Source organism: Flagellimonas sp., from assembly GCF_965233845.1.
Taxonomy (GTDB): Bacteria; Bacteroidota; Bacteroidia; order Flavobacteriales; family Flavobacteriaceae; genus Flagellimonas.
The window spans coordinates 4,228,257-4,285,508 of record NZ_OZ247584.1; the positions used below are offsets into that span (position 1 = coordinate 4,228,257).

The 57,252-nt window shown below is 43.1% G+C and carries 58 protein-coding genes and 1 tRNA gene (2 of these 59 running past the window's edge); 40 read left to right on the plus strand and 19 right to left on the minus strand.

Features of this window, described 5'->3' with window-relative positions:
- From ACO6S0_RS18925 to ACO6S0_RS18995, 15 genes are all read left to right on the plus strand, one after another.
- A protein-coding gene (locus ACO6S0_RS18925; protein ID WP_422349840.1) for a SusC/RagA family TonB-linked outer membrane protein crosses the window boundary here: on the plus strand, positions 1-1,388 show its final stretch. Its footprint begins 1,801 nt before the window's first position; the window shows 1,388 of its 3,189 coding nt (coding positions 1,802-3,189); its start codon lies off the left edge, out of view; it ends in the stop codon at positions 1,386-1,388.
- 18 nt (positions 1,389-1,406) lie between these two features.
- The gene (locus ACO6S0_RS18930) at positions 1,407-2,846 is read left to right on the plus strand and encodes a SusD/RagB family nutrient-binding outer membrane lipoprotein (RefSeq protein WP_422349841.1); all 1,440 of its coding nucleotides are present in this window, start codon (positions 1,407-1,409) and stop codon (positions 2,844-2,846) included.
- A complete protein-coding gene (locus ACO6S0_RS18935; protein ID WP_422349842.1) occupies positions 2,770-4,524 on the plus strand; it encodes an alkaline phosphatase family protein in 1,755 nt (584 codons plus the stop codon). Before ACO6S0_RS18930 ends, ACO6S0_RS18935 begins: the two co-directional genes overlap by 77 nt.
- Positions 4,525-4,530: 6 nt before the next feature.
- A complete protein-coding gene (gene pbfA / locus ACO6S0_RS18940) occupies positions 4,531-5,901 on the plus strand; it encodes a (R)-1-hydroxy-2-aminoethylphosphonate ammonia-lyase (RefSeq protein ID WP_422349843.1) in 1,371 nt (456 codons plus the stop codon).
- The gene (locus ACO6S0_RS18945) at positions 5,901-7,487 is read left to right on the plus strand and encodes a fibronectin type III domain-containing protein (protein WP_422349844.1); all 1,587 of its coding nucleotides are present in this window, start codon (positions 5,901-5,903) and stop codon (positions 7,485-7,487) included. The genes pbfA and ACO6S0_RS18945 overlap by 1 nt, the downstream gene beginning before the upstream one ends.
- Positions 7,488-7,490: 3 nt before the next feature.
- On the plus strand, positions 7,491-8,570 hold the full coding sequence (locus ACO6S0_RS18950; protein WP_422349845.1) for a phosphoglyceromutase: 1,080 nt from the start codon (positions 7,491-7,493) through the stop codon (positions 8,568-8,570).
- Between the two features lie 126 nt (positions 8,571-8,696).
- Positions 8,697-11,342, plus strand: a complete 2,646-nt coding sequence (locus ACO6S0_RS18955; RefSeq protein ID WP_422349846.1) for a T9SS type A sorting domain-containing protein — start codon at positions 8,697-8,699, stop codon at positions 11,340-11,342.
- Positions 11,339-12,013 (plus strand): hypothetical protein, encoded by a 675-nt coding sequence (locus tag ACO6S0_RS18960; protein WP_422349847.1) that lies wholly within the window; start codon positions 11,339-11,341, stop codon positions 12,011-12,013. The genes ACO6S0_RS18955 and ACO6S0_RS18960 overlap by 4 nt, the downstream gene beginning before the upstream one ends.
- Before the next feature lie 91 nt (positions 12,014-12,104).
- Positions 12,105-12,431, plus strand: a complete 327-nt coding sequence (locus ACO6S0_RS18965; RefSeq protein ID WP_422349848.1) for a winged helix-turn-helix transcriptional regulator — start codon at positions 12,105-12,107, stop codon at positions 12,429-12,431.
- Between the two features lie 6 nt (positions 12,432-12,437).
- Entirely contained in the window at positions 12,438-12,983 is a 546-nt protein-coding gene (locus ACO6S0_RS18970; protein WP_422349849.1) for a DinB family protein, read from the plus strand.
- A 27-nt stretch (positions 12,984-13,010) separates the two neighbouring features.
- The gene (locus ACO6S0_RS18975) at positions 13,011-13,643 is read left to right on the plus strand and encodes a Crp/Fnr family transcriptional regulator (protein ID WP_422349850.1); all 633 of its coding nucleotides are present in this window, start codon (positions 13,011-13,013) and stop codon (positions 13,641-13,643) included.
- A 62-nt stretch (positions 13,644-13,705) separates the two neighbouring features.
- Positions 13,706-15,430: a SulP family inorganic anion transporter gene (locus ACO6S0_RS18980; RefSeq protein ID WP_422349851.1), complete on the plus strand. Its 1,725-nt coding sequence runs from the start codon at positions 13,706-13,708 to the stop codon at positions 15,428-15,430.
- Positions 15,431-15,496: 66 nt separating this feature from the next.
- A complete protein-coding gene (locus tag ACO6S0_RS18985) occupies positions 15,497-16,906 on the plus strand; it encodes an MBL fold metallo-hydrolase (protein WP_422349852.1) in 1,410 nt (469 codons plus the stop codon).
- A 110-nt stretch (positions 16,907-17,016) separates the two neighbouring features.
- Positions 17,017-17,292 (plus strand): rhodanese-like domain-containing protein, encoded by a 276-nt coding sequence (locus ACO6S0_RS18990; RefSeq protein WP_422349853.1) that lies wholly within the window; start codon positions 17,017-17,019, stop codon positions 17,290-17,292.
- A 33-nt stretch (positions 17,293-17,325) separates the two neighbouring features.
- Positions 17,326-17,595: a heavy-metal-associated domain-containing protein gene (locus tag ACO6S0_RS18995; RefSeq protein WP_422349854.1), complete on the plus strand. Its 270-nt coding sequence runs from the start codon at positions 17,326-17,328 to the stop codon at positions 17,593-17,595.
- Here the strand turns inward: ACO6S0_RS18995 and ACO6S0_RS19000 are convergent.
- From ACO6S0_RS19000 to ACO6S0_RS19010, 3 genes are read right to left on the minus strand one after another with little or no spacing between them, the layout of a single operon-like run.
- Positions 17,592-18,473 (minus strand): sterol desaturase family protein, encoded by an 882-nt coding sequence (locus tag ACO6S0_RS19000; RefSeq protein WP_422349855.1) that lies wholly within the window; start codon positions 18,471-18,473, stop codon positions 17,592-17,594. The genes ACO6S0_RS18995 and ACO6S0_RS19000 overlap by 4 nt on opposite strands.
- An 8-nt stretch (positions 18,474-18,481) precedes the next feature.
- Positions 18,482-18,934: a monoheme cytochrome C gene (locus tag ACO6S0_RS19005; protein ID WP_422349856.1), complete on the minus strand. Its 453-nt coding sequence runs from the start codon at positions 18,932-18,934 to the stop codon at positions 18,482-18,484.
- A 1-nt stretch (position 18,935) separates the two neighbouring features.
- Positions 18,936-20,156 (minus strand): sulfite oxidase, encoded by a 1,221-nt coding sequence (locus tag ACO6S0_RS19010; protein WP_422349857.1) that lies wholly within the window; start codon positions 20,154-20,156, stop codon positions 18,936-18,938.
- Between the two features lie 278 nt (positions 20,157-20,434).
- Here ACO6S0_RS19010 and ACO6S0_RS19015 point away from each other — a divergent pair, with 278 nt between their 5' ends.
- From ACO6S0_RS19015 to ACO6S0_RS19075, 13 genes are all read left to right on the plus strand, one after another.
- Positions 20,435-22,204 carry a PQQ-dependent sugar dehydrogenase gene (locus tag ACO6S0_RS19015; protein ID WP_422349858.1) on the plus strand — a complete coding sequence of 590 codons (1,770 nt, stop codon included), beginning with the start codon at positions 20,435-20,437 and terminating at the stop codon, positions 22,202-22,204.
- A 12-nt stretch (positions 22,205-22,216) separates the two neighbouring features.
- Positions 22,217-23,470 (plus strand): amidohydrolase/deacetylase family metallohydrolase, encoded by a 1,254-nt coding sequence (locus ACO6S0_RS19020; RefSeq protein ID WP_422349859.1) that lies wholly within the window; start codon positions 22,217-22,219, stop codon positions 23,468-23,470.
- Positions 23,471-23,480: 10 nt separating this feature from the next.
- Positions 23,481-24,575: a bile acid:sodium symporter family protein gene (locus ACO6S0_RS19025; RefSeq protein ID WP_422349860.1), complete on the plus strand. Its 1,095-nt coding sequence runs from the start codon at positions 23,481-23,483 to the stop codon at positions 24,573-24,575.
- A gap of 10 nt (positions 24,576-24,585) precedes the next feature.
- Positions 24,586-25,524, plus strand: coding sequence for an RraA family protein (locus ACO6S0_RS19030; protein WP_422349861.1), 939 nt, complete (start codon positions 24,586-24,588; stop codon positions 25,522-25,524).
- 33 nt (positions 25,525-25,557) lie between these two features.
- Positions 25,558-26,028, plus strand: a complete 471-nt coding sequence (locus tag ACO6S0_RS19035; RefSeq protein WP_422349862.1) for a RidA family protein — start codon at positions 25,558-25,560, stop codon at positions 26,026-26,028.
- Positions 26,029-26,044: 16 nt separating this feature from the next.
- The gene (locus tag ACO6S0_RS19040; protein WP_422349863.1) at positions 26,045-27,259 is read left to right on the plus strand and encodes a selenocysteine synthase; all 1,215 of its coding nucleotides are present in this window, start codon (positions 26,045-26,047) and stop codon (positions 27,257-27,259) included.
- Between the two features lie 36 nt (positions 27,260-27,295).
- On the plus strand, positions 27,296-27,871 hold the full coding sequence (locus tag ACO6S0_RS19045) for a RidA family protein (protein ID WP_422349864.1): 576 nt from the start codon (positions 27,296-27,298) through the stop codon (positions 27,869-27,871).
- Between the two features lie 111 nt (positions 27,872-27,982).
- A complete protein-coding gene (locus ACO6S0_RS19050; protein WP_422349865.1) occupies positions 27,983-28,546 on the plus strand; it encodes a YeeE/YedE family protein in 564 nt (187 codons plus the stop codon).
- Positions 28,543-28,956 carry a DUF6691 family protein gene (locus ACO6S0_RS19055; protein WP_422349866.1) on the plus strand — a complete coding sequence of 138 codons (414 nt, stop codon included), beginning with the start codon at positions 28,543-28,545 and terminating at the stop codon, positions 28,954-28,956. Before ACO6S0_RS19050 ends, ACO6S0_RS19055 begins: the two co-directional genes overlap by 4 nt.
- Before the next feature lie 47 nt (positions 28,957-29,003).
- Positions 29,004-29,075, plus strand: a tRNA-Arg gene (locus ACO6S0_RS19060).
- A 150-nt stretch (positions 29,076-29,225) separates the two neighbouring features.
- Positions 29,226-29,666 (plus strand): molybdenum cofactor biosynthesis protein MoaE, encoded by a 441-nt coding sequence (locus ACO6S0_RS19065; RefSeq protein ID WP_422349867.1) that lies wholly within the window; start codon positions 29,226-29,228, stop codon positions 29,664-29,666.
- Between the two features lie 4 nt (positions 29,667-29,670).
- On the plus strand, positions 29,671-30,099 hold the full coding sequence (gene moaC, locus ACO6S0_RS19070; RefSeq protein ID WP_422349868.1) for a cyclic pyranopterin monophosphate synthase MoaC: 429 nt from the start codon (positions 29,671-29,673) through the stop codon (positions 30,097-30,099).
- Positions 30,100-30,141: 42 nt separating this feature from the next.
- Positions 30,142-30,432 (plus strand): hypothetical protein, encoded by a 291-nt coding sequence (locus tag ACO6S0_RS19075; protein ID WP_422349869.1) that lies wholly within the window; start codon positions 30,142-30,144, stop codon positions 30,430-30,432.
- Positions 30,433-30,435: 3 nt separating this feature from the next.
- Here ACO6S0_RS19075 and ACO6S0_RS19080 read toward each other — a convergent pair whose 3' ends face one another.
- Positions 30,436-31,380, minus strand: coding sequence for an NAD-dependent epimerase/dehydratase family protein (locus ACO6S0_RS19080; RefSeq protein WP_422349870.1), 945 nt, complete (start codon positions 31,378-31,380; stop codon positions 30,436-30,438).
- Positions 31,381-31,444: 64 nt separating this feature from the next.
- Between ACO6S0_RS19080 and ACO6S0_RS19085 the strand changes: the two genes are divergently transcribed.
- Both ACO6S0_RS19085 and ACO6S0_RS19090 read left to right on the plus strand, forming a co-directional pair.
- Positions 31,445-31,948 carry a hypothetical protein gene (locus ACO6S0_RS19085; protein ID WP_422349871.1) on the plus strand — a complete coding sequence of 168 codons (504 nt, stop codon included), beginning with the start codon at positions 31,445-31,447 and terminating at the stop codon, positions 31,946-31,948.
- Complete coding sequence (locus ACO6S0_RS19090; protein ID WP_422349872.1) at positions 31,938-32,435, plus strand: nuclear transport factor 2 family protein; 498 nt, start codon at positions 31,938-31,940, stop codon at positions 32,433-32,435. The genes ACO6S0_RS19085 and ACO6S0_RS19090 overlap by 11 nt, the downstream gene beginning before the upstream one ends.
- A 3-nt stretch (positions 32,436-32,438) precedes the next feature.
- Here the strand turns inward: ACO6S0_RS19090 and ACO6S0_RS19095 are convergent, their stop codons facing one another.
- The 4 genes from ACO6S0_RS19095 to ACO6S0_RS19110 all read right to left on the minus strand — a co-directional run bounded on the left by ACO6S0_RS19095 (position 32,439) and on the right by ACO6S0_RS19110 (position 37,138).
- Positions 32,439-33,134, minus strand: coding sequence for a hypothetical protein (locus tag ACO6S0_RS19095; RefSeq protein ID WP_422349873.1), 696 nt, complete (start codon positions 33,132-33,134; stop codon positions 32,439-32,441).
- 425 nt (positions 33,135-33,559) lie between these two features.
- Entirely contained in the window at positions 33,560-33,934 is a 375-nt protein-coding gene (locus ACO6S0_RS19100; RefSeq protein ID WP_422349874.1) for a hypothetical protein, read from the minus strand.
- Between the two features lie 122 nt (positions 33,935-34,056).
- Complete coding sequence (locus ACO6S0_RS19105) at positions 34,057-34,866, minus strand: SDR family oxidoreductase (protein WP_422349875.1); 810 nt, start codon at positions 34,864-34,866, stop codon at positions 34,057-34,059.
- Positions 34,859-37,138 carry a M28 family peptidase gene (locus ACO6S0_RS19110; RefSeq protein WP_422349876.1) on the minus strand — a complete coding sequence of 760 codons (2,280 nt, stop codon included), beginning with the start codon at positions 37,136-37,138 and terminating at the stop codon, positions 34,859-34,861. Before ACO6S0_RS19110 ends, ACO6S0_RS19105 begins: the two co-directional genes overlap by 8 nt.
- A gap of 122 nt (positions 37,139-37,260) precedes the next feature.
- Between ACO6S0_RS19110 and ACO6S0_RS19115 the strand changes: the two genes are divergently transcribed.
- Complete coding sequence (locus ACO6S0_RS19115) at positions 37,261-37,734, plus strand: CBS domain-containing protein (protein WP_422349877.1); 474 nt, start codon at positions 37,261-37,263, stop codon at positions 37,732-37,734.
- A 6-nt stretch (positions 37,735-37,740) separates the two neighbouring features.
- Here the strand turns inward: ACO6S0_RS19115 and ACO6S0_RS19120 are convergent, their stop codons facing one another.
- Together ACO6S0_RS19120 and ACO6S0_RS19125 are read right to left on the minus strand one after the other, a co-directional pair.
- Positions 37,741-38,094, minus strand: coding sequence for a hypothetical protein (locus tag ACO6S0_RS19120; RefSeq protein ID WP_420401756.1), 354 nt, complete (start codon positions 38,092-38,094; stop codon positions 37,741-37,743).
- A gap of 11 nt (positions 38,095-38,105) precedes the next feature.
- Positions 38,106-38,678, minus strand: coding sequence for a pentapeptide repeat-containing protein (locus ACO6S0_RS19125; protein ID WP_422349878.1), 573 nt, complete (start codon positions 38,676-38,678; stop codon positions 38,106-38,108).
- A 134-nt stretch (positions 38,679-38,812) separates the two neighbouring features.
- Here ACO6S0_RS19125 and ACO6S0_RS19130 point away from each other — a divergent pair, with 134 nt between their 5' ends.
- Complete coding sequence (locus ACO6S0_RS19130) at positions 38,813-39,562, plus strand: SDR family NAD(P)-dependent oxidoreductase (protein WP_422349879.1); 750 nt, start codon at positions 38,813-38,815, stop codon at positions 39,560-39,562.
- Positions 39,563-39,598: 36 nt separating this feature from the next.
- Positions 39,599-40,183 carry a TetR/AcrR family transcriptional regulator gene (locus ACO6S0_RS19135; protein WP_422349880.1) on the plus strand — a complete coding sequence of 195 codons (585 nt, stop codon included), beginning with the start codon at positions 39,599-39,601 and terminating at the stop codon, positions 40,181-40,183.
- Here the strand turns inward: ACO6S0_RS19135 and ACO6S0_RS19140 are convergent.
- Together ACO6S0_RS19140 and ACO6S0_RS19145 are read right to left on the minus strand one after the other, a co-directional pair.
- On the minus strand, positions 40,180-40,668 hold the full coding sequence (locus ACO6S0_RS19140; RefSeq protein WP_422349881.1) for a DUF6265 family protein: 489 nt from the start codon (positions 40,666-40,668) through the stop codon (positions 40,180-40,182). The genes ACO6S0_RS19135 and ACO6S0_RS19140 overlap by 4 nt on opposite strands.
- A gap of 34 nt (positions 40,669-40,702) precedes the next feature.
- A complete protein-coding gene (locus ACO6S0_RS19145; RefSeq protein ID WP_422349882.1) occupies positions 40,703-41,401 on the minus strand; it encodes an SIMPL domain-containing protein in 699 nt (232 codons plus the stop codon).
- Positions 41,402-41,564: 163 nt separating this feature from the next.
- Between ACO6S0_RS19145 and ACO6S0_RS19150 the strand changes: the two genes are divergently transcribed.
- Entirely contained in the window at positions 41,565-42,695 is a 1,131-nt protein-coding gene (locus tag ACO6S0_RS19150) for a glycerate kinase (protein ID WP_422349883.1), read from the plus strand.
- A gap of 76 nt (positions 42,696-42,771) precedes the next feature.
- Here the strand turns inward: ACO6S0_RS19150 and ACO6S0_RS19155 are convergent, their stop codons facing one another.
- From ACO6S0_RS19155 to ACO6S0_RS19175, 5 genes are all read right to left on the minus strand, one after another.
- Positions 42,772-43,368 (minus strand): GNAT family N-acetyltransferase, encoded by a 597-nt coding sequence (locus ACO6S0_RS19155; RefSeq protein ID WP_422349884.1) that lies wholly within the window; start codon positions 43,366-43,368, stop codon positions 42,772-42,774.
- 82 nt (positions 43,369-43,450) lie between these two features.
- Positions 43,451-45,625 carry a DUF5916 domain-containing protein gene (locus ACO6S0_RS19160; RefSeq protein WP_422349885.1) on the minus strand — a complete coding sequence of 725 codons (2,175 nt, stop codon included), beginning with the start codon at positions 45,623-45,625 and terminating at the stop codon, positions 43,451-43,453.
- A 115-nt stretch (positions 45,626-45,740) separates the two neighbouring features.
- Positions 45,741-45,995 carry an Ada metal-binding domain-containing protein gene (locus ACO6S0_RS19165; protein WP_422349886.1) on the minus strand — a complete coding sequence of 85 codons (255 nt, stop codon included), beginning with the start codon at positions 45,993-45,995 and terminating at the stop codon, positions 45,741-45,743.
- On the minus strand, positions 45,995-46,690 hold the full coding sequence (locus ACO6S0_RS19170; RefSeq protein ID WP_422349887.1) for a 2OG-Fe(II) oxygenase: 696 nt from the start codon (positions 46,688-46,690) through the stop codon (positions 45,995-45,997). Before ACO6S0_RS19170 ends, ACO6S0_RS19165 begins: the two co-directional genes overlap by 1 nt.
- Before the next feature lie 14 nt (positions 46,691-46,704).
- On the minus strand, positions 46,705-47,544 hold the full coding sequence (locus tag ACO6S0_RS19175; RefSeq protein WP_422349888.1) for a bifunctional helix-turn-helix domain-containing protein/methylated-DNA--[protein]-cysteine S-methyltransferase: 840 nt from the start codon (positions 47,542-47,544) through the stop codon (positions 46,705-46,707).
- Between the two features lie 184 nt (positions 47,545-47,728).
- Between ACO6S0_RS19175 and ACO6S0_RS19180 the strand changes: the two genes are divergently transcribed.
- From ACO6S0_RS19180 to ACO6S0_RS19200, 5 genes are all read left to right on the plus strand, one after another.
- Positions 47,729-48,484 (plus strand): LytTR family DNA-binding domain-containing protein, encoded by a 756-nt coding sequence (locus ACO6S0_RS19180; RefSeq protein ID WP_422349889.1) that lies wholly within the window; start codon positions 47,729-47,731, stop codon positions 48,482-48,484.
- A gap of 159 nt (positions 48,485-48,643) precedes the next feature.
- The gene (locus tag ACO6S0_RS19185) at positions 48,644-50,119 is read left to right on the plus strand and encodes a CRTAC1 family protein (protein WP_422349890.1); all 1,476 of its coding nucleotides are present in this window, start codon (positions 48,644-48,646) and stop codon (positions 50,117-50,119) included.
- Entirely contained in the window at positions 50,116-52,308 is a 2,193-nt protein-coding gene (locus ACO6S0_RS19190; protein ID WP_422349891.1) for a molybdopterin cofactor-binding domain-containing protein, read from the plus strand. The genes ACO6S0_RS19185 and ACO6S0_RS19190 overlap by 4 nt, the downstream gene beginning before the upstream one ends.
- Positions 52,309-52,622: 314 nt before the next feature.
- Positions 52,623-52,811 carry a type II toxin-antitoxin system HicA family toxin gene (locus ACO6S0_RS19195; RefSeq protein ID WP_422349892.1) on the plus strand — a complete coding sequence of 63 codons (189 nt, stop codon included), beginning with the start codon at positions 52,623-52,625 and terminating at the stop codon, positions 52,809-52,811.
- A gap of 21 nt (positions 52,812-52,832) precedes the next feature.
- Entirely contained in the window at positions 52,833-53,201 is a 369-nt protein-coding gene (locus tag ACO6S0_RS19200; protein WP_422349893.1) for a type II toxin-antitoxin system HicB family antitoxin, read from the plus strand.
- Positions 53,202-53,437: 236 nt separating this feature from the next.
- On the opposite strand, the gene ACO6S0_RS19205 is transcribed toward ACO6S0_RS19200, so the two are convergent.
- Entirely contained in the window at positions 53,438-54,604 is a 1,167-nt protein-coding gene (locus ACO6S0_RS19205) for a hypothetical protein (RefSeq protein WP_422349894.1), read from the minus strand.
- 207 nt (positions 54,605-54,811) lie between these two features.
- Positions 54,812-55,828: a helix-turn-helix domain-containing protein gene (locus tag ACO6S0_RS19210; protein ID WP_422349895.1), complete on the minus strand. Its 1,017-nt coding sequence runs from the start codon at positions 55,826-55,828 to the stop codon at positions 54,812-54,814.
- A gap of 918 nt (positions 55,829-56,746) precedes the next feature.
- On the opposite strand from ACO6S0_RS19210, the gene ACO6S0_RS19215 reads away from it, so the two are divergent.
- Positions 56,747-57,252: the 5' portion of a hypothetical protein gene (locus tag ACO6S0_RS19215; RefSeq protein WP_422349896.1), read on the plus strand. Its footprint extends 67 nt past the window's final position; only the first 506 of its 573 coding nucleotides appear in the window; it begins with the start codon at positions 56,747-56,749; its stop codon lies beyond the right edge, outside the window.

Here is a 57,252-nt window from a genome sequence, read left to right on the forward strand (position 1 = left end):
TCCAGAATGCTGCTGAACCGCTTTCTAAAACCCAGTTCAACGATGAGCGGGAGATCAATTCCTTGTATGCGTTCGCCAACCTTTCTTATAAGAATATGCTCTTCCTGGATGTAACAGGAAGAAACGACTGGTCCAGTACCTTGCCAGAGGATAATAATTCCTATTTCTATCCTTCCGTAGGGGTAAGTGCCATTGTATCCGATATGTTTGGGTTACCAGAAGCCATTTCCTTTGTGAAATTAAGAGGAGGTTGGGCAAAAGTGGGTAATGATACAGACCCTTACGCCTTGAGAAATACCTTTTCATTCAACGAACCTTTCGGAAACTTCCAAAGGGTGAGTGCCTCAAGCATTTTAAGGAATGAAGAACTAAAACCCGAAGAGGCCAATTCCATTGAAGTGGGTGCCGACCTTAGATTCTTCAATAACAGATTGGGCTTGGATTTGACCTATTACAATTCCACCACCAAGAACCAAATCTTGACCTTACCTGTTGCCAATACCTCTGGTTTCGATTCCAGAATCATCAATGCCGGGGAAATCCAGAACAAAGGTTTGGAAATTGTTTTGAACGCTACCCCGGTGAAGACAGAGAACTTTAGATGGGATGCAACGGCCAATTTCACTACTGCTCGCGGAGAAGTAAAGTCGTTGACAGACGGTCTGGAAACCTATGAGATTTCCAACAACTACCTAAGCGTTCAGGCAAGAGTAGGCGGAAGAATGGGAGATGTTTACGGAACAGGGTTCATTACGGTGGATGATCCCAACAGTGAGTTCTTTGGACAGGTGGTGCATAATGAGGACGGATTTTCCCTTAGGGACCCCAACCTTAAAAAACTTGGGAACTATAACCCAGATTTCACCTTGGGACTACAGAACAACTTTACCTATAAAAACTTCAATCTTGGCTTCTTGTTTGATTGGAGACAAGGCGGAGAGATCATGTCCAGAACCGTATTGATCGGGGGTACTTCCGGAATGATGGACTTTACCGCTGTAGGCCGGGAAACCGGAATCATTTCCGACGGGGTTATCCAAAATGCAGACGGAAGTTATAGGGCCAACGATGTTAGGTTAAGTGGTCGCGATTACTATTGGTGGAGATACAACAGAGGAAACGAGGAGGTTGGAATGTACGATGCTTCCTTCCTTAAACTGCGCGAACTGAAAATAGGATACAATTTCCCGCAATCGCTTTTGAAAAACACCTTTATCCAATCCATGAACATATCCTTGGTGGGAAGAAACCTGGCCCTTTGGACAGAGAACCCACATTTTGATCCTGAGACCATTTCCTTTAACGGGGGAACAGTGGTGCCTGGGGTTGAAGATATGGCCTTGCCTAGTTCAAGAAGCTACGGATTGAACCTAAACATAACCTTCTAACCAAATAGAAAAAGAAACATGAAAAAATATATCACACTTTGTGCAATCGCTTTGTTAAGTGTTGTTGGTTGTACGGACGATTTTGAAGAAATAAACACGAACCCCAACCAACCGGAAGAGGTAAGTTCAGATTTGGTACTATCCTCTGTGATTGCAACCTTGGCCAATGCCACGGTTGATGACAGCGGTTGGGACAAAGGAAACATTGTGGCCCAACTAACGGCCAAAATCAACTTTACAGGTTTTGACCGCTACAATTGGGGTTCCGAATCTGGTTTGTGGAACACCTACTATGGAATTCTGCCCGAGATCAACATCATTTTGGAAAATGCCATGATGGAAGATAGCAGGAATACCAGCTATGAGGGAATTGCCTTGGTTTTGCGGTCATACGTCTTTGCCAATCTTACTGATAACTGGGGAGATGTTCCTTTTTCGGAAGCCATAAAAGGAAGCGAAGGCAATTTTACCCCTGCCTATGATACCCAGGAAGAAATCTATTCTGGAATTTTGGCCGATTTGAGAACTGCCGAAACCCAACTGGCCATAGGACAGCCCATCCTTGGTGGTGATGTTCTTTATGGGGGCGATTTGACCAAATGGAGACAATTGGCCAATTCACTTCGCCTTCGTTATTTGATGCGTATCTCTGGAAAAACCAGCGTAGGGGCTGAAATGCAGGCCATTTTGGACTCTGGGATTTTCATCGCTACTAACGAGGATAATGCAGTTGTGGAATATCCGGCCACAACTACCATTGATTCGTGGCCCATAAGCACTGGTCGGATTGGTGGATTTGATGAGCATAGAATGAGTGAGACCAGTGAGGGCGTGCTCAAGAATTTTGGTGATGGTCGATTGGAAGCTTGGTTTCAACCCACCGATAATCCGGATGATGATCCTGCACTTTTTGTGGGACTGACCAATGGTTTGAGTGAGGACAATGCATCCACTTTTAATGGCGGAGCAAGTAATGTTTCACGAATAAACCAAGCCTTCTTCTATAATTCACCCAATTCGGTAAAAGCTGCTATTATCCAAGCGGCCGAAGTTCATTTTATTTTTGCTGAAGCCATACAACGTGGTTTGGTAACGGGAGATGCAGAAACCTTTTATAATGAGGGAGTGCGCCTGTCCTTTGAATACTGGAATGTTGCCCAGGATGTACCAGCTTATTTGGCCCAGGATGGTGTATCTTATGACGGGGAATTGGAAACCATCATCACCCAAAAATGGTTGGCCTCGTTCCTGGTAGGATTGGAAGCATGGTATGATTTTAGGAGGACTGGATTTCCATCTGTAATTGTACCAGGTCCAGATAACGTGAATAGTGACCAAGTTCCGGTTCGTTTTATGTATCCTGATTCAGAACAAACATTGAATGGTACCAATTATTCTGCTGCCGTTTCCAGATTTGGAGCGGATGATATCAATACCAAAGGTTGGTGGGAACAATAAAGTAAAGGTTTTGACCAAAAAACTTAAAATAAATGGCCTGACCATGGGGATTTTAATGTCTCTGTGGTCTTGCGCCATTCAAGAAGAAAAAAACCAATCCGGAATAGCAAATGTTGTGGTCATCGGAGTGGACGGAATGAGCCCTGATGGTATCAAAAATGCGCATACCCCTATGCTGGATTCCATGGTAAAAAATGGGGCAGCTACCATGCATGCACGTTCCGTATTGCCCTCAAGTTCTAGCCCTAATTGGGCCAGTATGATTATGGGCGCGGATACTGAGCAGCATGGGATTACTTCCAATGGATGGGAAAAGTTTGACCATAGGTTACCTCCAGTGGTTGCTACAAAAGAAGGGACTTTTCCATCAATATTTACCTTGTTCAAAGACCAGCAGCCAGAAGCCCAAGTCGGTGCTATTTATGATTGGGACGGTTTTGGAAGGCTATTCGAAAAAACGGAGGTGGACTTTGACATTGATGGAGACCATGAGGATGGAACCACCCAGGATGCGGTTGCCTACCTAGCGAAAAACAATCCCAAATTTACCTTCATCCATTTGGATCATGTGGATCATGCTGGGCACAGCATGGGACACGGATCTCAGGAATATTATACATCCGTTCAAAAGGCGGACTCCTTGATTGCCAAAATTGTTGATGCCACCAAGGCTTCAGGAATGTATGAAAATACCATGTTCGTTGTCGCTTCAGATCATGGTGGATTGGGGTTTGGACATGGGGGTGAAAGCCCGGCAGAGATGACTATTCCCTTCGTTCTGTTCGGAAAGGGAATTAAGAAAGGATATGAGATTGAAGAAACAGTATATCAAATTGACAATGCGCCCACTGTAGCTTACGCATTGGGACTTAAAACTCCCCAAGCTTGGATTGGCAGACCTGTAAAAGGGGCATTTGTTGGCAACGAAAAACCTGTGCTACGATATAAACGCAAGGAACAGGTAATGGCACCAAAAATACTTCCCGATGCAGGGTTTTATGAACCTGCGGGGGGAGTGTTCAAAGCGGATTCTGTACCCGTAATTATACAAAATCCAAATAATCGGGGAACCATCAGATATACCCTGAATGCGGAGGTTCCCACATTGGATAATAGTGAGGTTTATAAGGATACGTTTTACTTAAAAGGCACCGCGGTCCTTAAGGCGGCAATTTTTGAGGAAGGGGTACTTCAAAGTACATTGACGGAAGGCAACTTTAGAATTGTTCCACCTGATTATATGGATGCAGTGGAGCATCAGGTCTATTACGTGGAAAACATTGATAAACTTCCAGATTTTTCAAAGCTACGCCCTGTTAAAAAAGGACATGTTACCGAGTTTTCCCATAAAAATCTTATTGGAGATTCCACCAAAGAAGATCAGATTGCCGTTGTATTTGAATCCCTGATTAACATTGCAGAATCAGGTAGGTACAAGTTTTTCACCAACAGTGATGATGGCAGTAAGCTGTATGTCAACGGGGATTTGATAGTGGACAATGATGGAGACCATGGTGTTAGGGAACGTAGTGGCAGTATTCAATTGAACCAAGGCCAGCATAAAATTCGGGTGGAATATTTCAATGGCGGAGGAGGCTATCATTTGGATGTAAAATATCAAGGGTCCAACATCCCTAAACAAATACTGCCGGCCAATCAATTGGTTGTAAAGAAGTAGAAAGCCATGCAAGGAGATCACAACGCAATATCCCATCCAGAGCAATTGGTTGAAGGAGACATCAATTTGACCAAGGCCCGTCAACAATGGATGGAAAATGAAGTGGGTGAGCAGGCCAAGGACCTCTTATATAGGGATGCCCAATGTTTTATGCATCAAGCCATGTCCACCCCTTGTCTGGACGCCATCAAAAGCTGTAAGGGATCGTATATAGAGAACATTTCGGGAAAACGCTATCTGGATTTTCATGGTAACAACGTGCACCAAATTGGGTTTTCACATCCCAAACTGTTGAATCGTTTAACGGAGCAGTTGCAACAACTCACTTTTTCTACACGAAGGTACACCAACGAAGTAGCTGTTCAGTTTGCCGAAAAACTCATTTCCCTTACCCCCAATAGTTTAAATAAGGTATTGCTGACCCCCAATGGAAGCTCGGCAGTGGGTATCGCATTGAAATTGGCCCGAGCAGTAACAAAAAAACACAAGGTGATCTCTTTTTGGGATTCCTTTCATGGAGCATCCTTGGACGTGGTTGGAGTTAGTGGAGAATCCATCTTCAGGGAACATATGGGACCTGTTATGGCAGGAGTTGAACGTATTCCACCACCCATTACCTATAGAGGAATTTTTGAGGGGGATGAGAACAAGGCCTTGGAGTATTTGGAGTTTGTACTGTCCAAGGACAATCAAATTGGTGCTTTTTTGGCCGAGACCATCCGAAATACCGATGTGCAAATACCATCCAAGAAATTTTGGGAGGAAGCCCGTTGCCTATGTTCCAAATATGGTGTGCTGCTCATTCTGGATGAGATACCCATAGCTTTGGGGAGAACAGGAAAAATGTTCGCCTTTGAAAATTTTGGAATAGAACCGGATATCCTTTGTCTTGGTAAAGGTTTGGGAGGGGGTATTATGCCCCAAGCGGCCATAGTCACCAAATTTGAGTATGATGTATTCAACGAAATATCCCTGGGGCACTATACCCATGAAAAAAGCCCCATGGGCTCCATGGCCGCACTCACGGTGCTGGAGGTTATCCAAGAGGAAGAGCTTTTGGAAAAGGTAAAGCAATTTGAAGCGTATATGCGAGTGGCATTGGCCAAGCTGCAACGCAAATATTCTTTGATCGGGGACGTTAGGGGGATGGGACTATTATGGGGGATTGAACTGGTAACCAATAGAAAAACCAAGGAAAAAGCAATCACCGAAGCAGAAGAAATTATGTATGAATGCCTAAAAAAAGGACTAAGTTTTAAAGTTTCCAAAGGAAATGTGCTGCAATTATCCCCACCTTTGACCATTACCAAAGAAGAACTGGAACATGCCTTGGCCATATTAAACGGAGCATTTTTAAAATTCAATACCATCGCTTAATGAAAACAAATCTATACATCTTACTAGCCTTTTTAACTTACGGGATTGGCATGGCCCAAACGAATTCTCCAGAATTCCTGATTCAACCCTACCTGCAAGATGCGGAACCCAATTCGATTACCATAATGTGGGAAACAAATCAGGGGGAGGAAAGTATTGTGGAATGGGGCAAAACCCCAAAGTTGGGAAAAAAAGCGAGAGGTACTTCAGAAGACATTAATTTCTCCCAAGCAAGGGTTCACACGGTAAAGTTGACAGGATTGGACAGATTTACCGTGTACTATTACCGAGTTAAAACAGGAAATCTCCGGTCGGATATTTTCCAGTTTAAAACACCTCCGTTTCCAAGCGATAATGAATCCTTCAACATTGTGGCCATGAGCGATATGCAATACGATCACAATTATCCCAACAAGTTTAGGGAAATGGTCAATGATGGGGTTTTAAGTTATATCCAAAAGACTTTTGGGGAAAACGTGCCGGACAATTTGGCCATGGTCTTGGTACCTGGAGACCTGGTGGAAAACGGCAGTAAGTATCATCAATGGAAGGATCATTTCTTTAATCCAGCGGAAAATTTGTTCAGGGAGGTTCCTGTTTATCCCGTCTTGGGAAACCATGAACGTAATTCGGGCTTCTATTTTAAATATTTCAGCTTACCAAAAAATGGTACTCCAGCCTATGCGGAACACTGGTGGTACAAGGATTACGGCAATACCAGAATCATTGGGTTAAACTCCAATCAAGGGTATGAAGATCTTAAGGAACAGCGGGAATGGCTGCAAAAAGTACTCGATGATACTGCACAAAATGATGATATTGATTTTGTTTTTGCCCAATTGCACCATCCCCACAAATCGGAGTTATGGATTCCTGGTGAACGGGAGTCAACAGGAAAGGTGGTGAAAATGTTGGAGACTTTTTCTTCCAAAACGGGAAAACCCAGTCTGCACTTTTTTGGGCATACCCATGGATATTCCAGAGGGCAATCCAAAGATCACAAACATTTGTGGATCAATGTAGCTTCTGCTGGCGGAGCAATTGATAATTGGGGAGAATTTGAAGGTAGGGATTACGATGAGTTCACCGTAACCCAAGATGAGTATGGTTTTGTTTGGGTTGAAGTAAATAACAATGCAGATAACCCAAAGTTTACCGTCAAAAGAATAAGCAGGGGTAATGAGGGAAAATTTAGGGCCAATGAATTGAGGGATAGCATTACCATATGGAAAACAGACCAAAAGCCAACGATACCCGTTGCCATATCACCTTCCAATGAAACCGTGAACACCCACCGTGTTGTCTTAAAGGCCAAACCCTTTCAAAGCCAATTTCCAAAGGCTTTTCATGCGGCTTCTCATTGGCAGGTTTCGGAAACCAAAGATTTTAAGAAGCCAATATTTGATAGTTGGAAGCAGCATGAGAATTGGTATTATGAAGAGAACAGACAAAAAGATGACGACCTTACAGACGAAGTAACCAATCGGTTAAAACGGAGAACCAACTATTTTTGGAGAGTCCGTTATCGAGATCAGCATTTAAATTGGAGCGATTGGTCGGACATAACAACCTTCAAAACCAAATAAAAAATGAAAAAACAACTCTTATTTATTGTCACTATCCTAATAGGGAGTTTTGGCACGGTAGCCCAAGAAAATGATGAGACCAAAGTGATTTTGATCACCTTGGATGGATTGCGCTGGCAAGAACTTTTCACTGGAGCTGATTCCCTTTTAATTGCCAACAAGGAATATGTACACGATACCACCCAGTTGAAAAAAACCTTTTGGAGAGCACATGCGAAAGAACGCAGGGAAGCCTTAATGCCATTTTTCTGGACAAAGGTCACTTCCATGGGGCAGTTGCATGGTAACCGTTTATTGGGGAGCAAGATGAACCTGACCAATAAGATGTGGTTCTCCTATCCTGGCTATAACGAAATTTTGAGTGGGGCCGCAGATGATGCCCGAATTACCAGCAATGACAAATTTAATAATCCCAACACCACGGTTTTGGAACGCTACCATCAGACCGAGGTAGGCAAGGGAAAGGTAGCGGCTTTTGGGAGTTGGGATGTGTTTCCATTCATTATTAACGAAGAGCGCTCCGGAGTACCGGTGAACGCTGGTTTTGAATCAGCTACAGTAAACCCCAATGATCGGGAACAATTTCTAAATAAGTTACAGGAACAGATTCCAAGTCCATGGGGTTCCGTCAGATTAGATGCTTTTACACACCATTTTGCCTTGGAGCATATGAAGAAGGAGCATCCCAAACTGGTATATATTGCTTATGGGGAGACGGATGATTTTGCGCATGAGGGAGATTATCAAGCCTATTTGAAATCGGCCCATAACACGGATGGATTGATCAAGGAAATTTGGGAATTCACCCAACAGGATGATTTTTATAGAGATCAAACCATCTTCCTTATTACCACAGATCATGGAAGAGGCACTCAGCCTTTGGACACTTGGAGAAGCCATGGGTCCAACATTAAAGGAGCGGATCAGGTATGGTTGGTGGTTTTTGGAAAAGGGATAACGCCTTTGGGAGAAGTTGAGAGGGAAGAACAGTGGTATACCAATCAGATTACACCTTCCATATTAGAGATATTAAGTGTACCCACCAATGATGATGGGGTCAAAGGAAAACCATTGAAATTTTAAGTTTAAGTAAGTTCTGCATAGCGTTTATTAGTTTGAGTTAGTTTATTCGAAACCCGTGCCTTGGCGCGGGTTTTTTGTTATATTTAGCAAAAGGGGAAGTTTTCCTTGACCAGCCAAATTCACCTCATGAAAAAAATTGTTGCATTACTTTTTTTAGCTGTAATCGCACAATCAACGTATGTGAACGCGCAACATTCCGTTGCTAGGGAATGGAATGAGGCGGTATTATCCGCTATTCGCGGGGATATTGCACGACCCACCGTGCATGCCCGCAACCTTTTCCACAGTTCCATGATCATGTATGACGCTTGGGCTTTGTTTGATGCTACAGCAGAAACTGTTTTTTTGGGCAAAACCTTGGGTGGATATATTTGCGATTTCGAGGGTATCAACATTCCCACGGATGCCACTGAGATCCAAGCAGCAAGACATGAGATGATTAGTTATGGGGTGTATCGATTGTTGACCCATAGATTTGCCAATTCACCTGGGGCAACAGAATCCTTGGAAATCTTTGACAACCTGTTGGCAGGGTATGGTTATGATGCTTCCTTTGATGCTGTGGATTACAGCAACGGATCCTTTGCCGCCCTTGGGAATTATTTGGCAAGCCAGATGATAGCTTTTGGATTGCAGGACGGGGCCAATGAGCAGAATGGATATGGGAATCAATTTTATGATCCAACCAATGCTCCGCTTATTTTGGAGACTTACGAGGAAACGTACCCATTAACCGACGCTAACCGCTGGCAACCACTGGCATTTGATGTTTTTATAGGTCAGGCTGGGAATGTTTTTCCGGATGAGATACCGGATTTTTTAAGTCCTGAATGGGGACAGGTTACCCCTTTTTCCCTGGTAAAGAGTGACCTTGAAATGCTCAATAACGGTTTTGATAGTTATGTGTACAACGACCCTGGACATCCAGTTTATATGCAAGCTTCCAATGAAGATGGGATAGACGATCCTTATAAATGGCATTTTGCCCTGGTGGCCTCTTGGTCGTCACACTTGGATCCAGCGGACCCAACTTTGATTGATATATCTCCGGGAGCCCTGGGGAATGTGGATTTATCGGACTACCCTGAGACCTTTGAGGAATACCAGGCCTTTTACGATTTTGTAAATGGTGGTGATCCGGGAACAGGTCATGCCCTAAATCCTGTAAATAATGCACCTTATACGCCACAACTGGTAAAACGGGCTGACTACGCCAGGGTTCTTGCTGAGTTTTGGGCGGATGGTCCAGACTCGGAAACACCGCCTGGGCATTGGTTTACTATTTTGAATTATGTAAACGATCATCCGGAAACCATTAAGCAGTTTGAGGGCCAAGGAGTCATTTTGGACGATTTGGAATGGGATGTGAAGGCGTATCTGGCGCTGGGTGGAGCCATGCACGACTCAGCTGTTAATACTTGGGGAGTAAAGGGATACTATGATTATATCCGGCCCATTTCAGCCATCCGGCACATGGCGGGTAACGGTCAAAGTTCCAATGCAGCCCTACCCAGTTATGACCCGTTCGGCATTCCATTGATTCCAGGACTTATTGAGCTGGTTGAAGTGGGAGATCCCTTGGCGGGCGATAACGATGAAAATGTGGGAAGAATAAAAATATTTGCATGGAAGGGACCTGATTTTATAACCGACCCCACAACGGATGTTGCTGGAGTGGATTGGATCTTGGGAACCCAATGGTGGCCCTATCAAAGGGCTACTTTTGTTACGCCTCCGTTTGCGGGATATGTCTCAGGACATTCCACTTTCTCCAGAGCAGCAGCAGAGGTATTGACCTTGTTTACTGGAGATGCCTTTTTCCCAGGGGGGATGGGTGTTTTTGATGCAGAGCAAGGAAATTTCTTGGTGTTCGAAAATGGCCCTAGTGAGAACTTAACCTTGCAATGGGCTACCTATAGGGACGCTTCTGACCAGACCAGTTTGTCTAGAATCTGGGGAGGAATCCACCCGCCTATTGATGATATTCGGGGAAGAATTATTGGAGATAAAATTGGGAAAGATGCCTTTGCTCTGGCGAAAAAGTATTTTGAAGGTGTCGCTATTGTGGAAAATGACAATTTTGAAGTCGTTGTGAGTGGGGAGTCCTGTGCGGGACAGGCCAATGGATCTATTCAAATCGTTGCCAAGAGTAATTTCCAGTATCAGGCCAGTATGGATGGGAATACATACAATTTTACCAATGGGATTTTGGTGGAAAACGTGGCTAATGGTATCCACGATTTGTGCATTACCATCGAAAGTGATCCAAACTTTGAACAGTGTTTTCAGTTTGAGGTGGAAGCGGCAGTCCCAATAGAAGGCCTTATCAATGTGGAAAGCACAGGCAGTTTCAGCAAGGCCCAGATCCATATCCTTGAAGGAACAGCACCTTATACCGCAAGGGTGAATGACCAGCTTGTTGGAGAATTTGCATCAAGTGAATTTGAAGTGCCAGTCGGGGACGGTGATGCATTGGAAATAGAAACCAGCATGCCCTGTGAAGGAAAGCTATTTGAAAAAATCAACAACTCCAACCTCCCATTGATTCTATTCCCAAACCCTACAAATGACATAGCAAGAATTTGGATTGAAGGACAAGTCACAAAAGTGGAGGTTGATATTTTTAACGCTCAAGGGCAAAAAGTATCATCCAAAATTTATGCTATAAACAATCAACAGCTGGAATTGTCCACTTCAGGACTGCCTTCAGGAATCTATTATATCCAGTTACACCATGCAAAGGAAAAAACCCTAAAAATGATCAAAATATGAAGAGCAGGCACTTCCTTTTCATAACTATTGGTTTTCTGGTAATTTCCTGTGGGGGGAGTGATGGGGTCAATAGCGAACCATCAGTACCTGCTTTGCTATATCCGACCAATGACCTTTTATGTATTGAGAATGTTTTGGAATTTAGGTGGGATGCCTCATCGGATGCAGAAGGGGATGGAATAACCTACCGAATTGAAGTGTCCAGTGATGATGGATTTTCCAACATTATCCATACAGATTTTCTGGAGGATACCAGTAGAACCTTTACTTTGGAAAAGGGACGAACCTTTTACTGGAGGGTTTTGGCGGAGGACGATGCCCAAAATCAAAGTGGGTTTTCGGCTTCATGGCGCTTCTATACGGAGACCGAACTGGTGCAAAATGCGCTTCCCACGGTTCCAGAGCTGTTAAATCCGTCATTGGGAAGCAGTTTGGATACCTCAGAGATAAATTTGGAGTGGGAGGCAAATGACCCCGATGTTGGAGACACCCTGGTTTTTGATCTTTATTTTGGAACAGCAGAAGACCCACCACTATTTGAAACGGACCTTTCCACTTCTTCTTTCACGGTCAGTCTTGATCCAACGACTATCTACTATTGGAAAGTTGTAGTCAAGGACAGTAATGGGGGTGTTACCCTTGGCCCAATCTGGACTTTCGAAAGCAATTAGCGCAATCAAATTTTGAATCATATCAAAAAGTTTGGCAAGACGCTACATAATATGTAGCTTTGCTATAAATAATGTAGCAATTAAAAAAGTTATGGCATTACCAATTCCAGGAAAACCCGTGAGGGGCTCAAAATCAGGAGCACCGGTTATGGCACTGCTGGATTTATTGGGTCGCAGTTGGGCCATGGGTATTGTGTGGCACCTGTATAAAGGCCCCAGTACCTTTAGAAGGTTGCAAGAATATTGTGAGACCATTTCCCCAACCACATTAAATAAACGGTTAAAAGAATTAAGGGATTCCCATCTTATTGTTAGAACAGTGGACGGGTATGCGCTAACCCAACAGGGAAGAGAACTGTATGAACTCATTGAACCTTTGGGTAGTTGGGCAAAGGAATGGGCCAAGAATTTCAAATAGGATAGTATGACAACTCGAAGTATAGATAAACCATTGCCCAAGGAATACCCCGCCTATTCCAGCATCTATATGGATTTGATGAAAGATGATGGAAAAGTATTGGAACATTTATGGACCAATTTTCTAGACCTTAAAAAACTGGTACTGGATTTGACGGAAGACCAATTGAACTATCGATATGCCGAGGGTAAATGGACCATCAAGGAAATCTTGGTACATTTGATTGATGACGAGCGTATTTTTTCTTATAGGGCATTGAGATACGCCCGTAACGATTCCACACCGCTACATGGCTTTGACCAAGATGCGTATGCGAGCTGTTCCCATGCCAATTCCAGAAGTCTAGATGATATATTTGAGGAATATGAAACCGTTAGAAAGGCTACGATTTCACTTTTTCGGAATCTGCCAGAAGATAGCTTCCTAAGAGGAGGTGCTGGAATAGATTACGACGGAAGTATTATCAACAAGAGAACTGTCAGGGCCCTGGCCTATCACATAGCCGGTCACGAACTCCGGCATATAAACATTATCAAAGAAAGGTACCTTTAATTGCTTTGGATATGCGATTTTAGTACTATGGAAACAGAACTCTATACCGTCTTTGGAAGTTATTTTGAGCAACCGCTATTGGAGGAGATTTTGAGTGTGGGCAAGCTTGTGGAATATCCAGCAGGCGAAATGTTGATGGATATTGGCAATTATGTAAGGAGCATGCCCTTACTATTGTCTGGAGCGATCAAGATACTACGGGAGGATGATGAAGGGGATGAACTGCTTTTGTATTATTTGGAGCAAGGTGAGACCTGCTCCATAACCATGGCTTGCTGTTTGGGACAGACCAAAAGTGAGATTAGGGCCATTACGGAAACCGAAGCCAAAATGATTATGGTTCCCGTGCAAAAAATGGAAGAATGGTTGGCAAAGTACAGAGGATGGAGAAATTATGTTTTTGACAGTTACCACGGCCGATTGAACGAGTTAATGCAGACCGTGGACAGCATAGCATTCAAGAATTTGGACCAGAGATTGGTGGACTATCTCGTAAAGAAATCCGAGGTCACCAATGATAAATGTATTAGGAGCACCCATCAAGAAATTGCATATGATCTGCATACTTCCAGAGTAGTGGTTTCCAGGCTGCTAAAGAAACTGGAAAAGATGCAAAAACTGATTTTACATAGAAACTATATAGAACTTATAGACCTTTAGGTTTGTGTCTTAGGTTACCGAAAATCAGAATGAACTGCCTTACATTTGCCCAAAGCCACTAAATGTTAGCACGGTATTTTCCCATTTTGTCCTGGATAAAAAAGTACGATCGTTCGGCTTTGGTGAGTGACTTGTTTGCAGGCACAAGTTTGGGGATTATGTTGGTTCCCCAGGGCATGGCCTATGCCATGATCGCAGGCTTACCTCCCATTTACGGGTTATATGCTGCTTTGGTACCACAGCTTGTTTATGCGCTTACAGGCACTTCCAGACAACTGGCAGTTGGGCCGGTTGCAATGGATTCCCTATTGGTGGCCGCGGGTATCGGGGCTCTACATTTGGCTTCCTTGGAAGATTATATAGCAGCGGTACTTTTTTTGACCATGGTTGTAGGAGGGGTGCAGATTTTGCTTGGAATCTTTAGAATGGGGTTCTTCGTTAACTTTCTGTCCAAACCGGTCATCAGTGGGTTTACTTCCGCAGCAGCTATTTTAATTGGTCTAGGGCAATTGAAACATATTCTGGGCACCCAATTCGCACAATCGAGCAAAATTCATGAGTTGCTTCAGAACATTTTCAACAGCCTGTCGTATATCAACGCCTTTGCTCTTATTGTTGGTTTGGTGGCCATCGCCATAATCCTGCTTTTGGGAAAAGTGGGAAAAAGGTTGCCCATAGCTTTGCTCATTGTTATTCTAGGGATTTTGGCCGTGACCTTTTTTGGCTTGGAAAATAGGGGAGTTCCCTTGGTAGGGACCATTCCGGAAGGTCTACCGGGGTTTCAATTTCCCAATGTTAAGCTGATTGAACTTGGAGAAATATTGCCCTTGGCCATCACTGTGGCACTCTATGGATTTATGGAGGCCATTTCCATAGCAAAGACTTTGGAAGAACGTCATCCAGAGTATGAACTGGATGCCAATCAAGAATTAAGGGCCTTGGGATTGTCCAATGTATTGGGCTCTTTTTTTCAATCCTTGCCGGTCTCTGGAAGCTTTTCAAGAACAGCGGTCAACGAAAATACAGGTGCCAAGACTGGAATGTCCTTGGTGTTCAGTGCCCTCTTTATTGCTGGAACATTACTCTTCCTGACTCCCTTGTTTTATAATTTACCTACGGCGGTCTTGGGCGCCATCATTATGGTATCTGTGTTTGGGCTTGTGGATTTAAAGTACCCCTTGGCCCTGTGGAGACATAGAAAGGATGAATTTTTCTTATTGCTCATAACATTCGCAATGACGCTTTTCATAGGTCTCATTGAGGGCATTTTATTGGGAGTTTTACTTTCCTTGTTTTTGTTGGTCTACAGGACTTCGCATCCCCATATTGCCATTTTGGGCAGAATTAAGGACACGGACTACTTCAAAAATATTGATCGCTTTTCTGAAGAGGTGGAGGTAGACCCAGATAAGTTGATTTTAAGATTTGATGCCCAATTGTATTTTGGGAATAGGGACTACTTCAAAAGGCAGCTTTACAAACAGGTGGACTTGAAGGGAAGTCAGCTAAAATTTGTAATTCTCAATGCGGAGGCCATAAATTATATCGATAGTAGTGGAGCGGCCATGTTGGAGCGGATCGTCAAGGACCTTCGGAAAAAAGGAATCCAGTTTTTTATATCAGGAGCTATTGGCCCCACAAGGGATATTTTTAAGAGCAGCGGGTTAATCGATATCATCGGGAAAGAAAACCTTTTTGTAAGAATCTTGGAGGCTGTGGAATACTGCTCCAATCAAAAGAAACGAAGTAAAATCCAGGAAAAAATATCCCTGCAATCTAAAACCTAAGCTTTGTAACTTTGGTCACTGTAGGGGTGATATAATGAAGTTATTTTTGAACAAAATTTCAAAATCATGAAAATAGAACAGATATATACAGGATGCTTGGCCCAAGGGGCTTATTATGTTGAAAGTGAAGGTGAAGTAGCCATCATAGATCCCCTGAGAGAAGTGGAACCCTACATCAAAAGAGCCAAGGAAGACAAGGCAAAGATCAAGTATATTCTAGAGACGCATTTCCATGCTGATTTTGTGAGCGGTCATGTCACTTTGTCAAGGGAAACCGGCGCACCCATTGTTTACGGTCCAATGGCCAACCCGTCCTTTGAGGCCATTATTGCAAAGGATGGTCAGGAATTCAAGTTGGGAAAGCTCACCATAAAAGTACTTCACACCCCGGGACATACCATGGAGAGCACCACCTTTTTGCTCAAGGATGAAACTGGAAAAGAACATGCCATATTCAGCGGCGACACCCTGTTTTTAGGTGATGTGGGCAGGCCGGATTTGGCACAGAAGGCTGCGGATATGACCAAGGAAGAGCTGGCGGGAACCCTCTATGATAGTTTACGAAGTAAAATTATGCCCTTGCCGGATGATGTCATTGTATATCCTGCGCATGGAGCTGGGTCTGCCTGTGGAAAAAATATGATGAAAGAGACGGTGGATACCTTAGGGAACCAGAAAAAAATGAACTATGCCCTAAGAGCCAACATGACAAGGGAAGAGTTTATTGCGGAGGTGACAGATGGACTATTGCCCCCACCACAGTATTTTCCACTGAATGTAAAAATGAACAAAGAAGGGTATGAGGATATAGACGTGGTTTTGGAACGCGGAACCCAAGGGCTAAGCCCAGATGCTTTTGAAACAGCAGCCAATGATACTGGAGCAGTGTTGTTGGATGTACGTCATCAAGACGACTTTGCCAAAGGACATGTACCACGTTCAATTTTTATTGGACTTGGAGGCAGTTTTGCTCCTTGGGTAGGAGCGCTCATTGCGGATGTAAAGCAACCCATTCTCTTAATTGCCCCGGAAGGTAAGGAAGAAGAAACCATCACAAGATTGTCCAGGGTTGGCTTTGATGGTACTTTGGGTTACTTAAAAGGTGGAGTGGAAGCTTGGCAAAATGCTGGTAAGGAATTGGATTCCGTTGAAAGTATTGACGCAACCACCTTTAAAGCACGATTGGAGCAAAAAGTTCCCGTTTTTGACGTTCGAAAGGAACCGGAGTTTTTGGCTGAGCATGTTGAAGACGCGGCCTTAGCACCTCTTGATTATTTGAATGATCATTTGGCCGAATTTCCTTCGGAAGAGACCTTTTATGTGCATTGTGCAGGAGGTTACCGTAGTATGATTGCGGCATCCATTCTCAAGAGTCGGGGAATTCATAACTTAGTGGACGTAGCCGGTGGATTTAAAGCCATTAAAGAAGCGGGAATTCCCGTGACCGACTATGTATGTCCAACTACCCTGAAATAGTATCAAATGAAAATAGCTTGCGGTACCTAGCGTCAATTGTTTGTTGTCTATTGTGCTTTTCTTGTCAGCCACAGAAGGAATCCGCAATCAAAAAAATTGACAAAGCTACCATGCAGGCTGAGGCTTTGGGCCAAGGTGTCCAGTTGGTGGATGTTAGAACTCCCGAAGAATATGCAGGGGGCCACATTGGAGATGCCATTAACATCCACATTAAAGCCTCAGATTTTGAAGAGCGAATGTCGCAAATGGACAAAGAAGCTCCCATTTACCTCTACTGTAAAAAAGGGGGGCGGAGCAACCAAGCTGCTAAGCGCTTGGTTGGCATGGGCTTCCAAACCGTTTATGACTATTCAGGAGGTTATGATGATTGGACAACATCGGAATAAATAGAAATTTCTCCCAGATCTAATATTTATTAAATGAAGACTGAATTTCAAGTGCAAAACCTTAAGTGTGGAGGTTGTGCCAATACCATTGTATCCAAACTGGAAGCTATGGAAGATGTTGAGGAGGTACAAGTGAACCCGGAATCTGGAATGGTTGAGGTAAACTATGGTTCTGAGCCTACAGCTGTAATGTTAAGAGAAAAATTAAGAACTCTTGGCTATCCTGTTTTGGAAGATGACAATGGGGTTTTGCTCAAAGCCAAATCGTATGTAAGTTGTGCGATAGGACGATTCGGAAACTAAGCATCCTTTGATTTGGTTTTTCCGAAACCGTAAAAAAGTTGCCCCAAAAAACCTTTGGGCATATGTTCATCACCAGGATATCCCAGTGCAATGGTACCGCTATCTTCCGGAATGTAATTCGTTTTAAAAAGATAGTCCCATAGGCTTAGGCTTATCCCAAAATTAATTCCATAACTCCCTTTGGGCAGAACATAGGAATGATGGTACAAGTGCATTACGGGATTATTGAAAATGTACTTTAAAGGCCCATAGGTAATTTTGACATTGGCATGATTCAGATGACCAATGGCAATGGCCACAAAATGCACAATAAATGCCTGCTCCGGTTCAAAGCCTCCCAAGAGCATTACCCCAAAGGTTTTTAAAGGTTTGTAGAGAATATTTTCCATCCAATGGTACCGCAAGTGTGCGGCAAATCCCATTTCCTTTACGCTATGGTGCACCTGATGAAACCTCCACAGAACTGGAAACCGATGAAGCATAACATGGGTAAACCACTGAACAAAATCCAACACTATAAAAAAGATGAATAACTGAAGCCAAACAGGCCATGCCGTTAAATCGACCACTGCAAGACTTTTGGCAGTAATTCCGAGCTTGCCAAAGAGGATTTCCAAAACCTTGTAAGCCCCGCTTATCACTATAGCGAAGATGAAGAAGTTGAAAAACATATAAAAGCCATCCAGCCAGAAGTCCTTACGGAAAATCGATTGTCCTTTTCGCCATGGAAATAGGATTTCCAGGCCCCATACGAGCAAGGAAATGATAATCAATCCCCAAAAATAGTTGGTGTTCCAAGGCACCTGAAATAGGACGGACTTCCATGTCCATTGTGCTGTGCCCAAAAAGCTGTTCGTAAAAGCTTCAACATATTCCATGACTAAATCTACTCAAGTTCGTACCACACAGTTTGGTCAATGTTTTGCCGTCTGCCCTTGGAGACAGGAGCATAGTTTTTGGCCAAATAGGTAAGGATGAGATCTTCATTATTCCCTAAATCCCATAAGTTTTGGGTTTCTTGCATCCAGCGAATGGTGGCTTCCCAACCTTCCCGGCTCATACGGTTCTGTGTCACCAATTTGGCCGAATGACAATTGGTGCAATTTTGAATGGTCGCCTGCATGCCCTCATCGTCGACAAATCCTGTTGCCAGATGAATACCATTTTCTATGCTATCATCCACAGCAACAACGGGGATAATTTCATCAGTCTCTAATGCTGGTTTTGGTGGTCGATTGACCCAATAGAACAAGCCGCCAAACAACACTATAAATAAGAGTAAAAATGAAAAGAGAAGTCGTGATAACTGCTTCACTTGATGGTTAAAATCCCCTTTCATGCTATACTACTTTAATGGCAATTCGGTGACAAGCATTGTTTAAATAACCCTTGGGATTCCAACCTGGTAATACCATGGGCTGACTTTTTCCATTTTGGTCTGTGGCTTTGGCCCAAACTTCATAATACCCTTTTTTGGGTAAGCTGATAGTGGCAGAAAAATGCTGCCAAGCCAACCTATTGACAGGCTGCTCCAACTTGCATTGTATCCAGGTACTTCCAAAATCAATGGAGTATTCCACTTGGGCCACTTGAAGCTCACCTGCCCAAGCATGGCCATTGATATTCAGCTTTCTGTTGGCTTTGATAAGGGCCCCACTTTTGGGGTAGGTAATCAAGGATTTAACAGGCATGGATTCAATAATACACATATCCTCATCCTCAACCTTGGTCCCTGGGGATACAGTTTCACAAGGAACTCTGTACGAACTACCTCCCATTTTGGCTCCGTCATGTACTTTGTTTCGAACACTGATGCGGTTGATCCATTTTCCCGAAGCTGAAGCAGGCCATCCTCCACAAACCAATCGCAAAGGGTAGCCATGGGCCAAAGGAATGTCCTCCCCGTTCATTTGGAAAGCAAGCAAGGTCTCATCCTGTAATGCCTTGGAAATAGGTACACCTCGGGAAATAGGCTCTTTATTTGGGTCACCACTCAAATGGGTATCAGCTGCATGATAACCAATATAAACCGCATCGGACTTGAGTCCCACGGATTCCAAAACATCCCGTAAGCGAACACCCGTCCATTGGGCAGAAGAAACCGCTCCGATTGTCCATTGGTTTCCTTTGGCAGGAGGATCAAACTCGCTACGCCCGTTGCCACCGCACTCAAGGGTTAATTGGTAGGTATGGTGCCTAAACTTGGTTTTTAAATCTTGTAACGAAAATTGCTTTTGGGATTGTACGGATTCCCCATCAATGGCCAGGGTCCATTGTGAGGCATCTATGTTTGTTGGAATGATACCGTTGTTTCGGATGAACATGAATTGGTTTGGAGTGACCTGATCATTCAAAAGATGGGCTTGGGCTTCCATGTTCCAAGGTTTGTTGTTGAGTACCACCATCTCCTTGTCCTTGGCAAAAAGCTTGAACGGATCTTGATCCTGCAAGAAAAGAGGAAGGTAATTGGAGGGAAGTTTGTTGGCAAAAACAATCTCAAAACCAAAAGTCCCAGCAAGGGTTCCCAATATGCTTTTGCCCAAGAAATTTCTTCTGTCCATAGTCAAAATTAGCTGCCAAATCCAAGCATCAAAAGATACGGATAATAGCAGTAGTGACAAGCTTAAAAACGAATCAATTTATGCCGTGGGAGCATCACATTCTAAAGGGTTGGTTTGGCCAAATATGGGTAAAATGCATATTATCAGTGGAATATCGGCGTAAAGAGGTGCAACAACGTCCTTCGTCTACTTTTTTGGTTACGTACGGAATATAGTTATACCTTAAAAAGGTTCTTAAAGAACCTCGCTCAATAATCAACCATTATTACAGCAAAAACATGGGGAAAGGCATTCGTCTACAGTTAAAGGTTATACTGTTTGGTGTGGCATTCGGTATAATTGCATCAGGATGTGAAAAAGATACAGGGGAACCCAACGGAGGGTTGTTTTTACCTGAAGGATTTAAGGCCACCGTAATGGTGGATAGCATAGCTGAACGGGTTAGGCATTTGGCAGTGGCACCAGAAGGTCAAGTGTATGCCAAATTGCGCAATTCAAATGAAAATTCGGCCATTGCCGTTCTACACGATCCAAATAATGACGGCAAAGCAGAAGAAGTCCTCAAGTTTGGAGGTTACCGAAAAAAGCAAAAATGGAGCTATGCAACCGCTATGCATGTGTATAACGGCTACCTCTATTTTAGCTCGGAGCTGGTGGTTTATCGCTATAAATTAACTCCTGGAAGCCTGATTCCTGAAGGAGATGTGGAAGTGGTTCTTACAGACGACCATGAACATGGTAAGCATGAGCATATTGGCAAGCCTTTGGCTTTTGACGATCAAGGGAATATGTATGTGCCCTTTGGCGCTCCATCCAATGCCTGCCAGAATCCAAAAAGAACCCCAGGTGCTCCTGGACAAGATCCATGTCCAGATTTAGAGAAACACGGGGGCATTTGGAAATTTGATGCCAATAAACTGAACCAGACCCAGGAGGATGGACAAAAATTTGCGACTGGGATTCGCAGCGTGGTGGCTATGGACTGGAACCCGGATGACAAGAACCTTTATGTGGTTGTCCATGGACGGGATGATTTGTTGCGATTGTTTCCAAATAAATTCAATGGCTGGCAAAGTGCCTTACTTCCGTCCGAGGAATTTATAAGGGTTGAGGAAGGTTCTGATTTTGGATGGCCCTATTGCTACTATGATCAACTGCAAGAGAAAAAAGTTCTGGCCCCAGAATATGGTGGGGATGGTAATATAGTGGGTAGGTGCGAAGAGTGCGACGACCCCTTAATTGGCTTTCCAGGCCATTGGGCTCCCAACGATTTGGTTTTCTATCAAGGCGATCAATTTCCAGAACGCTATAGGAACGGGGCTTTTATCGCTTTCCATGGATCCACAAACAGGGCGCCCTATCCGCAATCGGGATATTTTGTAGGTTTTGTACCTTTTAAGAATGGAGAACCTTCTGGGGAATGGGAGGTTTTTGCTGATGGTTTTGCCAAAGTAGACCCCATAGTTAGTGTTAGGGATGCAAAATTCAGACCTATGGGAATTGCATTTGGCCCGGATGGATCTATGTATTTATCAGATTCCGTAAAAGGAAAGATTTGGAAAATTGTATTTGAAGGCGATAAGGCAACTTTTGGCGAGACTGACTTGGCTGCAATGGAAGCAAGAAAGGAGTTGTCCCACATTCGTACCCCGGACGAAATTGAAGATGACCTGACCAAGGATGAAATCATTTCAGGAGGAGCACAAACCTATTATACCTATTGCAGTGCCTGCCATCAAAGAGATGGTCAAGGTGCCACAGGGAGATTCCCGCCGTTGGTGGACACCGATTGGGTGACTGGGGATAAGGAGCGCCTTATCGGAATTACCTTGGAAGGAATGGACGGGAGCATTGAGATCAATGGGACTGTTTATAACGGTGTAATGCCCCAGCACAGTTTTTTAAGTGATGAAGATATTGCGGAGGTCCTTACCTACATCCGATCGAACTTTGGCAATGATGCGAGTGCTATTTCCGAAGAAGAGGTTCAAGCGGTACGAGCCAAATTGGATACACAAGAAGAAGACGAGAATAACCATACCCATTAAATAGAACATATTATGAAAGCAAATCCAATCCTCAGCCTATTGCTATGTTGCGCGTTTGCTGTTACCACATTACAGACGCACGCTCAGGATTATGACATTCTGATTAAGAACGGTCATGTCATCGATGCAAAAAACAACATTGATCAAACCATGGATGTGGCCATAAGCGATGGAAAGATTGCCAAGGTGGCTGCAAACATTCCCAGGAAAAGCGCAAAAAATGTTGTGGATGCCAAAGGACTGATTGTATCCCCTGGATTTTTGGATATCCATAGCCATAATTTTTATGGTACTGTGCCCATGGGCTATCTAAGCAATAGCTTTTCGGCCTTACCGCCGGATGGGTTTACGTTCCGGAGCGGGGTAACCACTGTCGCTGATGCAGGAGGAGCAGGCTGGCGAAATTTTAAAGTATTCAAGGAACAGGTAATAGACCGATCCAAAACCCGTGTATTGGCATTTTTGAATATAATAGGTTCGGGAATGAAAGGAGGCGCGGTGGAGCAAAACCTTGCGGATATGGATCCAAAATTGACCGCCATGGTGGCTAAGCAATACCCCAACGATGTCGTAGGGGTAAAATTGGCGCACTATAGTGGATATAACTGGCTTCCTACAGAGCGTACCGTTGAAGCTGGTACCTTGGCAGATATCCCGGTGATGATAGATTTTGGAGGAAGTGACCCTGAACTCCCATTGAACACCCTTTTTCTGGACAAACTGAGGGCTGGGGATATCTTTACCCATGCGTATGCCAACGTAAGGGGCCGAACCGCCATTGTTGATGACAACGGAAAGGTGCGCGATTACGTTTTTGAAGCTCGAAAAAAAGGAATAATTTTCGATGTGGGCCATGGTGGGGGAAGCTTTCTTTTTGATCAAGCTATTCCAGCCCTGGAGCAAGGGTTCAAACCCAATTCGATCAGTACGGACTTGCATACAGGCAGTATGAACGCGGGAATGAAGGATTTGAGCAACATCATGTCCAAATTTTTGGCGATGGGGATGTCCTTAAAGGAAGTGGTGCATGCCGTTACCCATCACCCGGCCACCATTATTAAAAGACCCGATTTGGGACATCTTAGTGAAGGCGCTGTGGCCGATGTTACCCTGATCAGTGTAAGAAAGGGGGAATTTGGGTTTGTGGATGTCCGAGGAAAAAAGATTACCGGTTCCGAGCGTATTGAATGCGAACTTACCCTGAGGGAAGGGAAAGTGGTCTGGGACATGAATGGAATATCCAAAGAAGAATGGAAAGCTAACTAACTACATATTTATGAAAAAACAACATAAGATCCTGCTTGCGATTGGACTCGTCTGTCTTGCCGCCGGAATTGCATTTTTGGTAACGGGGAATACCCAACTTTCAGGACCTGCCTTGGTCCTCTTTTTCCTCTTATTGGCCTTGGCCCTAAGAGGGCATTCTTTTTTAAAAGGGTTCTCCTATACCATTTTAATTTTTGCAGCGGTCACTTTGGCCATGTACTATCCATCCTATTTTCAGGAAGCCGGTGGATTCGAGTTCAAGACGTTGATTGTGCCGCTGTTGCAGATCATTATGTTCGGAATGGGGACGGCCATGAGTTTTAAGGATTTTATGGGTGTGGTAAAAATGCCCAAGGGCGTATTGGTGGGATTGGTATGTCAGTTCACCATAATGCCGGTTTTGGGATTTGGCATAGCCACCCTGTTTGCTTTTCCTCCGGAGATTGCGGCTGGAATAGTTTTAGTGGGATCATCACCAAGCGGACTGGCATCCAATGTAATGGCGTACTTGGCCAAGGCCAATTTGGCCCTTTCGGTTACGCTAACGGCGGTTTCTACCTTATTGGCTCCCCTAATGACCCCATTATTGATGGAGGTATTTGCAGGTGAATTTGTTCCCATTGATTTCTGGAGCATGATGTTGAGTATTGTAAGAATTGTAATTCTGCCTGTGGCGGTAGGACTATTGTTCAACCACTTTTTTCATGGAAAAGCCAAGTGGTTGGATAAGGCCATGCCCATTGTTTCCATGGCAGGGATCGCCTTTATTATTGTAATCATTACAGCTGCTGGTAGGGATAGCCTATTATCTATTGGATTATTCCTGGTTGTTGCTGCCATCTTGCACAATATGGCGGGCTATTTCATGGGCTATTGGGGCTGTAGGATTTTGAAGATGAAAGAACAGGATTGTAGGACCATCGCCTTGGAAGTAGGAATGCAGAACGCGGGATTGGCTTCGGGAATTGCCCTGGAAATGGGCAAGGTGGCCACCATCGGATTGGCACCGGCCATTTTTGGCCCATGGATGAACATTTCAGGTTCTTCTTTGGCCACCTGGTGGCGCGAAAAAAGCCCTTTTAAAAACGAGAATCAAGAAAAATAAAAATTCAAAAATGAAACCAACCCTATTCAAATATTATAAAACAGTCTGTTTAGTAGCCTTTATCCTTGTCCAAGCTTCAGTCCAGGCGCAGACCACTTCCAAGGAGCAAATCCTTTTTCTAACTCCGCAATGGCAGGGAGAACGGTTTGATGATGGTCGCCCCAAAGTGGCGGATGACGTTTTGGAACGAATGAAAAAGGTGACCATAGAAGAAGCCTGGGGTGTTTTGAGAAATGAGGGATATCACAATCAGTTTGAAGGTGGCTGGCAGCCCTTACATGATGATGTAGTGGTGGTAGGAAGAGCACTTACGGTTCAATACATGCCCAATCGCCCAGATGTGGCGACCGTAATCAAAGAAAACGGGACTAAGGAGGGAAGGATAGGAAATACCAATTCCTGGCCCATAGATATGTTGTCTGAGGGAGACGTCTATGTTGCCGATGCCTTTGGAAAAATAGTGGATGGAACCTTGATCGGTGATAATTTGGGAAATTCCATCTATGCAAAATCCAAGACTGGAGTTGTTTTCAATGCTTCCAGTAGGGACATGGAAGGACTCTCGGAAATAGAGGGCTTTAACGCTTTTGTGCGTGGTTGGCACCCATCATTTTTGACCGAGGTGATGCTGCTGGGCATCAATCAGCCTATTCGAATGGGAGCGGCAACGGTTTTGCCGGGAGATGTGGTTTTGGCAAAAAAGGAAGGAGTGGTTTTCGTTCCTTCGCATTTGGCCGAAAAAGTAGTAGTTACCTCTGAAGTGGTAAGACTCCGTGATTTATTCGGCATTTCCCGATTGAAAGAAGGCAAATATACCCCTGGACAGATCGATAACAAATGGACCGACGAAATTGAAAAGGACTTTTCAGGATGGCTGAAAGATCATATCGATGAGCTTCCGGTCCCCAAAGAGCAGATTCAGGAGTTGCTCAAAAAACGCATGTGGTAAATCAGTAAATAACTAAAATCAAAAACAAACAAAATGAAAAAAGTAACAAATAGAAGATCATCGTTAAAGCGCATAGGATTGGGTGTGGCCGCATTTTTCGGAGCGGGCACTGTATCCGCACTAGGAAAGGAAAAAAAGGCCGTAAAGGAAGTTGTGGGAGAAATTGTAAACGACCAGGATGTGCCTTTGTTTTCAGGCTCGGTTAGACATGGCAATACCCTTTATGTAGCAGGAAAAGGAGCTCATTTTGATGGGGATATCAAAGCCCATACAGATCATGTGCTTAAGGAAGTAGAAAAAGAACTGGTCAAGAACGGAACCTCAATGGACAAGGTTTTAAAAGTGAATGTTTACCTCGCAGATTTGGCCGATTATCATAAAATGAACGAGGTATACAGAGGTCGATTTGGCAAAAACCCACCTGTGAGAACAACCGTGGCAACCTATGGCGGTGTGCCAGGAAATTCACTGGTAGAAATAGACTGTATAGCCGCATTGGATTAACACTAAGAACAGAATCATGATCAGTAGAAGAAAATTATTAAAAACATTGTCCAGCCTTCCTGTAATAGGAGGTTTGGCTGGAGCAGGATTATTGACCCCTCAAACTATTGGGGCCAATATGGCTAAACCTGTAAGCAGGAATTTATTTAAAGAACTGGGTTTAAGGACTTTTATCAATGCCGCAGGAACATACACCTCCATGACAGGCTCCACGATGCCCAAAGAGGTGGTGGAAGCCATCAAATTTGGAACTACCGAGTATGTGGATCTCGATCAATTACATGACAAGGTTGGTGAACGTATTGCGGAACTTTTGGACTGTGAATATGCCACGGTATCTTCAGGAGCTTTTGGTGCAATGACCATTGGTTTGGCAGGAGTGATTTGCGGTATGGACCAAAAAAAGGTAGCTCAATTACCGGACACTACGGGGCTAAAAAATGAAGTAATTCTCCAAGAGGCCCATGATATAGGGTATACCCATGCCTTGTTAAATACGGGCGCTAAGTTGGTCAAGGTCAAAACTGCCAAAGAACTGGAGAAGAAAATCAATGATAAAACGGCTATGCTCTGGTTCTTGAACGCAAATACGGATCAAGGGGAAGTGGGCTATGAGGAATTTGTGGCCATCGGGAAAAAACATGGCATCCCAACTTTTATTGATTGTGCCGCGGATGTCCCTCCTGTGGAAAATCTATTTAAGTTCACCAAATTAGGTTTTGATCTTGTTGCATTTTCAGGAGGTAAAGGGATAAGAGGACCACAAAGTGCTGGACTGTTGTTGGGTAGAAAGGATTTGATTAAAGCGGCACGATTGCATACCCCGCCAAGAGGCACCACCATTGCCAGGGGGATGAAAGTGAACAAAGAAGAGGTCTTGGGCATGTTGGTAGCCCTTGAACTTTATCTGAACAAAGACCACAAAAAAGAATGGGAAATGTGGGAGAACCAGATTCAACTGATCAGCGATAGCGCAACTTCGGTTGATGGAGTGGAATCTGAGATTCATGTGCCACCCCATGCCAATCATGTACCATCGCTACGGATCAAATGGGATCAAAACAAAGTTAAGATTACCCCAGAGGAAGCTCGTAAAAAGCTGAAGGAAGGACATCCTTCCATTGCTACCGTGGGCAATAAGGAAACCATTGGGATTACCACATGGATGATGGTCCCCGGTCAAGAAAGGATTGTTGCAGAGAGACTTAAGGAGATTCTGGCCAATGCGTAACTTTGGAAAACACCAAAACGTTTAAACCAGACTAAAATGAAAAAGTACTTTCTATTTGTTTTGACCATTGCCTTTATAGCATGCAAAGAAGCACCACAAGCCCAAGAGAAGCAAAAACCAGCTACAGCTGATGCTGTTGCTGTAAGTGATTACGATCCAGAAGCCAAATTGGCTGATTTAAACATAACTCTTGGTACACCTTCCTCCCCAGTTGCAAACTATGTGAACGTGGTGCGGACGGGCAACCTGCTGTTTTTGGCAGGAAAAGGACCAACCCAAGCCAACGGGGAATTGATTACCGGAAAAGTGGGTGGTGACTTGACTGTGGAACAAGGCTATGAAGCAGCAAGGGTTACCGGGATCAACCAACTTACAGTTCTTAAAGCGGAATTGGGTAATTTGAACAAGGTAAAACGTGTGGTAAAGGTGTTGGGGATGGTGAATGCCGTACCTGAATTTGGCGATCACCCCGAGGTCATCAATGGCTTTTCCGATTTGATGGTCGAAGTCTTCGGTGACCGTGGGAAGCATGCCAGAGCTGCGGTTGGAATGGGCTCACTCCCCCGTAACATTGCCGTGGAGATTGAAATGATCGTAGAGGTAGAGGACTAAGGACTTTTCGGTTACCAATCTATTTCCGATGCTATTGGGAAGTTCCTTATGTAACTTTGGTTACCTGAGGTTTCAGGTCAAGTGTTTTACTTTGGAAAAATTTTATTGTAGATGGACCTTATATTGCAACCCTGGCCGTGGTATGTTTCCGGACCTTTGATCGTCCTTGTTATGGCCCTATTGATTTTGATGGGCAAACGCTTCGGTATGTCTACCAATTTGGAAACGATGTGCTCGATAGGTGGTGCGGGTCGAATTGCGGACTACTTTAAAACCGACATTAAATCCAAAAGTTGGAGTTTGATGGTGGTCGTTGGGGTAGTCATTGGAGGTTTTTTAGGCGCAAACCTTCTATCTTCCGAAGCGGGTGTGGCCATTTCTGAATCTTCAATTACGTCTTTGAATGAACTTGGCTTTTCAAGTGCAGGAAGTGCCTACTTACCTTCGGAACTTTTTTCAGTGGAAAGCCTATCCAGTCCTTTCACGTGGATTATTTTAATAGTAGCGGGATTCTTGGTAGGCTTTGGTGCCCGTTATGCGGGTGGATGCACTTCGGGACACGCTATTTCAGGTTTGAGCAATCTTCAACTTCCCTCCTTGGTAGCGGTATTGGGCTTTTTCCTTGGGGGCCTAGTCATGATTCATTTCTTGTTTCCCTTAATTTTTAGCCCATGAGAAATGTAGCTTTTTTAATAGTCGGCACCTTTTTTGGGATTGTGCTCTACAAATCAGAGGCAGCTTCTTGGTTCCGAATCTATGAGATGTTCCAGTTCGATGCTTTCCATATGTATGGGATTATGGGGTCCGCGGTAGGCCTGGGGATATTGTTTGTACAATGGGTGAAACGTTCCAAAGCCAAATCATTTCAGGGAAATGAAATTATTATAGCCGATAAGAAAAGGAACTTCGTTGCCAATGCTGTTGGTGGTGTTCTTTTTGGTCTGGGTTGGGCTTTGGCTGGTGCCTGTCCTGGTCCCATGTATACGCTGGTGGGAGCAGGATTCCTTCCCATTTTGATTGTCCTGTTTGGAGCTTTACTGGGCACTTTTATCTATGGCCTTCTAAAAAGCAAACTACCACATTAGCATTTGATTCCCAAAAAAACATATTTTTGCTATCCGTTTCTGGGAATGGCCCCGTAGTTCAATGGATAGAATAGAAGTTTCCTAAACTTTAGATGCAAGTTCGATTCTTGCCGGGGCTACAAAGTAGACGCGCAAAGGTGCGTAGCACCCAAAGCAAGGCTTTGGAACCGAAGTTTATGCCGTACTTGGTTACGGTAATTCTTGCCGGGGCTACAAATTTTCTTCAGCTTTCCCATTTCTTGGTTACCTTAGCAAAAAACAGTTCCTAAATGGAAAAGAAGGTTAAAAACGTGTTTGTTGAGGGAGCCATAAACCCCTCATTTATTGCAGAATCCATAGCGCATCATCAACATAAGACCCAAATTGGGGCGCATGATATTTTTTTGGGACAGGTTAGGGCCGATAAAATTGACGGTAAAACCGTAGGGGCCATAGAGTACACGGCTTATGAGGAAATGGCCAACCAAAAATTCCATGAGATCAGGGAAAGCGCGTTTGACCAATACGACCTCACTTGTATGCATATTTACCACAGTTTGGGCAAAGTTCCGGTGGGAGAACTTTGTCTGTTTGTATTTGTGTCGTCCCCACATCGAAAGACTGCTTTTGACGCGATTCGTTATGTTGTGGAGGAGATAAAAGCACAGGTTCCCGTTTTTGGAAAAGAGATTTTTGAGGATGATTCCTATCAATGGAAAGTAAACACATAATCGGATGGTAGATATTACCCAAAAACAATCTACCCATAGGACGGCCATTGCGCAAGCAGTGGTCAAGGTTAGCAGACAAGAAACCATAATGGCCATTCAAAATGGCACGGTTCCCAAGGGCGATGTTTTTTCCATGAGCAAGGCCGCAGGATTTTTAGGGGTTAAAAAAACCGCTGACTTACTTCCGGATTGCCATCCACTCCCAGTGGAACACTGCGCAATTGATTACACTATTGACGGTTTGGAAATTACCGTTGAAGTGATGGTGCAAACCTTTTATAAAACAGGAGTGGAAGTGGAGGCCATGCATGGAGCAAGCGTTGTGGCACTGAATATGTACGACATGCTCAAGCCCATTGACAAAGGTGTGGAAATACATCACATTAAGCTTTTAAAGAAGACTGGGGGCAAATCGGATATCCACAACGGATAATTTTTATAATTTTAAGAGGCAATTGATGATAAACTCACTCCGATGTCCAATCCCAAGAGAGTCATTATCGATTATAAAAAGCTTACCCCTGGGGTACTTCAACTTTTAGTTCAAAAGTATCCTGATGGATATGGGGACAGGGATATCATTAAGTTTAAGAATATCAAAGGAGAGGCTGTTGAAGCGGTTGAAGTGACCACCATCGATACTATTTTTTTGGTCAAAATCAGTTCAAAACTTCAACACACCATCATCAATTTTGATGAAGCGGATGCCACTGTTCTTGGAATGGACAATTCATCAGAGCATGGATTTAGCTCAGAGGAAGAATAATTCTCACTTCTGACCTAAATTGCGCAACATTTCAGAAGTGGTACTGTCCAAATCAAATTTGGGTTGCCAAGCCCAATCCCTTTTAGCAAAACTGTCATCAATACTGCTAGGCCAGGAATCTGCAATCTGCTGTCTAAAATCGGGGTGATAATCCATCTGGAATTCCGGAATATGCTCTTTGATACTTTGTGCAATTTCATTTGGGGTAAAACTCATGCTTCCCAAATTATAGGATGATCGCACACTGATTTTTTCCGCATCAGCTTCCATCAAATTCAAGGTTGCACTGATGGCATCGTCCATATACATCATGGGGAGCTTAGTGTCTTCTTGCAAAAAACAATTGTATTTCCCAGTTTCCAAAGCTTTGTGATAGATCTCAACTGCATAGTCCGTGGTACCGCCACCGGGCATGGTCTTCCAACTTATAAGTCCTGGATAACGAACACTACGGACATCAATCCCAAACTTGTTGAAATAATATTCGCACCAGCGTTCCCCAGATTGTTTGCTTATGCCATATACCGTGCTAGGCTCCATAACGGTACTTTGGGGGGTGTTCTCTTTAGGCGTATTTGGTCCAAAAACGGCTATGCTGCTGGGCCAAAAGATTTTACTGATTTTCCTGTCTTTTGCCAAATTGAGAACATTGAACAAAGAGTTCATGTTCAGGTTCCAGGCGCGCATGGGGAATTTTTCCGCGGTGGCACTCAACATGGCTGCCATGAGGTATACCTCATCAATCTCATAATGCATCACCACATCTTCAATAGCCTCGTAATTGGTAGCGTCCAAAAGCTCAAATGGCCCTGAATCCATCAGGGATTCACTTCCTTCTCTAATGTCACTTGCTATTACGGTGTCCTTCCCATATTTGGCACGCAATTCCATGGTTAGCTCCGTGCCAATTTGACCGCATGCTCCAAGAATAAGAATTGGTTTTTGCATTTAAAATGAAGTTAATTGAGTTAGCCCGTAAAGATAGCCTTTATTAAAATTTGTACATTCGTCCATGCGAAAATTGTTAGGGTTATTGGCAGCTGGAATTGTTCTATTGGGATTGGGATGCAAGGATAAGAATGCAAGCCCGGAAGAATCCACTTTTGAAGAACTTGTTTTCAACTATCAAAAGATGCCGCAACGAATGGTTTTGAATAGCAAGGCTAACGAGCTGTTGGAAAACTGGCCTGAATTTAGGGCATTCAACTCAAGTTTTGATGTATTGTACAAGGCCAGGAACAACGAAGACCTTGCTTTGGCGCTGGATGATCTAATCGATAAACAAAGCCTGTTAGAGAAATCGCAGTATCCAGCAATGTTTGACGCCTTTGAGGTCAAGAGTCGGTTAAGGGTGGTTAAGACCTACTTGTTTAAAGCCAAATCCCACGTGCTTAACAATAGTGAGACAACAGAGCCCACCATTGAGATGATCAAGGCCTATAATGCCATGCGGGCGCAACTCAATGTTGTTGTTAATAGTCAATTGGACAAAAAACTGATTTTGGATGAAGAGTAGATGCTTGATGCTGATTTTGATGATTTGTGCTGTATTCTTACAAGCCCAAACGGACGATAAGCAACAAATAGATCAACTGCTGGATGCATGGCATTTGGCGGCATCCAATGCCGATTTTGAAGGTTATTTTTCCAGAATGACGGATGATGGGGTGTTTTTGGGAACAGATGCCACTGAAAATTGGCAAAACAATGAATTTAGGGAGTTTTCCAAACCCTATTTTGACCGCGGAAAAGCATGGAGTTTTACCGCCGTGGAGCGAAATATTTATATTGACGAATCCAAGGATTTTGCTTGGTTTGATGAGCTGTTGGACACTCAGATGAAACTATGTAGGGGCTCTGGGGCCCTAAAAAAAGAAAATGGGCAATGGAAAATTGCCCATTATGTGTTATCCATAGCCGTTCCGAACGAACACGTGTCGGAACTGATTGAACTCAAAAAAGAAAAGGACAGTTTGCTATTGTTACAGCTTGGCAAGCAATAGATTTTAATTTTCTCCTTCCGGTTTTTCTTTTCTCGCTTCCAAAGCTTGTTTGCTCAAGCTTGCCAGATTAAAATTGCCATCTATTTTAAGCGCTTCATCTATAGAGGCGATTGCGTCGTCTATCTTGCTTTTGTCCTTGTTGTAAATAACCAACCCTTGTAGGTGATAAAAGGCCGCCTTCAAAGGAACTTCATAGGGTTGCTGTCTTTCATAAAAGGCATATTTCATATCATCTTGGGCGTTGGTAATGCCATATTCAATATTAGCGGTGGCGCCCTCTACGTCCCCGGTCAGAATTTTTAGATCAGCCAATTCGTAGGCGAGATAGGCAGAAGGAGTTCTTGAAAAAAGAATTTCGAAATGTTCCAAGGCACGCTTAGGCTGATTCAAGGCCTTTAGGGAAACAGCTTTGACCTGTACGGCCAAATCCGAGTCATCCCCATTTTTTTCTATGCCAATGGTATTTAAAGCCTGCATATGTTGACCGTTGTTCATGTACACAAAGGCCAAAGTATCTTTTCGCTGTTTGGAAGGGGATAAAACATTCAAGTGGGTAAGTGCTCCTATAACTCCATTGATGTCACCTTGCAAGCGCATCTCCTGATAGTAGTCTTGGTAGTGTTTTAATAGCTCACTTTGTGTCTGGGAAATTCCGTTGAAGCCGACGAACAAGAGCAACAACACAACTAACTTTTTCATTTGTTCACGTTTAGGTGCGCCAAAACTAAAAAAATTATTGGTATGATGCTGTTAAAGAATACTATATAGCGCCCAAGGCGTATTTTGTTAAGATATTTGGGTAGAAATGTAGGTTTTAGTGAAATTGTATTGGAATTAAACCTACCTGCCAGACAGGTTTTAAGAACACACCCCTAACCCCTCTCGAGAGGGGAACAATGTAATCCCTTCTTGAGAAGGGAAGGATTTCTGTAAGCTGAAATCAGGGATGTGTCAGTAATCCAGATGTGTTTCATTAAAGAGATGTATGTAACCTTTAACAGCTTGTATTTTTGTCAGTTCAAGTGTTTTTCCGTTTGCCCATAGGCAAAACTCAGCAAGAGTTATATTCCATAAAAACAAAAAGATGTCCATTGGACATCTTTTTCACTAGCAAGTTTTTTGATTTACAAAGCCATCATGGCAATGTCCTTATCCGTGTATTGTTTTAATAAACTGGCATAAAATGCCAAACTCTTTACATCCTTGGAAAGACAGGATTTTAGAAAATCGCATAGATTTTTATAAAAGAGATTTACGGGCAATGTAGATACCACCATATTGATGGTTTTTGGATCATATTCACCATCATCAAGTACCACATCCATTTTTATGCGGTGATTGTGATAGTCAATTTCCACATCGGCCGCATTGTAATGCTTTCTCAGAATGGACTGATGTAATTCTTGAAATCTTGAGGTTATGTTTTCTCTTGTACTACTTTTTGTAATCAAATTCTCCATCTCCATCAAGATTCTTGTTGTCAACCTTGAATTTCCCATGACATGTATAACTTAATGCTTATATAAAGTTAACGCTGTCAGTTGTAACATATTAAAAACCAATAGTTTAATTAACTTAAATTTATCTTAATTGTTGTGAAACGTGTTGTCCGTGTGGTCAACTACAAAGCTATAGAGGTATTGAATGCATGGGATTTATCAAGAAAATTCCTACTAACTACGGTTTTCCCTGGGTTTTCATTGGAATCCTCGAGATAGATGGGCGCGGGAATGTCCAGTTTTTGGGCCTGTTCCGTATAAAAATCCCGCTTGGCAGGATGATGGGGGTAAACCCCATTAAATAGCTCTCCCCAGTACCCTTTTTCCAAGATGGTAGTTATCATATGGATGCAATCTTCCAAGTGAATCAGGTTTATGGGGTCATGACCATTACGGAGACCAGTTCTTCCAGATAACATGGTAACGGGATTTCTTTTTGGCCCTATAAGTCCTCCAAAGCGTATAACCGTGGTTCTAATGGAATCATCGGTCTGGAAGAGTGTTTCTGCTTGTACCAGTTGCTTGCCAGATTCAGTATTGGGCATGGTAGGGGTTTCTTCCGTGACCTCACCACTTACATCCCCATAAACGGCTGTACTGCTGATGAAGATAATCCTTAATACCGATGAGCTTTTAATTGCCTCAAGAAGCAATTGCATCTTGTCAAAAAAACTCTCTTTGTTTGTTCCCCTCAATCTTGGAGGAATATTGATGATGAGCGTATCAATTTGGGATAAAAAATCTTGGATTTCCCCTTCTATTTTAGATGCTGATAAGGAGACTGTATAAGGACTAATGCCCTCATTTTTAAGTAATTCCAACTTATCCAAAGATGTTGTGGTCCCATGCACCTCGTAATTTTTCTGTATTAGAGACTTGGCCAATGGAAAGCCTAGCCATCCACACCCTAAAATCCCAATTTTTTCAGTCAAATCGCAGGGTTTTTGTTACCAAGATGGCATCGTTCAAAACAAAGGGCATTGGAATGCTATAGTCGGGTCGTGGCGGAATGGTGAAATCTTTATGGGAAAGGAGATCATTTGAGGACTCATAAAACGTCAATTCCAACTCTTTGTCTTTCGGAAAACTCAACTCCAATTCCGTATAGTCATTGTTACTGATATAATGTGTGACTAGTCTTTGTTTTCGGTTAGCGAGAAAACTATCAGATAGAATAATACTATTGACCTTGACCGCATTAAGTTGGATGTCGTTGGTAAATACTTCCAATCGGTTGACCTTTCTTTTAGGGGTAACGCAAAGCTCTAGAATGCGTTCATTCCCAATAATGGTATCCAGGAGTGTATCTATCCAAGGGGCAGGGATATCCTTTTTTGGAGCCTCTTTAACCATTCGGAACCCTGTACCATATTTACTTGCGAGCGCATTGTAATCCCCAGAATCTACTTTCCTTTTTCCCTCTCCCAAAAACTGTGCGTTCCAATCGATCAGGCTTTTATCATAGGTTGCCCAAACTGCGGAGTCGTTATCCGCATTGTAAACGTAAAGTAGGCTACTTGGTTTGGGCTTTTCTGCCGAGAATCTGGAATTTATATGGGCTGATATACCAAAGGCAAAGAAAAGGAAAAGGAATACATAGGCAAATCGCTCTTTGTTTTTAAGTTGACCTAGAAATGGGAGTGCCAAAAAGAACAGCAAGGTGGTAAACACAGTTGCGGCCACCATCATTTTAAGACCGAGTCCTACAGGAAACATCTTGACAAAGGGAGCATGAATAAAGATTGCGGGCAAGGCTAGGAAAACCAGTAAGAGTGGATTTGGTTTATCCTGATTAATAAGGACCATTAGGGCCGCTAAGGTTCCAAACAATGGAACTACAAAAAAACTGGCTCCCTTTAGGTACATCCCGACCAATATGCAAATAATCAGCCATAGAAAAATGGGAGCAACCAAAAGGTTAGCCGTTTTTATCTTTCGGAATTTATGGTACACCCAAAAGCAAACAGCTATTGAAAACATGGCATAAACCACAATGTAGAGATGCCCATTATAGGTGAATCCATGAAGCATATCATTGAATTCCCCATACCACCAAGTGATCATAGACCAAGCAAAGTAGCCCAGGATTCCATTGATTATAAGTGAAAACAATGCTGGAATAAACCCTTTTCCTATATCTATGAAATTGATTTTTTGATGTTTTAGACCATAACCCAAAAGGAATAGAAAAATGAGAACTGCTGCGATTAGCATGGGCCATATCCAAGAAAAGGGATAGGAAATCAATCTAAAAAATGGAAGATTGAAATAGATATAATCACTATCCGCTTTTAGCTGATCAAGGTCAGATTCACTAAAGTGGGCCAGTAATGGCATTAAATAACTGCCTTGATGTGCTAGTGTATTTCTATTAAGACGTTCGTAATTGTCCAATACGGTATGATAATCAAAATGATCGTCTATAAACGCAAAATTAAAACCTTCAATATCCCCATCTTCCCTAAACACCGTTAGATCGGTATCGTTGGGTAACATTTTGTAGATGCTATAGGCCAAAGAATTGGCCACTGGGTATTTTGGACTGGCCTTGGTAAATTCCTCAATCAATCTAGCATTGCCCTGATTGGTCTCAATGAGCATATAACTGGGGCCGCCACTACCTCTTGCCTCAAAGTTTAGTACAAGTCCCACATCCCTGGCCCAAGGGTGTTTGTTTACAAACAGGTCGGCACCATTAAGGCCCAACTCCTCTGCATCCGAAAAAAGAATGATGATATCGTTTTTGGGCGTTTTGTTTTCAGATAAAAAGGCCCGTACTCCTTCCAAAATAGTGGCAACACCACTGCCTGCATCACTAGCCCCTAGGGAGGAGTGGGGGCTGCTATCGTAATGGGTGAGTAAAAGCAAAGCTTTCCCGTTCCCTGAGCCTTTTATTTTAGCAAGGATGTTAGTGGCCTTGCTCAGATTGGCCCAATCCCCTGCAGTATACCCCTCTTGGGTAGTGGTTTCCAATCCTAATTTGTTAAGCTGTGAGATAATATAGCTTTTGACCTTCCCATGTCCAGGAAAACCTACTGCATGTGGTTCTTTGGATATGTTTTTAACATGTTCCAAAGCCCTATCCGTAGCAAAGGTTTGAGGTGCCTTGTCAGCATCACCTCCGTATTGCGGCATTAAGGCCCGATAGCTCCAATACACAGAGAAAACCAGCAGAAGTAGTGCAAGATTTTTAGAAAATTTCATAGTTCGATTAAGTTGGCTCCCAAAAATATGAAATTCTTAAACCTTAGCACGTTCATTGCCAATAATTTAAATAATTCGTTAAAAAAGCCTATATTTATTAATCAACCCTAAAAGTAAATGATATGGCAATCAAGAGTTTTCAAGGTGTTCGATCTAAAGATGCTTCAAAGAAGGAATACGATGCGCCAATTCTTGTGGAGGACTATATGACCAAAAAATTGGTCACGTTTTCACCGGAACAGTCTATTTTGGAAGTGATGGAGGCGTTTGCCAAATATCATATCTCTGGTGGTCCGGTGATGGATAAAAATGGGTTTTTGGTAGGAATTATTTCCGAGGCGGATTGCATGAAGCAAATTTCCGAAAGTCGATACTTCAATCAACCCATTTTGGATAAGAGCGTAGAGCGATTCATGACTAAAACTGTGCAGACCATCCCGCACGATATGAGCATTTTTGACGCTGCTGGTGTTTTTGATAAGCACAACCGCCGCAGGCTTCCTGTGATGAAGAATGATATTCTGGTGGGACAGATCAGTAGAAAGGATATTGTGATCGCAGCGCTGAAGCTTAGTGCCCAGAATTGGAAAAAGTAATTCTGGCTACTCCCGTTTTACAATGATATAATTGTCATTGTCCAAGGGCAAATAACCTAGATCGTACACAAAATAATAGGTGCTTCCTTTTTTGGTGGTGTAGAGGTTTGTGATGTATTCAAAATCGAAACCTTTGTCCATCAGCCGCATTTTTGTTGTCCTGGTTTTTCCTTCTTTTAAAGGAAAACTATCCAGGATGCGGTAGTTTTTCCGCAGTCGGTTGTTGATGTTTCGGACCAAGTTTTTGCTGTCCTTGTTTAGCCTGTTGTTATAGGCATTGCGGCAATGATCGGAACAATACTTTTTATCAATCCGTCCAACAAGCACATCACCACATTCCAAACACTTCTTCTCGGACATATCTACTGCATTTACTCCACAACAATATCGTATTTTTTCAATAAACCGATTAGATTGTCTTTACTGAACCTTGCTTTTTTAAGCCGATTTCGTTCCGGGACTATATTTAAATTGAAAGAAGAGGAGAGGTTGGCTCCGCTCAGATTGGTGAGCTCAAAAATGGCATTTTCCAAATTGCATTGGGAAAAAACAGCCATACTTAGGTCAGCCTCGGTAAAGTCCGTCTCGCTAAGGACGCAATCCAAAAAAGGTGTGGCCTTCAGGGTTAATCCATAAAAGGAACTTAAGGTTAAATTGCAACCATTGAACTGGACACTGAACAAAAGATCATTGCAATCTTCAAAACGAAGCCCTACCAATTTACAGCCATGGAATTCGGTTTCCTTAAAAATGGTGTGCTTTATGTTCGCATTGGTCATATCGCAATCCACAAATTGGCATTCCATAAAGTTTTGGTTGTCCAGATAGCCCTCTGAAAAATTACAACCTTCAAAAATGCAATTTTCATATTCTCCCTTTTTCAATCGAGTTTGGGAAAAATCTTGATTTTTAAAAGTTTTGTCAGCGATAAATGGAGGGTTCATGGGTTTTGATTTGAAGCATAAAGATAAATAATTGTTAAAGCTTGGGTTTGTTTTGGAACAATCATTCCAAAATATATATGTTTGTAGCGGAATGAACGTTCCAAAATAAAATCTTAATCAAAAATTACTTTAAAATGGGAAAACTCGAAAACAAGGTGGCCGTAGTAACCGGAGCCACTAGTGGAATAGGTTTGGCAACTGCCAAAAAGTATCTGGAACAAGGCGCTAAGGTAGTGTTGACCGGAAGAAATCAGGAAAAACTGGAAGCACTCAAGACAGAGCTTTCAGGAGAATATCTTTTGGTAATAGCAGAGGCCTCCAGCACTGCGGACAGTCAGCAGTTGATTGAAAAAACCATTGAAACTTTTGGGAAGATAGACATTCTCTTCCTGAATGCTGGGGTATTTCGTCTGGAGGGAATCAATGAACTGACTGAGGATATTTATGATGAGGTCTATGACATCAATGTCAAAGGACCTTTGTTTACCGTGAAGACGGCCTATGAGCATTTAAATGAGGGAGCCAGTATCATATTCAACACCTCCATAGTCAATGTCAAGGGCTTTGCGGGAATGGCCGCTTATGCATCAAGTAAGGCTGCACTTCGGTCCTTGACCAGAACATTGGCTGCCGAATTTGGACCCAAGGGTATCCGAGTCAATGCTATAGCTCCTGGTCCTATCGATACACCGCTTTATGGAAAACATAATGTGCCCCAGGAAAATGTAGATCAAATGGCTTCCAGTCTTCCATCCATGGTATCGCTTGGAAGATTTGGCACGTCAGCAGAAATTGCAACAACAGCTTTGTTTTTGGCTTCGGAAGACAGCAGCTATATCACTGGTGCTGAAATCCCTGTAGATGGCGGTTTGGCGCAGGTTTAGTTTTTGAATAAATTTGGAACAAATATTCCAAAATATATGCCAAGAACGAAACAATTCAATGAAGAGCAAATATTGATCAAGGCCATGGAACTCTTTTGGGAAAAGGGGTTCCATGCCACATCAATGCAAGATTTGGTTTCGCATTTGGGAATTAATCGGGCAAGTCTCTATGATACTTTTGGCGGAAAGGAGGAATTGTTCAACAAGGCATTTTCCCATTATAGGAGTGGTGCCAGTGATATGCTCCGTGGCCTGTTTGAAAAGGCACCAAGTGTCAAAGCTGGGTTTCAGCAACTTTTTGACATTTCGATTAAGGAATCCATGGAAGATCCATTCCGAAAAGGATGTTTTGTGGTCAATACCACTACAGAACTTATCCCGGGAGATGGGGAATTGCTTCAAATCTTGAATGAAAACAAGTCCAATATGGAACACTTTTTTACCCAATGCATCCAAAAAGGAATAGCAGGAGGTGAATTCCATAAGGACATGGACGCAGAAAGTGTGGCCGCAATGCTTTTTACGCTCTACAGCGGCATGCGCGTAGTGGCCAAGGTAGACCCTGACCCGATTAGGCTAAAAAAAATGATGGACACCGGGCTTTCCATTTTAGATCATTAGTGCTTTCGGTAATTGAAAACCAGCTCTTTCGTTTTTCCTCCTTCTCCTAGCACTACGGATACCCGCATTTTGTCCTCATCCAGTTTTTCCATGGTAAGGCCTTCAAAAAAGACCTTATCTTCTTCCAGTTTTACCAGCTTAAAATCAACTGTCTCCTGTTGGGATTCCCAGCCCGTCAAATCCCCATTAAAATGTTTGAGTTGTAGTACAAGGGTATTGTCCTTTTCTTGGATATGACCAAATTCGTAAAAGGAAATTTTACCCTCATGAACCAGCTTAAACGAAAACATCATGGAACCCCCTAAGGGGGGACTCCAAATTTCCTCGGCTTCACCTCCCAAGGCTTCACCCCGCCAAGATCCCTCTAGCCAGGTAACCCTATTCAAAGAGACATTTGGGGAAGATTCCCCTTCTTCCAATTGCAATGTGTTTTGGGCATGGGTTAAACCCCAATTCAAAAGTAAAAGTGGTATTAAAAATCTCATGATGTCCTTTTTTTAAAGGACGAATAACGCGCGTTTATTTGGACAATTCAAACTTGATGTTCACAGAAGTTTCCACTTTGATTTTTTCAAAATCAAGGTCAAGGGGTTGCGCCTCCGCAGCATCCATGGCCATAGTTTTTATCTCCATTCTGGGTTGGTTATATCTTGGATAATACGGAGTAGAGGTATCCATGATATGAATGGCAGCGCCAACTTTTTGTCCAAGGGGGGCGGTCAAGGCCTCTGCTTTTTTCTTGGCCTTTGCCACCGCTTTGGACTTGAGTTCCAACTCCAGTTCCTCCATTTTTGAGTATTCGGTTTTTTCCAAATAGGTATTGGCAATGCCCAATTTTTCCAAGGCCATTAAGACTTCAGCCGCTTTTTTTCCAGAACGCACCAAAAGGGAATATTGCTTGCTTTTTAGAACCTCCTTTTGTCTTAAAAAGTACTTTTTGAAGTTGCTGCTCAAGTCTTTGATCACCAATTGTTTTTCCAAATCAATGCCTAAGGCCCTAAGGCTGTTGGCCATTTTGTTTTCCTGCTCTTCAACAGATTTCCGACCCTTGGAATCTTTTTCTTGAATGGTAATGTTCAGGAAAATTTTGTCCGGTGTTACCAAGGTGTCCACCCTAGCGGAGGTTTCCAAATAAGGAATATCCAAAAAGTTTTTGGTTTGTGAATTCATGGTCATGGTGAAAGCAATAAATAAGGATAGTGTTATAATTTTTTTCATGATAATGATTTTAATTGGGGATATACAACTTCTGTTCCAAAAATAAACTTAATATGCACATGTAGTATATAAAGTTGCCTGCCAATAATGGATTTCCTTGGGATTTAAGCCCTTTCATCGTAATATTGAATAGCCCCGTATATTTAGTTAATACCTAACTGCCATGAAATTTGTGATTGCTCCCGATAAATACAAAGGTTCCCTGACAGGGACACAGTTTTGCGAGGCGGTTGAAAGGGGGATTGGAAGGGTGTTCCCGAAAGCCCAAATTCTGAAAAAACCCTTGGCAGATGGTGGCGATGGTACTTTGGAGGTGGTTCAAGCCTACCTGAAGGCATCTTTGGAAACAATCAAGGTCAAAGACCCTTTATTTAGAGATATTGAAGCGGGCTATTTGTTATCACAAGATAAAAAAACAGCTTACATAGAAATGTCTGAAGCCTCAGGCTACAAACTGCTACGGAAAGAGGAAATGAACTGCATGCGTACCACCACTTTGGGAACAGGGCAATTGCTTTTGGATGCCGTGCATAAAGGAGCGCAGCACATTGTTTTGGGCATTGGGGGGAGTGCTACCAATGATTGCGGAATGGGAATGGCAACAGCCTTTGGTTATGTCTTTTTGGATGCCGATGGAAATCGGTTGCAACCTGTGGGCAAAAATTTGGTCCATGCACATAAGATTGTAGATGATGAAACTTCACCGTTATTGGAGAAAATCCAGGTTAAGGTGGCTTGTGATGTAAACAATCCGTTGTATGGGAAAAATGGGGCCGCCCATGTTTACGCGGCACAAAAAGGGGCTTCGCCCGAAGAAATTGAAATACTGGATCAAGGCCTTGAGAATTTTGCCAATGTGCTGCAGTCCCATTTTGGCAAAGATGTTCGGGATGTGCCAGGCGCGGGTGCCGCAGGGGGAATGGGCGCAGGAGCCATAACTTTTTTAAATGCCCAATTGGTCTCGGGAGTGGATTTGGTCTTGGAAATGGCCGATTTTGATTTGGCCTTAAAAGATGCAGATTGGGTGATTACCGGAGAAGGACAATTGGATCATCAGACTGCTGCAGGGAAGACCATAGCTGGAGTGGTCAAGATGGCAAAGACCCGCCAAATTCCAGTGGCGGCTTTATGCGGATCCGTAAATGCTTCTATTCAACAAATTCAGGAAATGGGCTTGGACTATGCCGTATCCGTGCTTAACCAAGTAGGGAGTTTGGAGGACGCCAAGGCCAACAGTTTTTCCAATTTGGAACAAGCTAGTTTCAATTTTGCGAAGCTACTAGAAGTAAGGTAGCACTACTCATGTCAGGTCGAGCTGTAATCTTGAGCGCAGTCGAAAGAGCTGTCTAGACCTAAGACACCAAGAAATTTCAATAGGTTTTATTCATCCTGTGTTCCAATCCGTATTTCACGGTGGCCCACTCACTTTCCAAAATGGAAAACACTACGGTATCCCTATAATTTCCTTGGGGGTCAATTCGGTGATTACGCAAGATTCCTTCCTGTTTGGCCCCAAGCTTTGAGATAGCTGTCCTGGAAGTAAGATTATGGTAATGCGTTCGGAATTCTACGGCAATACACTTCAATTGTTCAAAGGCATGTTGCAGCAATAAATGTTTGCATTCGATATTTAGACCGCTCCGTTGGTTGCTTTTGGCATACCAGGTGGCGCCAATTTCAAGTCGTCTATGTTCGGCCTCAACATTGAGGTATCTTGTAGAACCTACAATTTGATTGGTGGTTTTGTCAATTATGGTAAAGGGCAAGGCCGTCCCCTTCTCCTGATTCTGAAGGGCTGCTTCAATGTAGGTGTCAATGCTTTTTTCCGAAGGAACTGACGTAAACCATAGCTCCCATAATTTACCGTCCGAAGCCGCTTGTAAAAGTTCAGCTTTATGGGATTTTTGAAGCGGTATTAATTTGACCCTCTTGCCTTCAAGGGTAGTAGGTTGTAACCAGTTTGCCATGGAGTTGTTTTTATCACTCAAATATAGGGTTAACTTGGGGTTTTACCTTCCACTTAATAAAAGCGGTAAGGCCAAATACACCTTAAAACTGTTTTAAAAAACTAAGCTTGATTATGGCTTGTCGTTCAAAGATAGTATCGCTTTCAAGCTTGTTTTGGTTGGAATTAAAAACGATATAAACATAGGACAGCGGGTTGTATTCCCAAGCGAAGCGGATATTATAGAAATCCGAGTCGTTTTGCGTATTTCTTTGATACAGGCCAGACAAACTTAATCTTGGATTGATATAAACCCTACTCTCCAAAGTGAGCAGGTCTACAGTGCCTGAAGAGGACGTTGAGCCCAAACCGGTAAACTTATCACTGTTGATACTTCCCTTAAGAAAAATATGTGGAATTGGAATAGCTGACAACGAAGCATTCCAGGTCCGCAACTCTCCATCGTAAAATTTGCCAAAGGTATGGCGCAATTCTGTCGAGAATTTACTGGAAGGGTCGGTGCCCAACGCTATACTATATCTGTTGTAAGAGTAGGAATCAGGGATGATCTCCACGTTCAACAGTTGCAGGGGTGCGTTTAGTTTTTGTTCCACAAATGAGGTGCTGAAACTGAGGTATCCTCCGTTCTGGGCTTCCAACCAAAACGGACTAATGGTCAATTCCCTTTCCAGAAATGCTCCTGTGGATGCTTGATGATAGAGATTGCCAATAATCCTAGGTCTATATGCCCGCAACAACTTTTTAAAAGGCAATTTTGGCCCTCTAATATTGGCAATGATTCCAGGAGATGTAGCGATGACATCGGAACGGGAAGTAAAACCAAGTTCAGGATTAAAGTTTTTGTCCAGATAGGACTGGGTCCACCATGCATTTACTTGATTGGTATCATATCGGTATTGTAAGTAGCCGCCAAAATGGGCATCATCCCCATCCATATCCAAAGAAGAAAGTGCCATGAATCCTAGACTATGTGCATTGCCCATTCTGAAAAAGCCATCAACCCCAGCAACTGCATTGTTGTTGTCCTGAATTTTTGTTGTTGCAATGGCACCAAGGCGGTTCTGTTTTCCAAAATTCTTGACATATCGTCCAACTAGATTATAGGCATCCTCTTCCTTTATGCCCATAACTCCAAAACTCTCCTTTGGCGATTGATGTACAAGCCTTAGACCTGCTTCTATGGTTTTGGGTGTGCCATTTTCATCCAACCCGATTCTGCGGCTAAAAAATGGAATTATGCTTAGATTTCCAGATCCTCCCGTATCACTGTACAATCCGGCCCCGAATAAGGAGGCATTCTCAAGAAAAAACTGCCTTCTTTCCGGGAAAAAAACTGAAAATCTACTGATGTTGTTCACTTGTCTATCCGCCTCTGCCTGTGCAAAGTCCGTATTCGCAGTAATATCCAGTAGGGTGTTGGTGGAAAGGGCCCACTTAATTTCGCCACCCATTATATATTCGGTTTCGGATGCTTGAGTGTTCCCATTGGAGCCAGATTCCGTGTACTTTGATAGTACGTAGGGATTTATCCGAAAGTTGGTTGTGGGCTTTGGGGGTTTAATTTGGGTAAGCAGCCCAAAATACTCCGAACGGTTAAATCCATATGCTCTTGGATATGGGGACCAGGCCGAAATCTCGTTGCTTTTCCTTCGTTGTCTCACAAAGTTGATGCCCCATTGGGAATCAGTACCTTGAGTGGTTCCGTAACGCAGGGTCTTCCAAGGGATTTGGAATTCCGCGAACCAACCCTCTGTGGTGATTTTGGTGCGAACGGTCCATAACCCGTTCCATTTAGCATCAAAGAAGGTGTCGTCAAAAGAAAGATAGTCTTTTTGGGATCCATAGGGATTGACCGCAAGGGTGACGCTGTTACGCTCATCAAGAAAACCATCAATCCCAACGGCAAAGGTATCATTGGATAAGAAGGAAAAGTCTCGGGCCAAGTCGGGAACACGAATTCCTTTTTTTCCGTCTGGATCTTGACAAAACGCCCCAACGTAAAGGTACTTTTCATTGTATAACACCCGTACCGTGGTCTTAAACTTGGATGGTTCCCCTTGATTGGGTTCCACTTGTATAAAATTAGAGAGTACAGGGGCACTTGCCCACTCGGTTTCATCAAGATTGCCATCTATGTTAAGATACGTTGCAATGGATTTGGCAGGGACATGCAGTTTGTCCTTGGCTGGTGCAAATTCAGTTTGGGCCTTTAGGGATAATCCCAATAACAACAGGCAGGATAGAATTACTTTTTTCATTGGATTTTGGTTTAAATTTTGATACAAATGAAGCCCACACTACTGCCGTGCAAAACCCGATTCTTGCTACTTTCAGGTAAATGGAGTAGTATTTCTTTTGTAGTAAATTGGGGTGTTACGGGAGGTCTGTTGTCTTGCTTTTCCAAACCTTGTAGGCTTGTTGCATGCAATGACCGCAAGGGCGATATCTCGCTTCCTTGGCTTCTTGTTCCGTGCGGAAAAAGACTCGGTTTTCCACTTTCATCCGCATTCCGGATTTGCAGTGCAAAGTGCCATAAATTTTAAGTCTACGGTTTCCCGCCCATTGAATCTTTTGATGCCTTAGCGCATGAAAGAGCTCAGATTTGGAGAGTTCATCATGTCTTTTCATTATTGCGCCGCATCGTGAAAGATGATGCCCAAGGTGTACCTTTCCCCAGAATGCACTTCGCTCACCCCGTGTTTCATGGTCACTCGGTAAAAACCTTTTTTTCCTTGGACTGGCCTAAAATTGGTAGAAAAAATGAGCATGGATCCTTTTTTGGGATGCAAAACCATGGCTTTTGACTGTGCTCTGGGTACCTGCTGCGTGAGCACAAATTCCCCTCCAGAATAATCGGCGCCATAATCGTTTAGAAACAGCACCGCCTGCATGGGGAAGTATACTTCACCGTATAAATCCTGATGGAGCGTGTTAAAGCCACCTTCTAGATATTTAAGAATCAAGGGTGTGGCCAAATGTTGGCCATGATTGGCACAGTGTTGATGAAGTTTCCCCAAATCCTGCGGATAGACCATATCCAGTTTTAATTGAGACATCCATTGATTGGCAACGGGAACCAATTCGGGATACACCATTTCCCGAAGTCTTTGGATGATGTTGGGAAGAGGATATTTAAAGTACTTGTAGGTTCCAGCTCCAAATCGGTAGCGTTCCATGTCCACGGTCTTTCGATACAAATGGGCTGTATCAAAATTGGAAATGAGCTGCTGGCATTCCTGATCACTTAGAACATCTTCGATGACGGCATAGCCTTTTTGGGAGATTTCGTTTTGAACGAAATCCCTATTGATTTTCAAATGCATGGTTCTATGATTAACTATTGAACTTGTGCCGCTTCCCAGCCAATGATGGCCGTTTTTCTGGTCGTGGTCCATCGATAACCCCCCAATTGCCCGGAGGATTGTATTACTCGATGGCATGGAATTAAATAGGCGATGGGATTACTGCCAATGGCCGTACCTACCGCCCTAGAGGCTTTGGGCTTTCCAATGTCTTCCGCAATGCTGCCATAGGTGGCCAGTTTTCCCTTTGGGATTTTTAATAGGGATTCCCATACTTTGAGCTGAAAATCAGTGCCCTTGAGATGGAGTTTTATTTCGGATATCTGACTCCAATCGTTGGCGAAGATCATCAAGGCATTTACCTGGGTTTGATCCACGCGTTGGTGATAGGTCGCTTTGGGAAATTGTTGTTTTAGCTCATAAAGACCCTTTTCTTCATCTTCAATAAAGGCGACATGACACAGCCCTTTTTGGGTAGAGGCTATGGTCACCAAGCCGAACGGACTTTGGGCGTAGCTATAATTTATGACAAGGTTTTCTCCGTCGTTTTTGTATTCCCCTGGAGTCATACCTTCCAAGGAGACAAAAAGATCATGTAGTCTGCTGGTACCCGAAAGTCCAGTTTCCAAGGCGGTATCAAACAAGGTGGCTCCTTCTTCTTTCAGCAGTGTTTTTGCATGTTGTACACTTGTATATTTTAGGAATTGTTTGGGGGTCACACCTGCCCATTCCTTAAAAATTCGCTGAAAATGGTATGGACTCAGGTGTACTTGTTCTGCAATTTCATCCAAACTGGGCTGCTCCTTAAAGTTGCTGCTAATGTGCTGAATCGCTTTGGCTATTCGGTCGTAGTTCAAATTTTCCTGTTCACTCATGATATTCGCATTTTGTTTGACCCAAAAGTAAAGCGGTTAAAGAGGGTTAAAAACCCGTTTCTTGCTGACTTGGCTTTGCACGCATAAATTTAGCAAGGGTTTCCTAAAATGAAATAATTTTGGTAGGATAGAGCTGCTTAGGGTTTAGTAACTTTATGAATTCCCATTAGCTTGGATAGCACAAATGAAACTTAAAAACTTCACGATTCTTATTTTATCGATAGCGCTCTTGCTGGGCGTATTGATCTATTGGCGCGAATATGCCACAAGAGATCAGGTAACTTGGTTTCAGGTTGTGTTATGGCAACTTGGGATATGGGCACCGTGGATTTTGGGCTTTTTGGTGTTGGACAAAATTGAAAAGCGCGGCAGAAATACAAAATGGGGTCTTCCCTTGCTCTTGACAGGAGGATTGCTTTTGATTTGTATCCACTTTGGATGGTTTTTTGGACTTAGTTCAACGGTTAGCCCCTATTTGGATTTGGAGGGATCCAAGTTTGGGGTATATCGATACTTCTTTATTTTTTGGACGCTGATAGATGTTGGCTTGGTTTGGTTTGTTGTTGACAAGCTGAGGAACCCAAAACCCCAAGAAACCGAACCCTCCTTAAAACTGGAGCTCACCCGTGGCGGAAGCACTTATTTTTGTGAACCCTCACAAATTCAGTTATTGTCTGCGGAGAACTATTATACCAAATTGTTTACCACCCAAGGAGTTTTTGTCATGCGAAAGCCATTGAAAGCATTCTTGGAAGTCTTGCCCATGGATACTTTTCGAAAAATTCACCGTTCCACCATCATCAACCTTGATTATGTCTCGGAACTTGCAAGGGGGAATGGCAGCACCCTGGAAGTGATCATGAAGGACGGTACTCGAAGAAGGGTAAGCAAAAGCTTCGTTAAGGAAATCACACAATTGTTTAGGGAGCGAACCTATTAAGACCGTTCGCTATCAAAATGTGGTCATTTTACTGCAACATGGTTGCCGCTGCCATGCTATTGGGTAAGTTTAAGGAACCGACCAAGCAAGCACTCAATCATCAATCAAATCTTCGCAATGGGTTCCAATTGTTTATGCCGTCTTCCTCAATTCTGGGTATTGCTGATACTACCGATGCTTCAACTTAGTGCCCAGGAATGGGAGTTCACACGATTGGATCTTAATGTTAAACCTCAGGGTTCCAGAGGAGTTTCCATTGCTGATCTGGATGGGAATGGATATTTGGACATTGTGGTTGCCAATCAGGTCGATTCCTTATTGCAGCTTGGGAATACGATTCTTTTCAATACTGGCAAAGGATTCAATCGAAAGGCCATTGCAGATAACAACTTGGAAGCCTGGAGTGAATCGGTGCACACAGTGGATGTGGATAACGATCATGACCTGGATATCTTTTTTACTACTCAATTTGGTGTCCCTAATCTACTCTTTGAAAATAATGGCAAGGGTAATTTCAACCTGATCCAAGCAGGGGACCTTACCACCGATTTGACCAATACTCCTGGTGCTTGTTGGTGCGATTTTGATTTGGACGGGGACATGGATGTTTTTGTGGTAAACAGGGATGGAGAGGACGATAGTCTATATGTAAATGACGGAAACGGAACTTTTAATAGGGCAAAAAATGGCCCTTGGATTGGAAACAAGGGGGACGGTAGATCATGTGCTTGGGGCGATTTAAATAGCGATGGCCTTCCTGATCTATATGTGGCCAATTTTGTCGTAAAACAGGATGGAAAAGTCACCGGGAAGCATAGAAATTACCTTTATCTGAGCACCTCTGATGGTGGTTTTGCAGAGCAAAGGGAGCGTGTTTTGGTGAAAGAACTACAAGCCACCTACGGCGTCACTTTTGTTGACTTTGACTACGATAAGGACTTGGATATTTATGTGACCAATGTAGCCCGTTCGGATGAAAATACCCTCTATGAAAACTTAGGTAATGGTAAATTTGAAAAGTTATCGGAAAGTGGAGTTGCTTACGAAGTAAGAAGACCTTCCAAAGGTCAGACATGGGGTGATTTCAATACGGATGGTTTTTTAGATCTGTATGTGGCCAATGGCACGGAAGGATATCCCGAAATCCAGAATTTTCTCTTTTCTGGAAAGCAAGAGGGTAGCTTCAAACGAGTTTATAACTCCCTTCCAGCTAATCAAGGACATATTTCAGCAGGCACAGCTTCAGGGGATTTGGACAATGATGGGGATTTGGATCTCTATGTGTGCAACTGGGGAGGAGAGGCGGAAGCCGATGATTTTTACATCAACCAAAATACATCTGGGCAATGGCTAAAGTTGAGACTTGAAGGCACAGAATCCAACAGTTTTGGAGTTGGAAGTTGGGTTACACTTACGCTCACCAACGCGACCCAAATGACCCGCTATTTTATTCGCGAAACAGGCTATGGCAGCGAAAATGCCCCGGAAATCCACTTTGGCATTCCATCTGAGGTGCAGATCGAAAAAATTGACATTGAATGGCCATCAGGAATACAACAATCCAGCGCAAACATTTCCGTAAATACCGAGTATATAGCCATTGAGGGAAAGGAAATTAAACCCATCAAAAAATGAAAAACGCTTTAAATCGAAGGAATTTTATCAAACTTACGGCCACGGCCAGTGGCGCATTGATGGTTGGAGTACAACTGCAATCTTGTTTAACCGAAAAAAAACCTGTCATTACCCACCAATTTTCACCACTGATTAAAATTGATACGGATGGATGGGTAACCCTGATGGCCAAAAATCCAGAAATAGGTCAGGGTGTAAAGACGGCTTTACCTATGATTTTGGCCGAGGAATTGGGCGCCGATTGGAACAAAGTCAAGATAGAGCAGGCCGATTTTGATAAAAAGTACGATGAACAATGGGCTGGGGGCAGTTATGCGATCATCCTCAATTGGGATTTGATGCGCAAGGCGGGTGCCCAGGTTCGCCATGCACTGCAAACTGCGGCATCCAAGCAAATGCATTTGCCGATCGAGGAACTGGTGACCAAAGATAGCAAGGTGATCCATCAGGAATCTGGCAATTCCCTTCCTTTTGAAGTTTTACTGCAAGAAGCTTCAGAGGTGGCACTTCCTGAAGAAGTGGAATATAAACCTTTGGAAGCTTATAGCATTGTCAAGAAAAACACCCCTCAAACCGATTTGGACGAGATGGTCACGGGATCTAGCACTTTTGGAATGGACATAAAATTGCCCCATATGGTATATGCCACCGTTCGGAAAAACCCCGTCCACGAGGGCGGTGTATCCAGTTTTGACGTTTCGGAAACCAAAGCGATCCAAGGGGTGATTGCTGTATATGAGCTCAACAACAAGGATTATGGGGGCCGACTTTTGGCTTCCAACAGTCCCAATTTTGTGAATGGAGTTGCGGTGGTGGCCAATTCAACTTGGGCCGCCTTTAAAGGGTCAGAAAAATTGAAAGTGGAATGGGACAATTCAGGCTGCAGATTGGAGGATTCCGAGGAGCTGTTTCAACGTTTTCATGACCAACTATCCGATACGACCATAGAACGAAAGGATGGCAACGTCACCAATGCCATGCGAAATGCGGCAAGAATCCATGAAGCCACTTACGAGCTACCTTTTTGGGCGCACGTGCCCATGGAACCCATGAACTGTACCGTGGACTTTAGGGATGATATTTGCGAGGTCTGGGCGCCTACCCAAAATCCGGAGGCATTGCAAAATGGCTTGATCAAGTTGTTTGGTTTGGAAGCGGAGCAAATCAAAATCCATATTCCAAGGATTGGAGGCGCTTTTGGAAGAAGGTATTACGTGGACTACGCCATGGACGCTGCGATTATTTCCAAGAAAATGGGAAAACCGGTAAAGTTGACCTGGACCCGGGAAGAAGATGTGAAACACGATTGGTACAGACCTGGAAGTGTACAAAAAATATCCGCTGGCTTAGACAAAGATAGAATGGTAACCGCTTGGCGACATGTGTTGGCCAATGCATCCCGAATGACTTCCTTGGGACGTGAGGGAAGGGTAGCTGGTACAGAAATAGACGAATATGAGTTTCCGGCAGGGTTCGTTCCCAATTTACAATTGGAATATGGGCATGTACTGAGCGATATTCCCTTGGGGCAATGGCGTGCAGTATCCGCCTCTGCCAATGCTTTTAGTATTTGCTGTTTTTTGGATGAGTTGGCTTTTGAAAATGGGATGGATCCCATCGATTACTTTCTAAAATTTTTGGGCCCTGCCCGAATGGTACCCGTAGTAGGGGAGTATGAATTTGATAATGGACGTTTTATCCATGTGATTGAAAAGGTACGACAGAACAGTAATTGGGATAGTCCACTGCCCAAAGGGCAGGGAAGAGGCTTTGCAGCTCGAAAAGGTGCAGGATCCTTTATTGCCGAAGTGATCACGGTAGAGGTGGTGGAGGATAGTATCAAGATATTGGAGGTGCATGCGGTGGTGGACTGCGGTATTGTGGTGAATCCGTCGGGAGCTGAGGCCCAGGTGGAAGGTGGGATATTGGAAGGACTTTCTGCCGCCATGTATGGAGAGTTAACCTTTAAGGGAGGAGCAACGGAGCAGTCCAATTTTCATGATTATCCCTGGATTCGTATGCGGGATGTGCCTGAAATCCATGTGGAGTTTATTCAAAATGACTTGCCGCCAAGAGGTTTGGGGGAACCTCCTTTGCCCCCGGCCATTCCGGCATTGGCCAATGCCATTTTTGCCGCAACGGGGAAGCGGATAAGGAAATTGCCTTTATCTGGGAGTTTTAAGGTATGAATTAAGCCCGTCCAAAATAATCCATACGTTCCAAGGGTGTGCAGTCTTATGGCAATTTCCACCCTCTAAACAAGAAGAAGGTAATGTATTGATACAGAAAATCTGTATGGAGAGTATTTAGCTGAGTACAAGAGAGGGCCATTAGGCTCTCTAGTTTAAATCAATTAGTTTTAGACACTTCAACAAACCAAGCACATAACATTTTTGTTATATAACATTTATGTTATATATTTGAATGGATCTTTAGCCATAAAAGTTAATGATTGATTTCCTCGAAGGGGAAAAATTGATTGGAAACTTAAAATAATGGAGTTATGGCTAAGGTCAATGAGCTGATCAAGAGGCTCAAAAAGGATGGTTGGTATTTATATCGGCATGGCAAACGGCATGATATCTATTTGCATCCTACAAAGAAAGGAAAAGTAGTAATTGGAAGGCACGGTAGCAAGGAAATTGCTGCCGGAACATATTATGCTATTCTAAGGGAAGCGGGAATCAAATAGATTTCATAAACAGAAAGAAAAATGGCACTTACAGGAATAATAGAGAAAACAGGAACTGGTTTTTCCGGTTATTTTAAGGAAGTTGACGGAGTGGCTTCCGTAGGAGATAGTTTGGCAGAAATGAAAGAGAATTTGTTGGAAGCCATACAATTGAAGTTGGGCACTGAAGATGTTGGTGAAATAGACTATGTCATTGACCTGGAACAGTTTTTTGAATACTACAAAGTCATCAACAAGTCGGCCTTTGCGGACTATATTGGGATGAACCGAAGTTTATTTAGACAGTACGCAAGTGGGCTTACAAAACTTTCGGATAAAAAATTACAGGACATCACCACGGGATTGCAACGTTTGGCCAAAGATTTTGGGGATGTGGTTTTGGTGAAGTAGAGGAGCTCTAGGGCAATGGAGAACAAAACAACCATAAAGTTGTAATTTACAAGATATAAAACCCAACTATGGAAGCCCAAAACGAAATCACCGCAGTAATTACCAGTGCTGTTCTGACCGCAGTTGCCCTTTTTGCCATTTGGATGTACAGACGTTACCACTCCAAGAACAAGTCCTCCTAAACCTGAGAAAAAGAAACTTGTTCCATATACATAGGAACCCGCTAAAATGGTGTATTAGAGGTTTACTCTCTCCACTTTTCCATTGCTGTCTTCCAAAAGGATAAAGGACTGTGCTTTTTCCGTACGGAGTAGTTGCTCCTTTTCATCCTTGTAGATCTCACCTATTTTTTTGCCTTGGTGGTCATACAAGTATTGGATACTCGCATACCCCCGGCTTTGCCTGTATATGGGGTCTCCTTTTTCATTCATGTAATGGGTACGTAGTCTAAACGTTCCTTCTTTGTCCCATATAAATTTTTGACCGCTATATCCTCGATCTTCTGAAAGTTCAATTTCATCTTTTTCATTGATAAAATGGTACGATAATCGGTTGCCTTGGGGGTTATATGTCCGTTCAAAACCTTTATGGCCCCAAGCAGCTTTGGTGCGGTTGCCATCAACATCATAAAACCGTGTGCGAACTAGATACCCATTTTCGTTAAAATTATGACGTGCTTCGGCAATTTTTGGCCCTGTGGCATTGATTTTAGCACCGGAACTTGCGTTAGTGGCGATCCAATGCACAATTTCCTTTTTGTCACTGATCAAGTCTATTTGAACGGCATTATTTTGATGTTCCCAATTGGGACCGGTGGACAAAATGGATTTTAGGTTATTGGCACTATCAAAATTTAAGATGACCCAGGTATAGGGGAACCAATTGTTCATCGGAACAATTTTTTGGTCCTTGGAGTACCTAATTTCGCCAATCCCATTTTTAAGATAACTCCATTTATATGCATGAATACCCTTGAACTCCGTTGGCTTTCCGGTTTGGTCAAAGTAGTTGAGTCCTACTATTCTACCTTTTGGGTCCTTTGTATATACTGATGATGCCGGATTTTGGTCCGGTGGAAGGCCTAAATAGTTATAATGTTTTATCGTGATGTTAAAATCTCCATGTTCAAATAGGTTAATAGGGGCCCAGATAAAATCACTGCAGGTGTAGTTTTCATATAGTGGTTTGATCTTGCCATTGATTTGGTACGTAACCTTTTGAAGAGTTTCGTTTTCATAGTTAAAACAATACAGGGCCACCGAGTCCTTTTTGCCCATATGCTGATGGCCTCCTTGAAATGCATACAATGGGGTATGGGAGAAAGGAATGGTCCTATAGCATTCCTGCCCTTGTAGTAGAAGAGAATTAAGAAGGATAATCGGAAATAGGATATGTTTTTTCATGTATTGGGTGTTTTTTGCTGCCTTCAATCTGTTCATTGCTTCTGTGAGGAAAGAATAAGGCAACTTTTTTTTGTCCATCTTCTTGCTTGCACAAGGTTGTTTTGTAAATAAAAAAGATATATGCCCAGTAGAAGTACGCAAGTAGCATTCAGAACCCTTTTCTGCACGCTGCGGCTATTAATGGTCAGCGGAAATTACAGCAATACATCACAGGGAGGATCTATAGGTTGATGGAGTAGTCCCTATCCGTTTTTTAAAAGCGTTGTTAAACGCCGACTTTGAATTGAACCCCACTTCGTAGTAGATTTCTTTAATGCTCAGTTCGGATTCTTTTAGATAGTCCTTTGCCTCTTCTATTCTTAGGTCGTTAATCCAATCGTTAAGATTTTTTTTAAAGGCGGTATTGATAATCTCTGATACTTGATTGATGCTCAGCCCGGTAGAATTGGCGATGGTTTCACGATTTAAATTGGAGTTTTTAAAGGTCTTGCCCTCTGCCACATAGCTAATAATGCGTTGAAGTTGTGTTTGGTTGACCGGGGAGTTAAGGTGTTTGTATGGTCTCCTAAGTTGAGCTTTTGAAAACAGGGTAGGGTTGGTGATTATTTGCTTGATGACCAAAGTCATAAAAAGAATGGCGTAGATATCAAGGCTCGAATTAAAGTATTGAATTGCAACATACTTGCTGGCCTCAAAAAAGTTCAGCCATACAATCTCGGATAACAGCATCATCACAAGAATGCCAAAACCAATTTCAATGGATTTTACCCATGAACTGTGTTTTTTCAAAGGTTTTTTTATGCGGATATACAATGTGAGCAAAAAGTAAATGAAAAGAATGGAGCCATAATAGCTGCTCAAGAACCATTGTGGTACATGCCATGCTTGGCTAAAAAGAAGGATCCATATGGCAATTGCCCCAATTTGATACGGAATGATATGGACCAGAAAATTTCTTGTGGACAGTCCGCTAAGTTCGCGGGCATGGAAATACAAAGTAGGACCAAAAACAAGAACCGCACCTACACTCAACACGGAGTATTCAACAGGTTCAAATGCACCGATGAGATACAGAAGCTCACTTCCTAAATGCACTAATAGCGCAGCAAAAAGCAGTGTTAGGTAATTGGTGCGTTCCTTTTTTCTTACCGGAAGTATGGACAAGATAAACAACAAGACCAACGTAACGGCAATGGTGAAAATGTTGATGAAAATTGAGGCCATGGATGCGTTTCCTTCCTTTTTGGAGGGTTACAAAATAATCAAAATAATTATGGGGTTTTAGTGATTGTGCAATATTGGGGACAAGAGACGTGAGACGTGAGACATGAGACGTGAGACAAAGTAAAATAATTGGTTTATGTATGATGCAATGGGCAGCTAGATAAGTTCCAGCTTTATTAAGGCACCTATATACAATATGGGACAAGCTTAGAACAATTTTTTTTGAATGATTGAAAATGGATACTTTTATGAAGTGTCCAAAAGCCGCAAAATTTTGTATATAATAGTTGCTGCCCTTCTCATTCTTCTGGGCGTTGCAATTGGTATTTTTCTTATTCCAGACCTCATACCCCTAATAAAAAGGACACCTTATCAATTACTTGAACCTAGTTCATTTCTTAGGCACATGTTACATGTTGATTGGTTTCTTCAATTTCTTGGATGGTTGTTGGCATACGTAATTTTTAGGACAGGAATTGGCTTTTACAGAGACAGCCAAAAACCCACCTGAACCTGAAAAGAATTCAAAAACCGTCTAGTTAAAATTTTAAAAGAGAATTATTGCTAGATTCCTAGATGGGGATGTGGTCAGAACTGCTTTCTTGCCTTTCTATTTCTGCTGCTTCTGAAGTTCCTGCCCTTTTTTGTGAAGAAACTGACAAAAACCATTAATGCGCTCAGTAAGATTACTGAAATTAGTATTTGGTAAAACTCCTCTGGAAAACCCATGCCTTAATATACGAAAAATCAACGAGAACCTGAAAAAGAATCTAGGAGTTGAGGCACCTATATACAATATGGGACAGGATTTGACTTAAAAACCAGCATTTTATAGTTTATTTGGGTCGTTTATGGAGCATCTTGCCCATCCTTCCAAGTCTTTCCTATTTTACGGAAAACCATTTAAACAAGAACCTTATGAAGAACATTAAATTACTATTGATGTTGACGGGGGTAATGCTATTTTCGGTTTCCTGTGAGGTTGAATCGTATGAGGAAAACACTTTGGAGGCTACAAATGCAAAGGCCTCTTCCGATGCCGGGTGTGAAACTGGCTTTGCCATCTGCGCCGCCAACCTATCCAGTTGTTTCATTGACGACGGATTCAACCGATGGGGATGGACAATTGGGCCAATGTCCACGAGCGAGCATTTGTTCAGAATGTTTACCGGAGCCGGTCAATGTGATACCTCAAAGGGCAAACTGGCCGTTGGTGTAAGTATCGACTATGATAGTGAAACTGGGGTTGCAGTTGTTGAGTACAACGCCAAGGAAGGCTATGCCCTAAAGGAAACACACCTTTACATTGGTAACGATCCCTATCCGATGCAACAGCGTGGGAAGAAACTTGTACCCACCGTGGCTCCAGGGCAATATCCCTACAAGCATGGTGGTCTGGACGGAGCGTTAACGGACACTTACAC

Coding starts and splice junctions, on each gene's coding strand:
- ACO6S0_RS19030 (WP_422349861.1), top strand. CDS start 24,586: ATGAAACCAACCCTATTCAAATATTATAAAACAGTCTGTTTAGTAGCC.
- ACO6S0_RS19035 (WP_422349862.1), top strand. CDS start 25,558: ATGAAAAAAGTAACAAATAGAAGATCATCGTTAAAGCGCATAGGATTG.
- ACO6S0_RS19000 (WP_422349855.1), bottom strand. CDS start 18,473: ATGGAATATGTTGAAGCTTTTACGAACAGCTTTTTGGGCACAGCACAA.
- ACO6S0_RS19090 (WP_422349872.1), top strand. CDS start 31,938: ATGAAGAGTAGATGCTTGATGCTGATTTTGATGATTTGTGCTGTATTC.
- ACO6S0_RS18960 (WP_422349847.1), top strand. CDS start 11,339: ATGAAGAGCAGGCACTTCCTTTTCATAACTATTGGTTTTCTGGTAATT.
- ACO6S0_RS19195 (WP_422349892.1), top strand. CDS start 52,623: ATGGCTAAGGTCAATGAGCTGATCAAGAGGCTCAAAAAGGATGGTTGG.
- ACO6S0_RS19140 (WP_422349881.1), bottom strand. CDS start 40,668: ATGAGATTTTTAATACCACTTTTACTTTTGAATTGGGGTTTAACCCAT.
- ACO6S0_RS19025 (WP_422349860.1), top strand. CDS start 23,481: ATGAAAAAACAACATAAGATCCTGCTTGCGATTGGACTCGTCTGTCTT.
- moaC (WP_422349868.1), top strand. CDS start 29,671: ATGGTAGATATTACCCAAAAACAATCTACCCATAGGACGGCCATTGCG.
- pbfA (WP_422349843.1), top strand. CDS start 4,531: ATGCAAGGAGATCACAACGCAATATCCCATCCAGAGCAATTGGTTGAA.
- ACO6S0_RS19080 (WP_422349870.1), bottom strand. CDS start 31,380: ATGCAAAAACCAATTCTTATTCTTGGAGCATGCGGTCAAATTGGCACG.
- ACO6S0_RS19170 (WP_422349887.1), bottom strand. CDS start 46,690: ATGCATTTGAAAATCAATAGGGATTTCGTTCAAAACGAAATCTCCCAA.
- ACO6S0_RS19155 (WP_422349884.1), bottom strand. CDS start 43,368: ATGGCAAACTGGTTACAACCTACTACCCTTGAAGGCAAGAGGGTCAAA.
- ACO6S0_RS18985 (WP_422349852.1), top strand. CDS start 15,497: ATGAAAATAGAACAGATATATACAGGATGCTTGGCCCAAGGGGCTTAT.
- ACO6S0_RS19125 (WP_422349878.1), bottom strand. CDS start 38,678: ATGAACCCTCCATTTATCGCTGACAAAACTTTTAAAAATCAAGATTTT.
- ACO6S0_RS18965 (WP_422349848.1), top strand. CDS start 12,105: ATGGCATTACCAATTCCAGGAAAACCCGTGAGGGGCTCAAAATCAGGA.
- ACO6S0_RS19110 (WP_422349876.1), bottom strand. CDS start 37,138: ATGAAATTTTCTAAAAATCTTGCACTACTTCTGCTGGTTTTCTCTGTG.
- ACO6S0_RS19075 (WP_422349869.1), top strand. CDS start 30,142: ATGTCCAATCCCAAGAGAGTCATTATCGATTATAAAAAGCTTACCCCT.
- ACO6S0_RS19180 (WP_422349889.1), top strand. CDS start 47,729: ATGAAACTTAAAAACTTCACGATTCTTATTTTATCGATAGCGCTCTTG.
- ACO6S0_RS18955 (WP_422349846.1), top strand. CDS start 8,697: ATGAAAAAAATTGTTGCATTACTTTTTTTAGCTGTAATCGCACAATCA.
- ACO6S0_RS18990 (WP_422349853.1), top strand. CDS start 17,017: ATGCAGGCTGAGGCTTTGGGCCAAGGTGTCCAGTTGGTGGATGTTAGA.
- ACO6S0_RS19165 (WP_422349886.1), bottom strand. CDS start 45,995: ATGAAAAGACATGATGAACTCTCCAAATCTGAGCTCTTTCATGCGCTA.
- ACO6S0_RS19095 (WP_422349873.1), bottom strand. CDS start 33,134: ATGAAAAAGTTAGTTGTGTTGTTGCTCTTGTTCGTCGGCTTCAACGGA.
- ACO6S0_RS19210 (WP_422349895.1), bottom strand. CDS start 55,828: ATGGCCTCAATTTTCATCAACATTTTCACCATTGCCGTTACGTTGGTC.
- ACO6S0_RS19200 (WP_422349893.1), top strand. CDS start 52,833: ATGGCACTTACAGGAATAATAGAGAAAACAGGAACTGGTTTTTCCGGT.
- ACO6S0_RS19020 (WP_422349859.1), top strand. CDS start 22,217: ATGAAAGCAAATCCAATCCTCAGCCTATTGCTATGTTGCGCGTTTGCT.
- ACO6S0_RS19120 (WP_420401756.1), bottom strand. CDS start 38,094: ATGTCCGAGAAGAAGTGTTTGGAATGTGGTGATGTGCTTGTTGGACGG.
- ACO6S0_RS19135 (WP_422349880.1), top strand. CDS start 39,599: ATGCCAAGAACGAAACAATTCAATGAAGAGCAAATATTGATCAAGGCC.
- ACO6S0_RS19065 (WP_422349867.1), top strand. CDS start 29,226: ATGGAAAAGAAGGTTAAAAACGTGTTTGTTGAGGGAGCCATAAACCCC.
- ACO6S0_RS18950 (WP_422349845.1), top strand. CDS start 7,491: ATGAAAAAACAACTCTTATTTATTGTCACTATCCTAATAGGGAGTTTT.
- ACO6S0_RS18930 (WP_422349841.1), top strand. CDS start 1,407: ATGAAAAAATATATCACACTTTGTGCAATCGCTTTGTTAAGTGTTGTT.
- ACO6S0_RS18945 (WP_422349844.1), top strand. CDS start 5,901: ATGAAAACAAATCTATACATCTTACTAGCCTTTTTAACTTACGGGATT.
- ACO6S0_RS18995 (WP_422349854.1), top strand. CDS start 17,326: ATGAAGACTGAATTTCAAGTGCAAAACCTTAAGTGTGGAGGTTGTGCC.
- ACO6S0_RS18970 (WP_422349849.1), top strand. CDS start 12,438: ATGACAACTCGAAGTATAGATAAACCATTGCCCAAGGAATACCCCGCC.
- ACO6S0_RS18935 (WP_422349842.1), top strand. CDS start 2,770: ATGGTACCAATTATTCTGCTGCCGTTTCCAGATTTGGAGCGGATGATA.
- ACO6S0_RS19150 (WP_422349883.1), top strand. CDS start 41,565: ATGAAATTTGTGATTGCTCCCGATAAATACAAAGGTTCCCTGACAGGG.
- ACO6S0_RS19190 (WP_422349891.1), top strand. CDS start 50,116: ATGAAAAACGCTTTAAATCGAAGGAATTTTATCAAACTTACGGCCACG.
- ACO6S0_RS19175 (WP_422349888.1), bottom strand. CDS start 47,544: ATGAGTGAACAGGAAAATTTGAACTACGACCGAATAGCCAAAGCGATT.
- ACO6S0_RS19145 (WP_422349882.1), bottom strand. CDS start 41,401: ATGAAAAAAATTATAACACTATCCTTATTTATTGCTTTCACCATGACC.
- ACO6S0_RS19015 (WP_422349858.1), top strand. CDS start 20,435: ATGGGGAAAGGCATTCGTCTACAGTTAAAGGTTATACTGTTTGGTGTG.
- ACO6S0_RS19130 (WP_422349879.1), top strand. CDS start 38,813: ATGGGAAAACTCGAAAACAAGGTGGCCGTAGTAACCGGAGCCACTAGT.
- ACO6S0_RS19045 (WP_422349864.1), top strand. CDS start 27,296: ATGAAAAAGTACTTTCTATTTGTTTTGACCATTGCCTTTATAGCATGC.
- ACO6S0_RS19050 (WP_422349865.1), top strand. CDS start 27,983: ATGGACCTTATATTGCAACCCTGGCCGTGGTATGTTTCCGGACCTTTG.
- ACO6S0_RS18980 (WP_422349851.1), top strand. CDS start 13,706: ATGTTAGCACGGTATTTTCCCATTTTGTCCTGGATAAAAAAGTACGAT.
- ACO6S0_RS19005 (WP_422349856.1), bottom strand. CDS start 18,934: ATGAAAGGGGATTTTAACCATCAAGTGAAGCAGTTATCACGACTTCTC.
- ACO6S0_RS19160 (WP_422349885.1), bottom strand. CDS start 45,625: ATGAAAAAAGTAATTCTATCCTGCCTGTTGTTATTGGGATTATCCCTA.
- ACO6S0_RS19115 (WP_422349877.1), top strand. CDS start 37,261: ATGGCAATCAAGAGTTTTCAAGGTGTTCGATCTAAAGATGCTTCAAAG.
- ACO6S0_RS19010 (WP_422349857.1), bottom strand. CDS start 20,156: ATGGACAGAAGAAATTTCTTGGGCAAAAGCATATTGGGAACCCTTGCT.
- ACO6S0_RS19085 (WP_422349871.1), top strand. CDS start 31,445: ATGCGAAAATTGTTAGGGTTATTGGCAGCTGGAATTGTTCTATTGGGA.
- ACO6S0_RS19040 (WP_422349863.1), top strand. CDS start 26,045: ATGATCAGTAGAAGAAAATTATTAAAAACATTGTCCAGCCTTCCTGTA.
- ACO6S0_RS19055 (WP_422349866.1), top strand. CDS start 28,543: ATGAGAAATGTAGCTTTTTTAATAGTCGGCACCTTTTTTGGGATTGTG.
- ACO6S0_RS19205 (WP_422349894.1), bottom strand. CDS start 54,604: ATGAAAAAACATATCCTATTTCCGATTATCCTTCTTAATTCTCTTCTA.
- ACO6S0_RS19100 (WP_422349874.1), bottom strand. CDS start 33,934: ATGGGAAATTCAAGGTTGACAACAAGAATCTTGATGGAGATGGAGAAT.
- ACO6S0_RS18975 (WP_422349850.1), top strand. CDS start 13,011: ATGGAAACAGAACTCTATACCGTCTTTGGAAGTTATTTTGAGCAACCG.